The following is a 57,316-nucleotide window of genomic DNA, read 5'->3' as shown; positions in this document are numbered from 1 at the left end:
TGCTTCTCGGTGGACTGTGAGGGGCACATCACCGACCGGCGGGTGGGCTCGGCCCTGATGGGGCTGAAGCGGATCTGCCCGAAGGTGCGGTTCCTGGGCTCCTACCCCCGGGCGGGTGTGACGGCCGACGACTTGGCACCGCTGCGGCACGGGACGTCGGACGAGGCGTTCACGGAGGCGGCGGAGTGGCTGGCCCGCTGCCAGGACGGCCGGGCCTGAGCCCGTCAACAGAATCGCTGCGGAAAAGTTATCCACAGGCTGATGGGTCATGCTGGGGATAAGTCGACATCCTCAATCCGGCACAGCGGACACATCGCGACACTCTCCGCATTTATCACCATCACCTGACATCACACACCTGTCACCTCAATTCACTCGACCAACTCTTTGGAGTGAGGGATTCCTCTCTTGTGGAGTGTGTGAACGCGGTTTGATAGGGGAATCCATCGCCGAGCATCTGGGCGGCCTTAACGATCACTGCGGCATCCACAGAACTCACACACAGCCTGTGGATAACTTCGGGGATTCCCCCCAGGCCTGTGGACAACCAAGCCCCAACTCACCCTGTGCACAAGGGAAGAAGGTCGACCCGACGCCGCCTCTTTGCCCCTTTTCGGGGATTGCGGAAGCATTCCTTGACGGCGGCCGTCACAGGAATTCCCCGGTTTACCCACAGCCCCAAAAGGGGGCAAAATGGGACGCAAAGGAATATCGCGTCGAGCACCCGAGGTCACACCGGTAACCTGGGGGCGTGATTGACCTTCGCCTGCTCCGTGAGGACCCCGATCGTGTGCGCGCCTCCCAGCGCGCTCGTGGAGAGGACGTCGGCATCGTCGACGCGCTCCTGACCGCCGACGAGCGGCGCAGGTCCTCCAGTGTCCACTTCGACGAGCTGCGTGCCGAGCAGAAGGCGCTCGGCAAGCTCATCCCCAAGGCCTCCGGTGACGAGAAGGCCGAACTGCTGAAGAAGGCGGGCGAGCTCTCCGCCGCCGTCAAGGCCGCCGACGCCGAGCAGGACACGGCCGCCGAGGAGACCCAGCGGCTCCTGCTCCAGCTGGGCAATCTGGTCCACCCCGAGGTCCCGGTCGGCGGCGAGGACGACTTCGCCGTCCTGGAGACCGTCGGCACCCCGCGCGACTTCGAGGCCGAGGGCTTCGCGCCCAAGGACCACCTGGAGCTCGGCGAGCTGCTCGGCGCGATCGACACCGAACGCGGCGCCAAGGTCTCCGGCTCCCGCTTCTACTACCTGACCGGCATCGGCGCCCTGCTGGAGTTCGCACTGGTGAACGCGGCGATGGCACAGGCCACCGCGGCGGGCTTCACCCCGATGCTCACCCCGGCACTGGTCAAGCCGAAGGCCATGGAGGGCACCGGCTTCCTCGGCCAGGCCGCCGAGGACGTCTACCACCTCGACAAGGACGACCTCTTCCTGGTGGGCACCTCCGAGGTGCCGCTGGCCGCGTACCACATGGACGAGATCCTGGAGGCGGACCGGCTGCCGCGGCGCTACGCCGGGTTCTCCTCCTGCTTCCGCCGTGAGGCCGGGTCGTACGGCAAGGACACCCGGGGGATCTTCCGGGTGCACCAGTTCGACAAGGTCGAGATGTTCGTCTACACGACGCCGGAGGAGGCCGAGGCCGAGCACCAGCGGCTGCTGGAGTGGGAGAAGCAGTGGCTGACCTCGCTGGAGCTGCCGTTCCGGGTGGTCGACCTGGCCTCGGGTGACCTGGGCTCGTCGGCGACGCGGAAGTTCGACTGCGAGGCGTGGATCCCGACGCAGGGCAAGTACCGCGAGCTGACCTCGACCTCCAACACCACCGAGTTCCAGTCGCGCCGGCTGTCGATCCGGATGCGCGAGGGCAAGCGGGTCCGTCCGCTGGCCACGCTCAACGGCACGCTGTGCGCGATCACCCGGACCATCGTCGCGATCCTCGAGAACCACCAGCGGGCCGACGGCTCGGTGCGGGTGCCCGAGGCGCTGCGGCCGTTCCTCGGCGGGCGCGAGGTCCTGGAACCGGTCGCGCGGTGAGCGGCGCCGACGTCCTTCCCTACCGCCTGGTCGCGACCGATCTCGACGGGACGCTGCTGCGCCCCGACCACACCGTCTCGGCGCGGACCCGTGACGCGCTCACCGCGGCCACCGCGGCGGGCGCCGCGCACATCGTGGTCACCGGGCGGACCGTCCCGGTGGCCCGGCACATACTCGACGACCTCGGCTACGAGGGGCTCGCGGTGTGCGGCCAGGGCGCCCAGCTCTACCACGCGGGCGAGCACCGGCTGCTGACCTCCGTCACGCTGGACCGCCAGGTGGCGCTGCTGGCGCTGGAGAAGATCGAGGCGGAGATCGGCCCGCTGTTCCTGGCCGCGGCCCGCGACGGGCTGGACGGCGAGGTGCTGTTCGGCGAGGGGTACCGGATGGACCACGACGGGATGTCCCTGGTGCCGTTCACGGAGCCGGCCGAGCTGTGGTCGCAGCCCATCAGCAAGCTCTACATCCAGCACGCCGAGCTGGGCGACGACGCGCTCGCGGACGCCGCCCGGACGGCCGCCGGGGGCCTGGTCGGGGTGACGATGGCCGGCACCGGGCTGGTGGAGCTGCTGCCGCTGGGGCTGACGAAGGCCACGGGCCTTTCGATGGCCGCGCGCCGGCTGGGGATGACCGCGGACGACGCGATCGCCTTCGGCGACATGCCCAATGACATCGCGATGTTCGGCTGGGCGAAGCACGCGGTCGCGATGGCCAACGCGCACCAGGACCTCAAGGCCGTCGCCGACGAGATCACCGCGTCCAACACGGACGACGGCATCGCCGTGGTGCTGGAGCGGCTCTTCCCGGCCGCGGCGGCGAGCAGGTGAACCGGCCGGATGCCGGTGCGGCCGCCTCGGCGGACCGCCCGGCATCCGGGCTCGGCAGTGGGGATCGTCAGCCGAAGATCTTGACCGCCTGGTAGTACGTCCAGGCCGTGGCGTCGCACGACGTCTTGGTGGCACCGCTGTAGGCGTTGCACACCCGCTTCAGGTCCTCGTAGAAGGCGCTGTCGAGGCGCGACTTGTTGGCGTCGAAGATGCCCATCGCCTTGTGGTTGCGGTAGCCGAAGTCATGCCGGGCGCAGGCGGTCTGGAAGGGGAAGCCGAACGGGTTGTCGGGGGAGCTGCTGCAGTAGTCGGTGGACCAGTCGAACTGGTAGGCGGTCCAGGCACCCTGGTTGTTCCGCGCCGCGAGCCAGGTGTTGTAGCTGCTGGCGCTGGTCTGGGTCCAGCCGGTGAGGACCTGCTGCTTGTCCGCGGGGACCGCCTGGGCGGGTGCGGCCAGGGCGATGGTGGCGGCCGCGGTGACCGCGGTGGCGGCGAGACTCGTGACGAGGCGACGCATTCGGGTTCCCTCCGTTTTTCCGTCTGACGCGCCCTCAAAAGCCCATGGCTGCACGAGGGGGCGGCGCGGTGTGATCCAGCGCACGCCAAGAGTTCGCCAGGTCCCTGACAACCGTCAAGATCTACATCGACGTAGAGATGAACAGAGTTCGACCACCGGAGTTTCGGAGCTTCCTCCAACTACCGCCGTGGAACGGGCTGTTCAGGAGGGGCGCCAGGGCACCTGGGAGGGAGGGGTGAGCAGCGGTCCCGGACCCTTGATCCTGCGGAGGATCGGGGAGGTCTCCATGTCCCGTACGGAGGGGAGTTCGGCGATACGGGTGGTCAGATAGGTGTAGAGGGCCGGGACATCGGCGCAGACCACGGTCGCCATCAGATTCTTCGTTCCGGTGGTCGCACATGCGAACGCCACCTCGGGGTGGTCGGCGAGTCGCTGCCCGGTGGCGGCGAGTTCCGAAGGCCGTACCGACAGCCACATCGTGGTGGTGACGGTCTGGCGGAACATCCGGTTGGTGTAGACGACGTCGAAGTACAGGGTGCCGTCGGCGCGCAGCTCGGCCAGCCGGCGGCGCACCGTGGACTGCGACCAGCCGGTGGCGGCGGTCAGTTCGGCCAGCGGAGCCCGCCCGTCCCGCGCGAGGACGTCCAGCAGCTTGCGGTCCTCGGCGCTCACCGGTCGGCGCGGGCCCTTCGACCGGTCCACGACGGGCGGGCGCAGCCGCCGGATCTGCTCGGCTGTCAGCGCGTCGGACTTGTTGACCAGGTTCTGCTCCCCGCCGTAGTACTCATGCAGTACGCAGTGCGCGCTCACCCCCACCACCCGTGGGGTCTGCGGGAGTTTGCGCAGCAGCAGGGCGTCGCTGTCCTGCCCGGACGCCGCCCGCGTCGACGCGGCGACCTCGGTGCCGTCGGAGAGCACATGCACCCAGGACGTGTCGGGCCGCCGGGCCAGCGCCTCGGCCACCGGGAGGGCGGCGTCCGGCAGACACCGCACCCGCACCAGCCAGACCACCTCGCCGACCGCCGCCGGATCGGTGAGCCCCAGCACCCGGAGCGCTCCCGTCGTCCGCAGCCGGGTGTAGCGGCGGGCCACGGTCTGGTCGGAGACGCCCAGCACCTCGGCGAACCGGCTGAAGGGGGCCCGGCCGTCGAGTTGGAGGGCGTGCACCAGCGCCCGGTCCAGGTCGTCGTACGCGTCGGATTCCACCGCACAAAGCTAGCGGCTGTCGGATATCGCCGCCGGAGTCGGGGCCGGCTGGGAGAAGCGGCCGGGCCGGGGCGACCGTAAGAGCCGCGGGAACCGCCCTCGGGGCCGGCCCCGCCTCCCCTTGTCGGAATGTGCCGGATCCCGGAGTCAGTCATGCGCAGATCATGGTGGCCGCTCGCCGCCATCACCCTCGGCAACTTCATGCTGTTGATAGACGTCACGATTGTGAACACCGCGCTGCCCCAGGTGGCACGGGGGCTGGACGCGTCCTTCACCTCCCTCCAATGGGTGATGGACATCTACGCGCTGGCGCTGGCCGCGCTGCTGATGGTGGCCGGATCGGCGGCGGACCTCTTCGGACGGCGGCGGCTGTACCTCGTCGGCCTCGCGGTGTTCGCGATCTCCTCCCTGGCCTGCGGTCTGGCACCGGACGCCGGGGTGCTGATCGCGGCCCGCGCCGTGCAGGGGGCGGGGGCCGCGGCCATGTTCGCCACCAACACCCCGCTGCTGATGGCCACGTACTCAGGACGCGACCGCGGTATCGCCTTCGGCGTGTGGGGCGGTACGAGTGGGGCGGCCGCGGCGGTCGGCCCGGTGCTGGGCGGGGTGCTGACCGAGTATGTCGACTGGCGCGCGATCTTCCTGGTCAATCTGCCGCTGACGGCGATCGCGGTGTGGATCACGGTCCGCTCCATCGAGGAGTCGCGCGGCGCGGCGGGGGTGCGCATCGACTGGCCGGGCGCCGCCACGTTCACCGTGTGCGCCGGGGCGCTGACGTACGGGCTGATGCGCGGCGGCGAGGAGGGCTGGGCCGACACCGGCACGGTCACCGCGCTGGTGGCGGCCGCGGTCGCGCTGCTCGCCTTCGTCCTGCTGGAGCGCGGGAAGCGGCAGCCGCTGCTGGACCTGGGGCTGATGCGCCGCCCGACGTTCGCGGTGCTGATGGCGGCGGCCCTGCTGCTCCAGGCGGCGGCCTTCCCGTATCTCACCTACGCCGGGCTGTGGCTGCAGACGGTGCTGGGGATGAGCCCGGTGCAGGCGGGGCTCGCGGTGACGCCGATGGCGGGCGTCTCGCTGGTCGTCGGCGCGGCGGGCGGACGGCTGCTCGACCGGGTCGCCCCCGGGCGGGCGCTGGGTGTCGGACTGCTGCTGGTGGGCGCGGGCGCGCTGGTCAACGCGGCGATGGTGACCCCGGACACGGACTGGACCGCCTTCGTCCCCGGTCTGGCCCTGGCCGGTCTGGGGATCGGCCTGGCCATGCCGGTGCTGGTCTCGGCGGCCCTCGGCTCGGCCCCGCCGGAGCGTGCGGGCATGGCCAGCGGCGCGGTGAACACCTTCCGGCAACTGGGCTACGCACTGGGGATCGCCGTCCTGGGCACGGTGTTCGCGACGCGGGTGCGAGACATGGTGGACGGCGGCGACACCGTCCCGGCCAGCGCGGCCGGGCGGGCCGCCGAGGCCATCAGCGGCGGCCACGCCGACGCCGTGATCGCCGCCGCGCCCCCGGCACGGGCGGACGCGGCGCGCACCCTGGTCCACGAGTCGTTCGCGGCCGGTCTCGACCGCATCTGCGTCATCGCCGGCATCGCGGCCCTGGCGGCGGGCCTCCTGGTCCTTGCCATCGTCCGCGGCGGCCCCGGCGGCACGCCCCCGAAGCCGACCCCCGAGAAATCCCCGTCGGAGCCGGTCCACGCCTGAGCGGTGGCCGACGCGATACGACGCGGTACAGCGAGGGGCGGGCGCCCGACGGCGCCCGCCCCTCGCGGCATTGAGGCCGACGTCCGTCAACGCGACGCGGTGCGAGTAACCCGCCCGCGATCGGATCGTTGTTCCATATACGCGTTATGCGCGGAGGCAACGCGAGCTGGAGCCTCGGCCGGGCGACGGACCGACGGGCAGTGATGTCACGGCGGTTGGGTCCGAAAGAGGTTGGCAGCCTCCGCTCCTGGTCCCTGGATACGGGCGGCCTGGCCCCTGGCTGGTGGGGCGTGACCATCACTCGAATCCACACCGGAAGGCACACCTATGCCACCTGAGATCGCACTACTGGAGTCGCGTGCGCTGCGCGACAGCGTCATCGAACGGACGGATGTCCTCGACAAGGTCAAGGTCCTGATCATGCTGCCCGATGGGCTGCATATCACTACGCGCATGGTCGCGGAGTACTTCGAGGTTGGGGAAGAAGCCGTCAAGAGTCTGGCCAAGCGGCATCGGGAGGAGTTCCAGAGCAACGGGATGCATATCCTCCGAGGCTCTGAGCTGCAAGTCTTTGAAAGGTCCAACTTGGACCTTTCAAATTCGAGTTATCCACAGGGCCGCGCTCACCTCACCCTCTACCCCCGCCGCGCGGTACTGAATGTCGCGATGCTGTTACGGGACAGCGATATCGCCAGGCGGGTACGCACTTACCTCCTCGATATCGAGGAGTCGGCCCGGAGCGGACCGGAAGCCAGGGCGGAAGCCGGGGCGGAACGGCTTCCGCTCGAACAGATCCTCACCGAGCGGATGCTGGCCGGGCCGATCGGGACACGTCTCGAAGCCGTCGAGGCGTGTCTGGCGGATGTCGGCTCCACGCTGCGGGAGCTGGCGCCGTGGATGGCCAGGGTCTCCGCCCGGCTGGACGGCATGGACCGTCGGCTCGACGCCCACGGGCGGGTCATCTGCGCCATGAGCGAGCGGCTCTGTGATCTCGGCGAGGACATGACCGAGGTCCGCAGGGACGTCGCCACGCTCAAGGCCGAGGCGGCTCAGCGGCGGGCGCGGCGCGCCAAGCGGCGGCGCGGGTAGCGGACCGGAGGAGTTCGGTGGGCGGGGCGCGACCCGCCCACCGGGCCTTTCGACGCGAGTTGTAGGATGACTGGGCAACCGGGTGAATCAAGTGAGGGAGCCGAGAGGGATGGCGTTGCGGGCGGCGGGGCGGCGGTCGCTGGTCGACACCGTGGTGGAGCAGTTGCGCGCACAGCTCACCGAGGGTGAGTGGCAGGTCGGGGACCGCGTGCCCACCGAGCATGCCCTCGCCGAGCAGCTCCAGGTCGGCCGGAACACGGTCCGCGAGGCGGTCCGCGTCCTCGTACACGCGGGGATGCTGCAGTCCCGGCAGGGCGAGGGCACCTTCGTGGTCTCCACGACCGACCCTTCCGAAGTCATGCGGGATGTGCGGCGCGCCGGGATCCGGGATGTGCTGGAGCTGCGGATCGCGCTGGAGGCGGAGGGCGCGCGGCTGGCCGCGCTCCGGCACAGCCCCGCGGATCTGCGGCGGATCCGGGCCGCGCTGGAGTCGCTCGAGGCGTTCGCGCGGGGCGAGGAGCGGCCCGCCGTCGGCCACCACGAGCTGCACGCCGCCCATGACCTCGAGTTCCACATCGCCGTGGTGGACGCCGCGCACAACGCCGCGCTGAGCGCGACCTACGGCTGGTTCAGCAGCTCGGTGCGGGACTCGCTGGTGGCCTCGCTCGGCGACCGCGAGGTGCCCAGCATCGTCCCCGCCGACCATCGTGCCCTGGTCGACGCGATCGCCTCCGGTGACCCGGCGGCCGCCGAGGCGGCGGCTCGGGCGCTGCTGGAGGCGCCGAAACGCGCCATCGAGGCGCTGCTCGCCACCGGCTGAGGTCCCGCTCGGCGGTCTCGTAGCGCCCTGCCGCCGCACCTCATCCACTACGGAACGGAGTTCTTCTTGCCACGCCCGCACACCCCAGGACCCGAGGCCGAGCCCCTGCTCGTGGACGCCGAGACGGATCTGCGGCCGACCCCCGAGGTGACCGCCGCGCGGCGCACCCTGCGGGCCCACCCCGCGCTTCTCCTGATCGGCATCGTGCTGGCGTCGCTCAATATGCGGGCCGCGCTCGCCGGGGTCTCCCCGCTCCTCGGCGAGATCAGCGGCCACTTCGGGCTGTCCGCGACCATGGGCAGTCTGGTCACCACCATTCCGCTGATCTTCATGGGCCTGGCCTCGCCCTTCGCGCCGCGGCTCGCCCGGCGCTGGGGCACCGAGGCGGTGCTGCTGAGCGCGCTGGTGCTGCTGCTCGGCGGCATACTGCTGCGGGTGGCGCCGCCCGTCATGGCGCTCTTCGCCGGGGGCGCGCTCGTCGGCAGCGGGATCGCGTTCCTCAATGTGCTGATGCCGGGCCTGGTCAAGCGGGATTTCCCGCACCGGGCCGCCGGGATGACCGCGCTCTACACCACCTCGATGATCGGCGGGGCGACGCTCTCCGCCGCCTCCGCCGTGCCCCTGGAGAACGCGCTCGGCGGCTGGCGGGGTTCGCTCGCCTCCTGGTCGCTGCTGGCGGCGGTCGCGGCGCTGGTCTGGATACCGCAGACGGTGCTCGCACGGCGCGGAACGCATCACGGCGAGCCCGCGGCGACGCCCGTAAGGACGACACCGGACGCGGGGCCGCGGCTGGGCCGCTCCGCGCTGGCCTGGCAGGTCACGCTGTTCATGGGGTTGCAGTCGTCGATCGCGTACGTCTGCATCGCATGGCTGCCGACGATCTTCACCGACCACGGCATGAGCAAGAGCGCGGCCGGGCTGGTGTTCGCGTTCAGCACCATGCTGCAGATGGTCGGCTCGTTCGTGGTGCCCACCCTCGCCGGGCGGATGCGCTCCCAGCGGACGCTGGCCGTCGCGGTCGCGACGCTGATGGGCGCCGGTATCGCGGGCCTGCTGGTGGCTCCCGCCGCCGGGGCGTGGGTGTGGGCGGCGCTGATCGGCGTCGGCCAGGGCGGGGCCGTGGGGCTCGCGCTGACCATGATGGTGCTGCGGACCGGGGACGCCCACACCTCGGCGCGGCTGTCCGGGATGGCGCAGACCTGGGGCTATCTGCTGGCCGCGGTGGGCCCGCTGGCGCTCGGCGCGGTGCACCAGACCACCGGCGGCTGGGGACTGCCGCTCACGCTGATGCTGGTGGTGTGCGGGGCGCTGGCGGTGCTGGGCCTGGGAGCGGGCCGCGACCGCAGGATCCGGGCCTGAGCGGTCCGAGAAGGTCCGTCTTGCCCGCGCCCGTGCGGTCTCGCGGCTTCACAGCCCGCCCTCATGCCATGGAGAGCCGGCCGACAAGTCCCGCCGCCAGTCTCGATGCCACGGCATCGACGAGGACCGGAGGACGGGATGAGCGGCATGAGCGGCACGGACGAGGCGAGGACCACCCACGGCGCGCGGGCCACGGCGGGCGCGGGCGACGCCCGGCGGCCCTGGCGGCGGCTGCTGCGGGCCCCCTGGACCGTGGCCTGTGTGGCGGCGACGGTCCTGCTCGGCTCGTCCGCGGCCGTGGCCTCCGCCCTGGACCGGGCCAACGCGGCCCCCGGACACACCGCGGCGGCGGCCGTCATTCCGACAACCGCCGCCACTGCGGAGACCACCGGCGGCCGCTCCGCCGTACCGGCGCGATGGCGACCGTAAGGCGTGCACGGACCGCTGGGCGGCCCCCGCGGGCATCACCTCGCGCCGGTGGTCACTCCGTGGTCACTCCTCCCCCGCCAGGGTCAGCGTGCGCAGCTTGCGGCCCGCGTACCAGGTCGCGGCCACGGTCACGGCCAGCAGCAGGATGACGCCGGTCGCCAGGCCGACGTCCGACGTGATCACGTCGCCGTCGGCGACCTTCTGCGCGAGCGCCAGCGCCCATTGCTGCACGCTGAGCTTGCGGGCCCCGGCGACCAGGCTGCCGAAGAAGGTCTCCCAGACCAGGGCGTAGACCAGCCCCGCGATCACCGCATGCCTGGTCACGGTGCCCAGCAGCAGGAAGACCGCGCTGTAGGCGACGGAGGCCACGGCGGCGGCTACGGCGTAGCCGACGGCCACCTGGTTCGCGTTGCCGTTCAGCACGAAGCCCGCGAGCAGAGTGGGGATCGCGGAGAAGGCGACCGTGACGCCGATCGCCACGATCAGCTTGGTGACGATGATCGTCGGCCGCTTCACCGGCTTGGCCAGCAGATAGATGACCGAGCCGTCGTCGATCTCCGGGCCGATCGCGCCGGTACCGGCGATCACGCCGATCAGCGGGACCATGGTGGCCATCGCGAAGCCGCCGAGGATCGCGTCGGCCGTGCCGTCGTCCGATCCGGTCAGCAGCCGTACGGCGACCGAGATCAGCAGCAGCAGACCGGGCAGGGTGAAGAGGATCAGCGCACGGCGGCGGCCGAGCAGGGCCCGGTAGGTGAGCCGCGCGACGGTGGGGTGGTAGAGCGAGGACATCGCTGTGGGCTCCTTTCAGGCCGCGACGAGGTAGGAGAAGACGCTCTCCAGGGACTCGTCGGAGGGCGAGACCGTGAGGAGTCGGATGCCCTGGTCGCGGGCGACCCGGGGCAGCAGTTCGGTGAAGCGGGCGAAATCCACCGCCTGGATGTGCAGCCCGCCGTCGACGCCGGTGCTCGCGTCGACCTCGATACCGGTGGTCGACGGGTCGGCGATCAGGGCCGCCGCGAGCGCGCGGTCGTCGCTGGACCGGACGAGATAGCGGTGCGGGCGGTCCGTCATCAGCCGGCGGATCTTGCGGAAGTCGCCGGAGGCGGCGTGCCGCCCCGCGACGATCACCTCGATATGCGCCGCCAGTTGCTCGACCTCCTCGAGGATGTGCGAGGAGAACAGCACGGTGCGGCCCTCGGCGCCCATCCGCCGCAACAGATCCATCAGCTGCATCCGCTGCCGGGGGTCCATGCCGTTGAACGGCTCGTCCAGGAGGAGCACCGACGGCTCGTGCACCAGCGCGGAGGCCATCTTCACGCGCTGGCGCATGCCCTTGCTGTACGTGGCGATCTTCCGGGAGCCCGCGTAGTCCATCTCGACGGTGTCGAGCGCCTTACGGGCCGCGGCGCGCGGATCGGGCAGCCCGTGCAGCTCGGCGTTGGCGATCACGAACTCGCGGCCGGTGAGGAAGTCGTACATCGCCTCCCGCTCGGGGACGATCCCGATGTGGCGGTACGCCTCCTCGTTGCGCCAGATCGGCGCGCCGTCGAGGGTCACGGACCCGGTGGAGGGGGCCAGGAAGCCGCCCATCATGTTGATGAGGGTGGACTTGCCCGCGCCGTTGGGGCCGAGGAGCCCGGTGACACCGGGGCCGATGTCCATGGTCACGTCGTTGACGGCCACGACGTTCCCGAACCAGCGGGAGACGTTGTCGATGGCGATCGTGGTCACAGGCCGACCTTTCGGTAGCGGCGCATCAGCAGCCCGTACGAGCCGGCGATCAGGCCGAGGAGAACGAGGACGTAGACGAGGCCGGTCCCGGTACCGGGGCCGACCCCGCCCGGGAACGAGGAGGTGGCACCGAGGAACGCCGTCTGCACCCCGTCGATGATGGTGATCGGCGAGAACAGCCCGATCCAGCTCACCGGGCCGGTGTTGCCCTGGTCCCAGGTGATGGCCTGGACGGCGGAGACCGCGCCGTAGGAGATGGTGAGCAGGGCGATGACGGCGGCGACGCCGAAGCCGCGGCGCGGGGTGAGCGCGGCGACGACCAGGCTGATGCCGGCGAAGAGGAGCGAGAGCAGAACCACGGAGACCAGTCCTTGTGCGAAGCCCTTCGTCTGATCGGCGAAGTCCAGCTTGGCGAGCAGTGCCCCGGCGTAGAGGATCAGCAGGGGCGCGCCGGTGAGGATGAACAGCGCGGAGGCCATGGCGGCGAACTTGGCCACCACGTAGTCCATCGTTTCGATGGGCCGCGAGAAGTAGAGCGGGATCGTCTTGAAGCGGAGGTCCCGGGAGACGGACTGCGGCGCCTGGGAGGCGGTGTAGAGGCCGATCACGGCCTGCAGCATGATCGCGTAGCGGGTGTACTTGACGGGCAGCTCGTTCGCGCTGGTGGCGATGGCCACCGCGACGATGATCGCGGCGGGCATGCACATCACGGCGAACAGCAGCATCGGCGCGACCTTGGACTTGGCCGAGCGGCCGAGGCCGTAGGCGCCGCGCAGGCTCTGGGAGAAGAGCGAGCGGCGGGCGTAGGCGCGGCCGAGGCGCGGGCCCTCGTAGTGGCGGTAGCCGATGTTGTGAATGACGTCGGCGCGCTGCTGGGTCACGGTCTCAGGCGGCATCGACGGCACCTCCGTTCCCGTGTGCGCTTGCGGCGGCGTTCGCTGCCTCCGCGGCGTTCGCTGCCCCGGCGGCGTTCGCGTCCTCGTCGCCGGACCGGAAGATCTCCGCGATGCGGTGGCGGCGCTGCTCCATGCGGACCAGGCCGAGGCCGAGGCCGGCGATGGTGTCGCGGACCGTGTCGTACGTCTCCTCGCCCGCGACGTCGACCAGCAGCACATGGTCGGAGCCGGGCGAACCGTCGGCGCCGCGGCCGGCGGGCTGGACCGTGAGCCCGGCCCGGTCGAGCGCGGTGCGCAGCGCCGTGGTGCCGTCCGGGTGGTCGGCGGTGTCGGTCACCTCGACCGCGAGGGAGGCCGTGGCCTGGGTGAAGTCACTGGTGGAGCTGGAGCGGAGCAGCTTGCCGCCGTCGATGACCACGACGTGGTCGCAGGTGCGCTCCAGCTCGCCGAGCAGATGCGAGGTGACCAGGACCGAGATGCCGAACTCGGTGTGCACGCGGCGGATCAGCCCGAGCATCTCGTCGCGGCCGACCGGGTCCAGTCCGTTGGTCGGCTCGTCCAGCAGCACCAGGCGCGGGTCGTGCACCAGGGCCTGGGCCAGCTTGACCCGCTGTTTCATGCCCGTGGAGTAGCCGCCCATCGGGCGGTACCGCTCCTCGTACAGCCCGACGTGGCGCAGGGTGTCGGCCGTGCGCTCGCGGGCCGCGGAGGGCGGCAGCCCCGACATGCGCGCCATGTGGACGACGAACTCGGTGGCCGAGACATCGGGCGGCAGACAGTCGTGCTCGGGCATATAGCCGACGCTTTCGCGGATGGCGCTGCCGTCCTTCGCCACATCGAGGCCGAGCACGGAAGCGCGGCCCTCGCTGGCGGGGGACAGCCCGAGCAGGATCTTGATCAGCGTGGACTTACCGGCGCCGTTGGCACCCACCAGGCCGGTAACCCCTGGTGCGATGTCGACGGACAGCCGGTCGAGCGCGGTGACGCGGGGGAACCGCTTGCTCAGACTTTCGGTGGCGATCACAGTCACGTGTTCGACGGTAGTGGTGTGAGACACGGGCGGCGTCACTCCAGACGGTGGGATTCGCCTCGTCCTCGGGTCTGACGCGCCCGTAGGGGACAGGCTCCGACCGGAGGGGGTTACCGAGGGTATCCACAACCGGTCCGGGGGCTATGCCCGATGTGCGGCCGGGGCCAGCCGGGACCGCGCCCATCCTGGGTACCACGCGGTGAACAGGGCCGGAAGGACGAACCCGGCGAACTGCACCGCCAGCGCCGCCACCACGCCCAGACCGGCGGAGACGACCACGACCATGGCCGCGGCGGAGAGGGTGAAGGCGATGGACCAGGCCCGGGTGATCACCACATTGATATGCCTGAACGCGTAGGTGTCCCACACCTCGGGCGGTGCCTGGCGCCGGGCGATACCGGTGGTGAAGGGCCGCCCCACGGCGAGCGTCGTCCAGGCGGTGACGGCCAGCCAGCCCAGCGCCAGCGCGCCGACGTAGTCCTTGAGTCCACTGTCCGGGCGGGCGAAGGCGAAGATCGTCAGGGCGGTGAAGAAGGCCACCGTGCTGCATTCGAGGATGAGGGCGTCGGCGGCCAGGCCCGCCCGACGGGCCCGGATCAGCATCGCGGCCCCCAGCACCAGCCCGGCCAGGGCGCCCCACTGCCAGCCCAGCGTGGACACGATCGCAAGGGCGATCCACGGCAGGAATCCGCGCAAATAACTCATTTGACCCTCCCCCGGGCGTCAGGTCACATTCCGTCGTGGGATGTCGAAGGTAGAACGTGCCCTGCGAGACGGGTCCTATGCCTGATGGGCCGTCCGGCCCGTGGATTCCGCTTCGGGTCGGGGGAGTTGGGCGTGGGCCCGCTGGAGTCGGAGCTTCCGACCAAGAACGAGAAGGTCAGAGACCCGGTGCGCCCCAGACCGGGAACCAGCGGCTCAGGTCCTCCTCGATCCGCAGATCGTCCCCGAGCAGCGCCCGCATCTGGAGCTCCAGCGCGTTGTCCCGCTTCTCCGCGACGCCCGGCAGCGGTGCGAAGGGGTAGAAGGTGCCGCGCTTGTAGAGGTACACCAGCGCGAGCGAACGCCCCGCCGGATCCTGGAAGCCGATCAGCGAGCACAGCAGCTGCGGGCCGAACCCCCCGTCCTGGAGCAGCGAATTGACCGCGTGCAGATCGTTCACCAGGCCCGCCACATCGTCCGGCCGCTGCCGGGCCAGCAGCCAGGTGTAGCCGTACGCGTCCTGGCTGAACTCCACGGGCACCCCGCCCCGCTCCGTGTCCGCGTCCAGCAGCTCCCGCACATCCCGCTGGAGCTGGGAGAAGGCGCCGCCCTCCACGCTCGCGAAGCAGACCGAGCCCCGCCCGGTCGGGGTGAACCCGGCCCCCGCCTCCAGGCTGACCGCGGCGCCCGGGAGCCCGAAGAGCCGGTCGAGGTCGGGGCGCACCGGCTTGGTGCGCCCCAGGATGGCGTCCAGCAGCCTCATGCCTCAGCCCCTTCCCGCCTGGCCCAGCTGGGTGGAGATGCGGGCGAGCTGGTCGAGCCGCCGCTCCAGCGTCGGATGCGAGGAGAACAGCCGGCTGACGCTCTCGCCGGAGAGCGCGGGCGCGAAGAAGAACGCGTTGTACGGCTCGACCTTGCGCAGGTCCCGGGTCGGGATCCGGGCCATCTGCCCCGTCACCTTGGTGAGCGCGGCGGCGAGCGCCGAGGGCCGCCCGGTCAGCAGCGCCCCGGCGCGGTCGGCGGACAGCTCGCGATAGCGGGACAGCAGCCGGGTCAGCAGGAAGCTGATCGCGTAGACCACGGCGCTGATCAGCGGGATGAGCAGCACCGCGATGCCCACGTTGTTGTTGCGGCTGCCACGGCTGAGCCCGCCCCACAGCGCCGCGCGGGTCATGATGCCCGCCAGCACGCCGAGGAAGGAGGCGATGGTCATGACGGCCACATCGCGGTGCGCCACATGGGACAGCTCATGGGCGAGCACGCCCTCCAGCTCCTCCGGCTCCAGCCGCCGCAGCAGCCCTGTGGTGGCGCACACCAGCGCGTTCCGCTGATTGCGGCCGGTGGCGAAGGCGTTCGGCACATCGGTGTCGGCGATGGCCACCCGGGGCTTGGGCATGTCGGCGAGCGCGCACAGCCGGTCCACCGCACCGTGCAGCTCGGGGGCCTGCTGCGGGGTGACCTCCCGGGCGCCCATGCTGAACGCCGCGATCCGGTCGCTGAACCAGAACTGCGCCACGAACAGCCCGCCCGCGATGATCACGATCAGCGGCCAGGCGCCCTTGAACAGGGCGAGCAGCACGCCGATGAAGACCACATAGAGCAGCCCGATGAAGAACATCGTCGTGACCATGCGCGTGGTCAGCCCACGGTCCGGGGCATATCGGGTATGCGGCATGGGATGCCTCCCCAGTGACGCGACGCCAAAGGCTCTATACCCGATTCTGCCGCTTATCGCGCGATCCGTGCCGTACACGTTCGCCCTTTATCGGCCGATACGCTGTCTCCGATACGCCGCCTCCGGTGCGCCGCACCGCTCACCCCGCTAGCTGCGCCGCGCCCTCCGTGGCGATCCGCTCGAAGACCCCGAGGTCGGCCGCGAAGATCGAATCGGGGATCGGCCAGTGCAGCACGATCTCCTCGATGCCCAGCTCGGCATGGCGTCCGGCGAAGTCCACGAAGGCGTCCACCGAGCTCAGTGGCGCTGTGCCGTCCGGGGTGAAGCCGGTGAGAAAGATCTTGTCGAGGTCGCCGGTGTCCCGCCCGGCCTCCGCGCACGCCTTGCCCAGCCGGTCGATCTGCCCGCCGATGGCGGCCAGCGAATCGGCCGGGGTGCCCGTCTCGGAGATCTTCGGATCGCCCGTGGTCACCCACGCCTGGCCGTACCGCGCCGCGAGCCGCAGCCCGCGCGGACCGGTGGCGGCCACCGCGAACGGCAGTCGCGGCCGCTGCGCGCAGCCGGGGATGTTGCGCGCCTCGTACGCGCTGTAGTGCGTGCCCTCGTACGTCACCGCGTCGTGCGTCAGCAGCCGGTCGAGCAGCTCGACGAACTCACCGAACCGGTCCGCCCGCTCCCGGGGCGACCACGGCTCCTCGCCGCCGCGCAGCAGCGTCGTCGCGTCGAAGCCGGAGCCGCCCGCGCCGATGCCGAGGGTGATCCGCCCGCCGGACACGTCGTCCAGCGTGATCAGCTCCTTGGCCAGCGTCACCGGATGCCGGAAGTTCGGGGAGGTGACGAGGGTGCCCAGGCGCAACCGCGAGGTCGCCGCGGCGGCCGCCGTCAGCGTGGGGACCGCCCCGAACCAGGGGCCGTCGCGGAAGCTGCGCCAGGACAGGTGGTCATAGGTGTACGCGGCGTGGAAACCCAGCTCCTCGGCGCGCTGCCATGTCTTCCGGCCGCCCTCGGACCAGCGGTGGATGGGCAGGATCACGGTGCTCACTCGCATACCGCGAGCCTAAGCGGTGGGGGTGACAACGCCGTACCGAGCCGTACCGACGGGACGCCCGGACGAGCCCGCTCGGGCAAGCGCACCCCAGCATGCGCACTCCTGAGCGGGCCCACCCGAGCACCGCGCCCTCACCGATGAGCGGCATATGCGGGAGGATGGTTGCCGTGACTCCAGCGACCGACCGGCCGAACACCCCGGTCCCAGAGCGTTTCCGCCCGGCCCCGGCCCGGCCCCGGCTGATCGCCACCGACCTCGACGGCACCTTGCTGCGGGACGACAAGACGGTCTCCGACCGCACCGTGACCGCGCTCGCGGCGGCCGAGCGGGCGGGCATCGAGGTGTTCTTCGTCACCGGCCGCCCGGCCCGCTGGATGGACGTCGTCAGCGCCCATGTGCACGGCCATGGCCTGGCGATCTGCGCCAACGGCGCCGCCGTGGTCGATCTGCACCAGGGCGGGCTGCCGGTCGAGGTCCGTCCGCTCGCCACGGACCGGGCCCTCGCCGTCGTGGAGGCGCTGCGCGAGGCCGCCCCCGGCACGTCCTTCGCGGTCGAGCGCAGCGGCGGGATCTTCTACGAACCCCAGTACCCGCCCTTCCATCTCGACCCGGGCGCGATCGTCGCGCCCGCCGAGAAGCTGCTCCACGACGGTTTCGCGCACGCCGACATGCCGGTCCTCAAGCTGCTCGCCCACCACGCCGAGCTGGCGCCGGACGACTTCCTCCAGCTGGCCCGCTCGGTGGCCGGGAGCCACGGCGACTTCACCCGCTCCAGCCCGTCCGCCCTGCTGGAGGTCAGCGGTCTCGGGGTCAGCAAGGCCAGCACCCTGGCCCGGTGCTGTGCCGAGCGCGGGATCTCGGCCGCGGAGGTCGTGGCGTTCGGGGACATGCCCAACGACCTGGAGATGCTGATGTGGGCGGGCACCTCGTACGCGATGGCCAACGCCCATCCGGATGTGCTCGCCGCGACCACCCACCGCACGGGCGCCAACACCGAGGACGGCGTCGCCGTCGTCATCGAGCGGATCCTGGCGGGGTAGCCGCGGGATCGACGGCACTGAACCGCCCCCGGCACCGGACACCGGACACCGGACACCGCGAACGCCCCCGGCCGCGGGGCCGGGGGCGTTCGTGTCGGACCGGAATCGGCTTACCAGAAGATGACGGCGTACCCATTGCCGCCCGCGGTGCCATCGCCGCCCCTGCCGCCCGCGGCGCCGCCGACGCCGGCCGCGCCACCGGCGCCGCCGTTGCCACCCGCGCTGCTGTTGGTCGCGGGCAGCTCCACAATGCCGTCAACCGCGTCACCGCCCTCGCCGCCGCCGAGGACGCCGGCCTCGCCGTTCTCACCGGTGCGGTTGACCACATAGATGCTGCTGCAGTTACTGCCGGTGCCGCCGGTGCCCGCCGTGCCCGGAGTACCCGGGAGGGTGGTGGCGCCGCCACCGCCGCCACCGCCGGTACCGCCCGTGGCGGTGAGCTGGGTGCCGCTGGTGGAGGCCAGCGTCGTCGCGGTGCCGTTCCCGCCGTTCGTGCCCGCGGTGCCGGCCGCGACACCACCGGGACCACCGGTACCGAGGGTTCCGCCGGTGCCCAGATCCACCGTGTAGGTGGCGAACGGAGCGACCGGGATGACGCACCAGGTGAAGCCGCCGGACCCACCGCCACCGCCGGGACCGCCCACGTTGGTGCTGCTGCCACCGCCACCGCCACCGCCGCCACCGCCCGCACCCCATGCCTGGATGTGCACCGAGGTGACCCCCGGGGGCGGCGTGAAGGTGCCGTCCGCGGTGAACTCCTGCACCCCGTGGAGAACGGTCGGCGGCTTCGGCGGCTTGGGACGGCCGATGCCACCGCCCGCGGGGTCATCCGCCTGCGCCGCGGGAGACATGGTCAGCATCTGGCTGGAGACGGCGGCGACTGCCGCGACGGAGGCGAACAAGACCCGGCGACGCGTCCGGGATCGCTTGGGAGTGGGGCTCTGGCTGTTCACGTCATAACTTCCTTCCCCGCGGTCGGGCCAAGAGCTGTCGCGGAGTGCGATGGGATACGAAGGACCGAACGGCCCGCGAGCCTCATCCCACCGTCGGCCACCACGACCCGCACTCTGACGAGGCGCTAGTTGGCCCGCGTAGGTGAGCCGTTGGTCCGGGCGGGCGACAACACCCGCCCCACGACGCCCTGTCACCGGCCCAGCGGCGTCCCGCCGAGCCCCTCCCGGCCAGCGGTCGGCCGGCGACCGTGGCCCCCGGCCCGACAGCGGCCCGCCAGCGGCCCGCCAAGCGGCCCATCAGTCCCCTGGGCCCTGGCAATGGCGACTCACCCCCGCGCCCGGTCGGCGGCCGTCAGGCCCCGGCGCCGGGAGTAGTCCCTCATGCCGCCGCACCCGGCAGCGGCTTGCCCGGGTCCGCACCCGACAGCGGCCCGTCGGACCCCTCCGCCCGGGAACAGCGCCTCAGACTCCCCGGCGCGGCAACAGCGTCCTGGACCCACGGCCCGGCACCGACCCCTCGGGCTCCTGGCCGACAGCGGCGCCTTCAGGCGTCCTCGCCCTGCAGCGACGCCATCAGGCGTCCTCGCCCGGCAGCGGCGCCTCCCACACCACTGCCGTGCCGCAGCCGTCCTCCCCGAGGCCGGGGCCGAAGGTGCTTGATCCGCCCAGCGCCTCGGCCCGCCGTGCCAGGTTCGCCAGACCGCTGCGCCGCCCGTCCGCGGGCACGCCCACCCCGTCGTCCGCGACCGTCAGCCGGACCGCCGGTCGGTCGTCCGCGAGCCGTGCGGTGGCGTCCACGACCACCTCGATCCGCTCCGCACGGGCATGCCGGAACGCGTTGGACAGCGCCTCGCGCAGTGCCGCGACGAGATGGGCGCCGGTCACCGATACGACTAGGTCGTCCACCGGACCCACGAAGGTCAGGGACGGCTGGAAGCCCAGCGGCACGGCGGCCGCCCTGACCTCCCGCAGCACCCGGCCGCGCAGCTCGGGCGGCGTCTCGGGCTGGGTCTGCTGCAGCGCGAAGATCGCCATCCGTACCTCCTGGATGGTGGCGCCCAGCTCCTCGACGGCCCGCTCGATCCGCTCCCGTACCTCCGGCGCGTCCGACTGGCGCTCCGCGCTCTCCAGCAGCATCCCGGTCGCGAAGAGCCGTTGGACGACGAGGTCGTGGAGGTCGCGGGCGATCCGGTCGCGCTCCTCGAGGACCGCGAGCCGCTCCCGGTCGCGTTGCGCCTCGGCGAGCACCAGCGCGACCGCCGCCTGCGCCGCGAATTGGGCGGCCAGGGTGCGTTCGGTCGCGGTGAACGGGTCGGCATCGCGCTCCCGCGCGGTGGCCAGTACGCCGAGCACCCGGTCCCCGCTGCTCAGCGGGACCATCATGCTCGGCCCGTAGCGCCCGGGGACGCCGGTGCCGAGCAGCGGGTCGGCGGCCGGGTCCTCGATGAGGACCGGCTGCCCGGCCAGCAGCCTCGGCACGGCCGGGGAACGGGCCGGAAGCACCGCGCCCAGCAGCCCGGACCGCTCGTCGGCGGCCACCGCCACGGCCTTCAGCCCGTCACCGCCGTCCTCCGGCAGCAGCACGATGCCGACCGCCGCGTCCGCGAGTTCCCTGGCCTTCTCGGCGACCACGGCCGGGCCGTCACCGGCGCCGCCGGACAGTACCGCCTGGGTCACGGCCACCGACCCCTCGATCCAGCGCTCGCGCTGCCGGGTGGCCCCCTGGACGCGGGTGTGACCGATGGCGATCCCCGCCTCGGTGGCCAGCACCTCGACCAGATGCCGGTCGGAGTCGGTGAACGGACCGCCGTCCCGCTTCTCGGCGAGGCAGAGGATGCCGAAGATCTCCTCCCCGACGCGCAGCGGAACGGCGAGATACGAGCCCGGCGACTGGGACGGGCCAGACCGCTGGGACGAGCCCGGCCGCTGGGACGAGCCCGGCGACTGGGACGAGCCCGGCGGCTCGGTGGCCGTGGGCGTTCCGGCGCGGCGCGCGTCGGCGAGCAGCTCCGCGCACCCCTCCCGGTCGGCCTCGGTCGCACCGTACGTGACCACATCGGCCAGCCCCTGACCCGCCGCGGCGTCGCCCTCCGTGTGGTGCACCCCGATCGCGGCGCGACGCGCGCCCACCAGCTCGGCCGCGGTGCGGACGATCCGGTCGAGGACGGTGTGCGGGTCCGGCCCGGTACCGAGCGAGCGCATCGCCTCCAGCAGCCGCGGCAGCCGCGCCGTGAGCTCGGTGGACAGCCCCCGAAGACCGCGGGTCGCCTCCGCGGCCACATCCAGGGGGTCGGGGGAGGGGGCAGCGGCCGCCATGCGTCGAGCCTAATGAATGCCGCAGGTAAACGCCTTGTCGGTGGTAACCGGCCGGGCCCCGCTTCCGCCGCTCGGAGCTGCCGCAGGGCGGCGCACACGGGCCCAGGTCAACCCATGCGACAGCTCATGGGCCCTGTCCGGCCACGGGCGCCCCGTGATGCGGCGATCGCGGCACCGACACGGCGTCCCCCGCGGCATCGGCAGCAGACGCCCCGCTCCTGCGGCGTCCGGTACGGGGAACGCCTCCCAGCGGTACCGGGGGCGCGCCTGCCAGTCGTCGCGGGCCTCGCGAAGATCCGCTAGCGGACGCCCGCGCTGCTCAGCGCCCAGCGGACGCCCGCGCTGCCCAGCGCCCACCAGCACTCCGCGCGGGAACACCGAACCGGGCAATCCCGGCCCCGCGTGATCCGCTGGACACCGCCTGCGGAGTGTCCGACGGATCCTTCCCCTCCCCCTTCCCCCTTCCCGCGGCATCGACATGCGGCTCCGCCGCGTGGCAGGGGCTTCGCCCCCCCCCGGATTCCGGGGTCTGGGGCGGAGCCCCGGTTGTGGGAAGGGGCGGGGAGGGGAGCAGCTCGCCGCAGGCGTCAAGATGCGCGAGCACGGCCAGACGCCCCCAAGCCCCCGTAAGGCCCGACAGGTCCCAGCCCACGCCGAGGCGCCCCAACGCCCAGCAACACTCCGCGCGGGACCGCGGTCGGCGTCCCGGCCCCGCACAGCTCCGCCGGACAACCGCTGACCCACACCCGGCTACCCAGCACCCACCAGGACGCCGCCCTCCGCCGCCTCGCGCTCCAGCATCCGGCGGAATGGACCATCGGCCGAGGCCAGTTCCTCGTACGTCCCGCGCTGGACCGCGCGGCCGGCGTCGAGGACGATCACCTCGTCCACCGCGTGCAGGCCCGCCAGCCGGTGGGTGATCAGGACGGTGGTGCGCCCCCGGGTCGCCGACAGCAGGTCGGCCGTCAGGGCGTCGGCCGTGGGCAGGTCCAGGTGCTCGGCGGGCTCGTCCAGGACCAGCACCGGGAAGTCCGCGAGCAGCGCGCGGGCCAGCGCCAGCCGCTGGCGCTGGCCGCCGGAGAGCCGTGCGCCCTGCTCGCCGACGAGCGTGTCCAGGCCGCCCGGCAGCCCGTCCACCCAGTCCAGCAGCCGGGCCGCGGCCAGCGCCGCGCGCAGCTCGTCATCGCTCGCGCCGGGGCGCGCCAGCCGCAGGTTCTCGCGCAGTGAGCTGTCGAAGACATGGGCGTCCTGGGCGCAGAGGCCGACCAGCCGCCGCACCGCGTCCCCGTCCAGGGCGGCGGCGTTACGGCCCGCCAGGGTGTACGTACCGCCCTCGGCGTCCAGAAAGCGGAGCAGCACCTGGGCGAGGGTGGTCTTGCCCGCCCCCGAAGGGCCGACGACCGCGACCCGGCGGCCCGGACACAACTCCAGCCCGAACCCGTCCAGGGCGGGGACGGACTGCCCCGGGTGGCGGGCGGTGATCCCACGCAGCACCAGCGGATACGGCGCGGTCGGCGCCTCCTCACGCCCCACCTCGCCGGGCTCGCGCACCGGAATCGGCTCGTCCAGCACCTCGTACACCCGCTCCGCGGCCCGCCGCACCCGCTGCCGGTGCTGCACCGCGAGCGGCAGCCCCGCGACGGCCTCGAAGGCGGCGAGCGGGGTCAGCACCACGACCGCCAGCCACACCCCGTGCATCCGGCCGTCCGCCACGGCCGGGACCCCCACCCACGCCGCGGCCGCCACGGTCAGCCCGCAGACCAGCGCGGACAGCCCGGCGCCCGTACCGGCGGCGGCAGCCGTCCGCCGGGCGATCCGGGTGAGCACCCCGTCGGCCCGGCGCACCGCGTCCAGTCGGCGCGGCAGCGCGCCCGCGACGGTCAGCTCGGCGGTCCCCGCCAGCAGATCCACGACCTGCGCCGACAGGGCACCGCGCGCCGGTGCCAGCCGCCGCTCCGCGCGCCGCGCGAGCGCCCCGGACACGACGGGCACCACGACCCCCGCCACCAGCAGCCCCGCCGCCAGCACGGCCCCGGCCTCGGGCAGCACCCAGGTGAGGAAGCCCACCGAGGCCGCGCCGACGGTCAGCGCGGTGCCGACGGGCAGCAGCCAGCGCAGGAAGTAGTCCTGGACGGTGTCCACATCGGCCACCAGCCGGGAGAGCAGATCGCCGCGGCGCGTCCGGCCCAGCCCGGCGGGCGCCAGCCGCTCCAGCCTCCGGTAGACGGCGACCCGCAGCCCGGCCAGCACCCGCAGCACGGCGTCGTGCGAGACCAGGCGCTCGGCGTAGCGGAAGACGGCCCGGCCGATCCCGAACGCCCGGGTCGCGGTGACCGCCACCATCAGATAGAGCACGGGCGGCTGTTGCGCGGCCCGCGAGATCAGCCACCCGGAGACGGCCATCAGCCCGACCGCGCTCAGCAGGGCGAGGCTCCCGAGCGACAACGCCAGCCCGAACCGCCCCCGACTCCCGCGCGCGGCCCCCCGCACCCGCGCCAAAGCGCCCCGGCGCGGGCGCCTGGCCGAGCCATTCGCCACGGCCGCGCGGCGCGACGCCGTTGGGCTACTCGACGCGGCCTGACCACCCGACTCGACCTGGCCACCCGACTCGACCTGGCCATCCGACTCGACCTGGCCATCCGACGCGCTCAGGCCGTCCGGCGCGGCGGAGCCGTCCGGCGCGGCGGAGCCGTCCGACGCGCTCAGGCCCGTGCCGTCCGGCCCGTACCGCACCTCGCCCAGCCGCCCACCGGCTCCGGCGTCCGCCATCGGCTCATACGCGACGGGTGTCCGCTCACGCGCGACGGGTGTCCGATCCACGCCCTCGCCCACGCCCTCGCCCGCGCCCGCGTCCGCGTCCGCGCCCGCGTCCGCCGGGAGGCCAACACCATGGGCACCTGGGTGACGGACGCCCACGCCCGCACCCCCCGCCGCCTCAGCCACGCCACCCGCTTCGGCAGCCCATGGCCACTCCGCATCCGCGGCCGCCTCCGGTGTGGACTCGCGCGCCCCCGCGCGCGAGCGCCCGGTCGCGGGCGCGACGTCCATCACCGACGCACGCCGATCCACGGGCAGCGGGGACAACCCACCAGAACCATCGGCCCCGGAGCCGGACCGCGGATCCGCGCCCGCGTCCGGCGCGGATCCGCGCGCCTCCGCACGCGGCTCCCCGTCCGCACACGCGACGGACCGGCGGACGCCGTCCCCGCCGTAGGCGGACCGGAGAGCGACAGTCGGCCCCGGGCGGACGCCGCCCGCCGCCGACGCGCGCCCAACGGCGGACAGGGCGGCCGGCCCACCACGGGCGGCAGCCCCGGATCCCCGACCCGGTCCCGGCAAACTCAGCACCCGGTCCGCCAGCGGCAGCAGCGCCGGGCGGTGGACGACCAGAAGGACCGTGCGGCCCTCGGCGAGCCGACGCACCGCCTCGACGACCGACGCCTCCGTCTCACCGTCCAGGTTCGCCGTCGGCTCGTCCAGGAGCAGCACCGGGCGGTCGGCCAGGAAGGCTCGGGCCAGGGCGATCCGCTGCCGCTGGCCCGCGGAGAGTCCGGCACCCATCTCGCCCAACGGGGTCTCGATCCCGTCCGGCAGCGCGGAGACGAAGCCGAGCGCGTCCACGTCCCACAGGGCGGCCCGTACCGCCTCGTCGTCGGCGTCCGGCCGGGCCAGCCGGACGTTCTCCGCGATCGTCCCGGCGAAGAGGTACGGACGCTGGGGCACCCAGGCGATCTGGCGCCGCCAGCTCTCCGGGTCCAGGGAGGCCAGGTCCCGGTCCCCGATCAGCACCCGGCCCTCGTGCGGCGCCGCGAAGCCGAGCACCGCGTTCAGCAGGGTCGACTTCCCGGCGCCGCTGGGACCCACGACGGCGACCGTCTCCCCCGGACGGATCTCGAAGGAGGTCCGGGCGAGGGACAGTTCGGCGCGCCCGGGGTGGCGGACCACCAGCCCGTCCAGCGCCAGCGCGGCACCCCGCGCGTCGGGGGCGGGCGAGCCGCCCACGCCCGAGGGCTCGCGCTCCAGCACCGCGAAGACCTCGTCCGCCGCCGTCAGCCCCTCCGCCGCCGCGTGGTACTGCGCGCCCACCTGCCGCAGCGGCAGATACGCCTCGGGGGCGAGCACCAGCACCACCAGCCCGGTGAAGAGGCCCATCTCGCCGTGCACCAGCCGCATCCCGATGTCGACCGCGACCAGCGCGACCGCCACCGTGGAGAGCAGTTCCAGGGCCAGGGAGGACAGAAAGGCCAGCCGCAGCGTCTTGAGGGTGGCCCGCCGGTAGTCGCCCGTGATCGCACGGATCGACGCGGCCTGGGCCTTGGCCCGGCCGAAGACCTTGAGGGTGGGCAGCCCGGCCACGACATCGAGGAAGTGCCCGGACAGCCGGGACAGCAGCCGCCACTGACGGTCCATCCGGGACTGGGTGGCCCAGCCGATGAGCATCATGAACAGCGGAATCAGCGGCAGCGTGACGACGATGATCAGCGCGGAGATCCAGTCCGCGGTGACGATACGGGCGAGCACCGCCACCGGCACCACCACGGCCAGCCCCAACTGGGGCAGATAGCGCGCGAAGTAGTCGTCCAGCGCGTCGATGCCCCGGGTGGCGAGGGTGGTGAGTTCACCGGTCCGCTGGGAGTCCAGCCAGCTCGGCCCCAGCCGTACGGCCCGCTCCAGCAACCGCAGCCGCAGCTCCGACTTCACCGCCGCACCGGCCCGATGGGCGGCCAGCTCGGTCAGCCAGGAGACAACCGCCCGGCCGACCGCGACCAGCGCCAGCAGTCCCAGCGGCAGCGTCAGCGCCGTCACGTCGTCGCCCCGCTGGAACGCGCCCACCACGATCTCGGCGATCAGCATCGCCTGCGCGATGACCAGTCCCGCTCCGGCCAGGCCCAGCGCCACGGAGGCGGCCAGGAAGAAGCGGGTGGCCCGTGCGTACCGCAGCAGCCGTGGATCGATTGGTTTCACGTGAAACACCGCATCCGCGTCAGTGGGCGGCGGGGATGTGCCGGGTGCCGATGCGCTTACGGAAGACCCAGTACGTCCACGCCTGGTAGGCCATGATCAGCGGCATCATGATGACGCCGACCCAGGTCATGATCTTGAGCGGATAGGGGCTGGAGGCCGCGTTGGCCGCCGTCAGGCTCCACGCCGGGTTCAGCGAGGAGGGCATGACCTCGGGGAAGAGCGCCAGGAAGAGCATCGCGACGACTGCCGCGACGGTCACCCCGGACAGCCCGAACGCCCAGCCCTCACGTCCCCGCCCGTTCATGATCAGCGCCGCCGCCAGCGCCAGAACGGCGATGACGGCCGCCACCAGGCTCCGGGCGTTCCCGCTGTCGCCCTGCGTCCAGACCAGGAACGGCACCGCGACCGCGACGGTGGCCGACCCGAGCCGGGCCGCATACCGCCGTGCCCGCGTCCGGATGTCCCCGTCCGTCTTGAGCGCGGCGAAGACGGCGCCGTGGAAGGTGAACAGCACCAGCGTGACCACCCCGCCCAGCAGGGCGTACGGCGTGAGCAGATCCGACAGACCGCCCGCGTAGTTCCCGTCCCGGCCGATCGGCACCCCGTGCACCAGATTGGCGAAGATCGCGCCCCACAGGAACGCGGGCAGCAGCGAGCACCAGAAGATCACCTGCTCCCAGTTGCGCTGCCAGCGGTCCTCGGGGTGCTGGTGCCGGAATTCGAAGGCGACACCGCGCAGGATCAGGCAGACCAGGATGGTCAGCAGCGGCAGATAGAAGCCGCTGAAGAGCGCCGCGTACCAGTCGGGGAAGGCGGCGAAGGTCGCCCCGGCCGCCGTGATCAGCCAGACCTCATTGCCGTCCCACACCGGCCCGATCGTGTTGATCAGAACCCGGCGCTCGGTGCGGTCGCGGGCGAGCAGCTTGGTCAGCACGCCGATGCCGAAGTCGAAGCCCTCCAGGAAGAAGTAGCCCGTCCACAGGAAGGCGATCAGCAGGAACCAGAAGTCGTGAAGGTGCATGATTCTCTCCGGTGATCCTCTCCGGTGTTCCTCTCCGGCCGTCAGTACGCGAAGGTCAGCGGCTTGTCGGCGTCCTCGTCCTCGGCGGAGGCCCCGCCGTCCGGACTGCCAGGACCACCCGGGCCACCCGGGCCGCTCGAGGGCAGCCGCAGCTTCGGGTCCTTGGCGGGCGGCTTCTCGTCGGTGTCCGGTCCGGCCTTGGCGTACTTGGTCAGCAGCCGCACCTCGATCACCGCGAGCACCCCGTACAGCAGCGTGAAGACGCCGAGCGAGATCAGCACCTCGGTCTGGCTGACGCCGGGGGAGACCGCGTCGGCGGTCTTCATCAGTCCGTAGACCCCCCAGGGCTGCCGGCCCATCTCGGTGAAGATCCAGCCGAAGGAGTTGGCGATCAGCGGAAAGCCCATGGTGAGGATGGAGATCCGCCAGGACCAGGTGGACAGCAGCGGGCCCATCTCGCGCTTCTTGGTGAGCATGAGCCGGGGCACCTCGTCCTCGCCGGTGCGGAACGCGGGCGCCAGCCACCGCTTGCGGCGGGTCGTCCACAGCCCGATCAGCCCGGCGACGAACGAGGTCATCCCGAAGCCGATCATCAGCCGGAAGCCCCAGAAGGTCATGAAGATGCTGGGGATGTAGTCATCGGGCTGACCGCCGTAGGCGTCGGCCTCGCGCTGGGCGATGTCGTTGATACCGGGGACGGCGTCGGTGAAGTTGCTGTGCGCCAGGAAGGAGAGCACCCCGGGGACCTCCAGCTCGACGCTGTTGTGCCCCTTGCTCACATCGCCGACGGCGAAGACCGAGAAGGGCGCGGGCGCCTGGGTGTCCCAGAGGGCCTCGGCCGCCGCCATCTTCATCGGCTGCTGCTCGAACATCACCTTGCCGAGCTGGTCACCGCTGATCGCCGTGCCGAGCCCCGCGATCACCGCGACGACCAGGCCCACCCGCAGCGAGGCCCGCATCGCCCCGATCTGCTTCTTCTGCCGCTCGCCCAGCTCCTCGCCGCGCTCCCGGCGGCGCTTGGCCCGCAGCAGATGGAAGGAGGAGATCCCGATGATGAAGGCGGCGCCGGTGAGGAAGGCCGCGGTCAGCGTGTGGAAGACCACGACCAGGGTGGTGTTCTGGGTGAGCACCGCCCAGATGTCGGTGAGCTGGGCCTTTCCGGTGGCCTTGTCGATGGTGTAGCCGGTCGGGTGCTGCATCCAGGAGTTGGCGGCCAGGATGAAGTACGACGAGAGGATCGTGCCGAGCGAGACGATCCAGATGCAGGCGCAGTGGATCTTCTTGGGCAGCTTGTCCCAGCCGAAGATCCACAGACCTATGAAGGTGGACTCGAAGAAGAAGGCCAGCAGGGCCTCCATCGCGAGCGGGGCGCCGAAGACATCACCGACGAAGCGGGAGTAGTCCGACCAGTTCATGCCGAACTGGAACTCCTGCACGATGCCGGTGACCACACCCATCGCGATGTTGATCAGGAAGAGCTTCCCCCAGAACTTGGTGGCGTGGAAGTACTTCTCCTTGCCGGTGCGGACCCAGGCGGTCTCCAGGCCCGCCGTGATCGCGGCGAGAGAGATCGTCAGTGGCACGAAGAGGAAGTGGTAGACCGTCGTGATGCCGAACTGCCATCGGGCCAGCGTCTCCGGCGCCAGAGCCAGATTCACCTGAATCTCTCCTTACGGTCGTGCCTGCCCGCGGAGCGAGCTTGTGAACGTATTCACATTCACAAGCAATGATACGCACATGGCTTCGCCCCCTCCCACCGGGGGTGGTAGGGGGCGAATGGGGCACGTATGGGTATGCTGCGCACCTTCCGGAAGGGCCGTTGGGCCCCTTGCGAGCGCCCTTGCCGACGCGGCCCTCGACAGGACGAGCCCTCAGCAGACACACCGAGGGCCGGCAGCCCCGAAGGCGGCGTCCCACCCAGCGGCCGTGCGGAGTCCCGCCCGGCGGCCGCTCCGCGCGGTGGGCGACCCGCGCGGTGGCCGACCCGCCGCGAGCTCAGAGCTCCTTGCGGTACTCCTCCGCCGTCCGCAGGAAGATCTCGTTCGCCTCGCGCTCGCCGATGGTCACCCGCACCCCCTCACCCGGGAACGGACGGACCACCACGCCCGCCGTCTCGCAGACCGCCGCGAAGTCGGCCGTGCGCTCCCCCAGCCGCAGCCAGACGAAGTTCGCCTGCGAGTCCGGGACCGTCCACCCCTGGGCGGTCAGCGCATCCCACACCCGGCCCCGCTCGGTGACCAGGGCGTCCACCCGCTCCCGCAGCGCGTCCTCGCTGCGCAGCGAGGCCACCGCCGCGTCCTGGGCGAGCTGGCTGACGCCGAACGGCACCGCGGTCTTGCGCAGCGCCGCCGCCACCGGCTCATGGGCGATCGCGAAGCCGACCCGCAGCCCGGCCAGGCCGTACGCCTTGGAGAAGGTGCGCAGCACGCACACATTCGGCCGGTCCCGGTAGAGATCGATCCCGTTGGGGACCCGCTCGTCCCGGATGAACTCGATGTACGCCTCGTCCAGCACCACCAGCACATCGGACGGCACCCGGTCCAGGAACCGCTCCAGCGCCTCCCGGCGCACCACGGTGCTGGTCGGGTTGTTGGGGTTACAGACGAAAATCAGCCGGGTGCGGTCGGTGATGGCGTCCGCCATCGCCTCCAGGTCGTGCTCCTCGGCGTCGTTCAGCGGGACCCGCACCGATGTGGCCCCGGCGATCTGAGTGATGATCGGATATGCCTCGAAGGACCGCCAGGCGTAGATCACCTCATCGCCCGGCCCCGCCGTGGACTGGACCAGCTGCTGGGCCACCCCGACCGAGCCGGTCCCGGTGGCCAGATGCTCCAGCGGTACGTCGAAGCGGCTCGCCAGCTCGGCGATCAGCGCGGTGCAGGCGAGGTCCGGGTAGCGGTTGAAGGAGGCGGCGGCGTTCGCGGCGGTCTCCAGCACCCCGGCCAGCGGCGGATAGGGGTTCTCGTTGGAGGAGAGCTTGAAGGCCAGGGGGCCGCCCGCGGCGGCCGGCTTACCGGGCTTGTACGTCGGAATGCCGTCCAGCGCGGCGCGCAGCTTGGGGCTCTTCTCGGTCACCGACAGTCCTCCTCGACCCATCCTGTCCCGGGCCGTGCACAGCGTTCGCACACGGCAATACTGCACACCTTATGAGGATTCCCCCGTCTCGCGTACCCGCCGGGCGCCGCCGCGTATCCGCCCCCGGCGCCCGCGTACCCACCGGGGGGAGCGCCCCGCTTTTTCACGCGCGCCGGTGGCGAGCGCCGTGGCGCGCATCACCCGTGCAGGTGAGTTGAGACCTCTTCGAGACATGTATCAATCAGCAGGCATGGATATGCCAGGGGCGATCAGAGGCCCGGTGGAACCCCCAACTGGCTTCACTTCCAAGGGAATTGAGGAAGGCGCTCATGCAGAAACGTGCCTTCCGAATACCGATGGCGGAATCGCGCAACCCTCCCACCCGCGCCCTACTATCGGCTGGCCATGACAGCAGCAGGGAAGCACCAGGTGAGCCGGTCGGCCGGCCGCCGGTTAGGGCGGGCGGGCATCCGGGACGTGGCCGCCGCCGCCGGGGTCTCCATCACGACCGTCTCCGACGCGCTCAACGGCAAGGGCCGGCTCCCGGAGGCCACCCGCCGCCATGTCCGCGAGGTCGCCGAGCGGCTGGGCTATCGCCCGTCCGCAGCGGCCCGCACCCTCCGTACCGGCAAGTCCGGCCTCATCGGCCTGACCGTGACCACGTACGGGGATGAACCTTTCACCTTCACCGAGTTCGCCTACTTCGCCGAGATGGCGCGAGCCGCCACCTCCGCCGCGCTGGCCCGCGGCTACGCCCTCGTCATCCTCCCCGCCACCTCCCGCCACGACGTGTGGTCCAACGTCGCCCTCGACGGGACCGTGGTGATCGACCCCTCCGACCACGATCCGGTCGTCACCGAGCTCTTACGCCAGGGCATCCCCGTCGTCAGCGACGGCCGCCCGACCGGTGCCCTCCCCGTCACCGCCTGGGTCGACAACGACCACGAGGCGGCGGTGCTGGGACTGCTCGACCATCTCGCCGAGGCCGGCGCCCGCCGGATCGGACTGCTCACCGGGACCTCCACCGACACCTACACCCGGCTCTCCACCACGGCGTACCTGCAGTGGTGCGAACGGGTGGGACAGGATCCGGTCTATGAGGCGTACTCGGCCCACGACCCATGTGCCGGTGCCGTCGCCGCCGACCGGCTGCTCGCCCGCCCGGACCGCCCCGACGCGGTCTACGGCCTCTTCGACCCCAACGGCACCGATCTGCTCGCCGCCGCCCGCCGCTACGGACTGCGGGTCCCGGACGATCTGCTGCTGGTGTGCTGCAGCGAATCGACCGTCTACCGCACCACCGAGCCGCCCATCACGACCCTCTCACTCAAACCTCGCCGGATCGGCACGGCGGTCGTCCAGTTGCTCATCGACGCCATCGAGGGCCTGGATACCGACCAGCCCGTTGAGCAGGTCATACCCACCGAATTGATGGTGCGGACGTCCTCACAGCGCCGTCCGCCGCGTACGACGGTCAGCGCCCCGCGCAGCCGCGCTGGAGGCTGATCTGAGGGCGACTCAAGGATGACCCGAGGAGGACCTGATGCCAATGGGGTTCCCCTACTGGGCCAATCCGGGATAAAAGTCCGACGAAGCAGGAGAGAGCAGCGATTGACGGCACCCTGGTGCGTCACAAGCCCTCACGGTCATTCCTATGATGGGCGGACGACACCGCGGACCGCCGTCGACCAGGCAAGGTCCACAAGGTGGCACGGCGGCGTGATGGTGGAGGGGTCGATGACTCAGGGGGCCGGTCTGGAAGCCACGGCAGGGACCACGGCTGCGATCCCTCCTGTGCTCGCGTACGGGGCGTACACCCCGCCCGGCATGAGCGCGCCCGGAGCCGTGCCGCCCGGAGCCGTGCCGCCCGGGTCCGTGCCCGCCGCGCCGGGCACCACCGCGCCCGTACCGCAGCCCGCGCCGGCGCCCGAGGCGCCCGTGCCCGGCGTATCCGCTCCTGGTGCTCCGGCGCCCGGGGCGCCCGCGCCGGACGCGCCCACGCCCCTGCCCGCCGAGTACACCCCGACCGAGCGGCTCCCGGTCCTGGGCCCGGGGCACACCATCCCGGACACCCCGCTCGTCCCGCCGCAGGACCGCCCCACGGTGGCGCTCACCACGGTGCCCGAGCCCGAGGACGGCCCGCTGGCCCAGGACGAGGGCCCCGGTCCGCTGTACGTCGTGGGCGATGTCCACGGCTACCACGAGGAGCTGCGCGAGGCGCTCGCCGCCGAGGGCCTGATCGACGCCAAGGGCAACTGGTCCGCGGGGAACGCCCGGTTGTGGTTCCTCGGCGACTTCACCGACCGCGGCCCGGACGGCATCGGCGTCATCGACCTGGTCATGCAGCTCTCCGCCGAGGCCGCCGCCGCGGGCGGCTACTGCAAGGCGCTGATGGGCAATCACGAGCTGCTGCTGATCGGCGCCAAGCGGTTCGGCGACACGCCGGTCAACTCCGGTGCCGGAACGGCATCCTTCCAGGCGGCCTGGCTGCTCAACGGCGGCCAGCGCAGCGATATGGAGCGGCTCGAGGACCACCATCTCCAGTGGATGTCCCGGCTGGACGCGATGGCGGAGGAGGACGGCCATCTGCTGGTCCACTCCGACACCACCGCCTATCTGGATTACGGCGACTCGATCGAGGCCGTCAACGACACCGTCACCGAGACGCTGCAGCGCAGCGACGCCGACGAGTGCTGGGACCTGTTCCGCAAATTCACCAAGCGGTTCGCCTTCCGCGACGAGGACGCGGGGCCGACGGCGGTCCGCGAATTGCTCGACGCCTACGGCGGGGAGCGCATCGTCCACGGCCACAGCCCCATCCCGTATCTGCTCGGCGAGGTCGGCTCCGAGGACGGCGAGGACGGCGGCACGCCCGCGGTCGAGGGCCCGCATGTCTACGCGGACAATCTCGCGGTGGCCATGGACGGCGGCATCACCATGGCCGGAAAACTGCTGGTCGTTCAACTTCCCCTGCCGAACTGAGGATTCAGCGGACGCTGCCCGGGGCAGATAGAGAGTTTCACCGGCGTGTAAGCAATTCGGGAAACTTGCTGTCACCCCGCGCCGGATCGGCTCTACCATCGGCTTATCCGTCGCAGGCTCTCCTCCGTTTCCGCCCGACTGCCCGGCGAAAGCCGGTCGTCACGGCCCTACGGAGCATCGGGGGATGCACCATGAAAAGCGCTCCGCACCTGCTGACCGAGGACCGCCCGGAGTTCGAGCGGGTTCTCGACGAGGCACTGCGCACCGCGGACCGTCGCCCGGACCTCAGAGGTCTCGGGCAGCGGCTCACTGCCGAGCAGCTGCGCACGATGGCGCTCGGGGCATCGGCCGCGATAGCGGCATGCGCGGCCGACGAGTACCAGGCCTACCGCGAGACTCGCGCCAGACTGCGTGAGCCCGCGCCGCTCTTCCCGCTCGCCGGGGACGTGGGCGGGCGCGAGCAGCCGGACGGCACGGTGGGGCTCGCCGGCGCGATGCAGGACGCCGCGGGGGCGGGGCTCGTCGCCATGCTCGCGGTGCTGGCCCCGGTGCTCGCCGGCGCCGCCGCGATCATCTTCCTCATCGTCGGCTACGTGCTCAACGTCCTGGACCCGGCCCCGTCCATCGCCCAGCCGATGGTCACCGCGGGCTGGTTCTTCGCCGCGCTGACCGCCGCGGGCATCCTGATCGCCGCCGTCGGACTGCTCCTGACCGCGCTGCGCAACGGCTCCAGCGCGATCCGCGGCGAGGCGCGCAGCGAGCGGCTGGAGGAGGTGGACCGCGCACGCGAGGTCTGGCGCGATGCCCTGCTGGAGCGCGGCATCCTGCCGTTCCTCCGCGAGGCCCTGGCCAATCCCTCGGCCCCGTCCCCCGCCGCGTACGTCCCGACCAACCCCGAGGCGGTCAGCCGCACCCCGCACCTCGGCTACAGCCGCCCCGGCTTCAGCACCGACGGCGAAGCCCCCAAGTCCCGCCCCCGCTACACCAGCCCGGACTACACCAGCCCCGACTACGGCGGCCCGGAGCACCAGCCGGACTAGCCAGGGGCCGGGCGCGGGTGCGAGTCCGGGCACCGTGCGGGTGCGGTCGGGGTGCGTGTGCGGGTCATCCCGGATGGCCGGGCGCGGCGGCCTCGGCAACATGGCTGACCATGACTTCCTTGACCCGACGTACCTTCATGGGCGGTTGCGCGGCCGGGGCGCTGTCGGCCGTGGCCGGGAGCACCGGCGCCCGCGCGGCGACGAGGTCCACCGCATCGACCACCGCGTCCGACGACGCCGCCCTCCAGGCCGCGATCAGCGATCTCGCCCACCCGCCCGCCACCTCAGCCCAACTGCGCGTCGGCCGCCGGGGAGGCGGCTGGTACGGCACGGCAGGGACGGCCGACATCGCCAGCGGACGGGCCGTGCGCCCGGACGACCAGTTCCGCGCGGGCAGCGTCACCAAGGCGTTCGTGGCCACCGTGGTCCTCCAGCTGTGGGCCGAAGGACGGGTGGAGCTCGACGCCCCCATCGGGCGCTACCTCCCGGACCTGCTGCCCGCCGACTTCGCCCGCCGCATCACCGTGGCCCAGTTGCTCAACCACACCAGCGGGATCCCCGACCACCGGGGCATTCCGGACGACAGCACTCCGGAAGCGGTCCTGCAACACCGATGGGACCGGTGGACACCGCGGGAGTGGGTCGAGACCGTGACGCACGATCCGCTCAAGTTCGCACCGGGCACCAAACAGGAGTACCGGGGCATCAACTACGTGCTGCTCGCCCTGCTCGTCGAAAAGCTGACCGCCCGCCCCTACGGCCAGGCCATCGCCTCCCGCGTCCTGCGCCCGCTGGGCCTCACCAGGACTCTGCTGCCGGGCCAGGACCCCCGCCTCCACGGCCCGCATGTGCACGGCTATCTACGGATGACCGACGGCTCACTGCGCGATGTCACCGTGTACAACCAGTCCTCCGCCTGGGGCGAAGGCGAGCTGGTCTCGACCCTCGACGACCTGTTCCGCTTCCAGCCCGCCCTGTTCTCCGGCGCGTTGCTGCCGCCCCACGCCCTGGACAAGCTCTTCACCCTGCCCCCCGACTCCGTACGCATGCTGGACGGCAGCCCCGCCCGCTACAGCCTGGGCCTCCAGACGGCCACCGTGAACGGCGTGACGTTCTGGGGCAAGACCGGCGAGACCGCCGGCTACCGCACCCGCCTGTTCGCCACCCGCGACCTGGGCCTCCGCTTCGTCCTGTCGTACACCCCGACGCCCCTGACCACACAGGAGGAGATGACCAACCGGGTCGTCACCGCACTCACCACGTAAACACCGCGCGGCCGGTGCCCAACGGAGAGCACTGGTTCCCAGCTGCCGATGTGTGCCGAGAACTCGGCTACACCACGACACGAAAGGCTCTGCTCGACCATGTGCCGGAGGAACGGCGGGAGTCTCTTGAGACTGTGACTGGAAGTCACAGTCTCAGCCTTCCCGCAGGTAGGGAATGGCGCCGAGACTTGCAGCTCGTCGATCTCGAAGCACTTATCCTCCTGGTGAACGGCTGCACCAAACCCGCGTGCCTGCCCTTCAACCGGACAGATCGGCCATTCGCCGGAGACGCTCTCGGCCAAGACGGGGCTCACCCGGCAGCGGGTGCACGACTGTCTGCGCTTTCTCCAGAAGCACCGCTGCATCCGTCAGAACGGACTGACGGACAGCGGCAACCCGGTCTACGTGGCTGAGCTTCCGCCCGCGTAGCGGCATGCAGAGGGTCCGAAGTCGCAAATCCAAGTTGCGGCTTCGGACCCATCCCGCAGCGTATCGCCTGGTTCAATCCGCAGGCGCCGCTTTGCCGGGCTCCACCCGCGATTTCGGCCTGCGCGTCCGCGCCTCAGTCCGCGATCGGCAGATACACGCGGTTGCCCGCCTCCGCGAACTCCTTGGACTTCTGGGCCATACCGGCCTCCGCCTCCGCCGCCACCGCGTCCATCGCGCCGCCGTGCTCGCGGCGGATGTCCTGGGAGATCTTCATCGAACTGAGCATTATTAGAACCCACACATACGCTACGGTCGTTCCCAACAGCCCGCTACGGAGCGAGGGGGAACAGCTGTGGGCAAGCGCGATGAGGTCATCAGCAGGCTGCGAGGAGTCCCCGAGGGGGTACCGTCCGTCGAGGAAGTCCGGACCATGCTGGCGGCGGACCCCACCCTCAAATGCGTTGTCTGCTACGCACGGATCTCGTTCGACGGCCGGGTGAAGGACGCTCATGGCATCGAGGACCAGCACCGCGGCATGACCGACAACGCCCGCAAGCTGGGCTGGCTGGTCGTCTACCGCTACACGGACAACGACAAGAGCGCGAGCAAAGAGAGCGTTGTTCGAGACGACTTCGAACAGCTACTCAACGACCTCGCCACAGCGACGACACCCGAGGGCTACCCCATCCACGGGGTCATGGCGGTGAACGATGACCGCCTCTACCGGCGCCCGAGTGACTGGGAGCGCTACCTGAAGGCGTTCACTTCACAAGAGGGGCGCGTCTACCACGACTCGAACGGCGTACAGGACCTGTACGCGGAGGGGTTCGAGATCAAGGGGCTGGTGGGCGTCGCCATGTCGCTCAGCGAAACGAGGAAGAAGCAGCGACGCACCCGGAACAGTCACCGCAACCGCGCGCTCCGAGGTCAGTCCGTCGCAGCGTGGCGCCCCTTCGGTTGGGAGGACGACAAGATCACGCTGCGTCCAGAGGAGGCCAAGGCAATCCGTGAAGCCGTAGAGGACGTGATCGCTGGAGCATCCGTCTCGGAGATCACTCGAAGGTGGAAGGAAGCGGGTTTCATCACCAGTCGCGGCAACCCCTTCCAGTACCAGACCGTCAAGCAGGTGCTCGTGAACCCACGGCTCTGCGGCTACCGAGAAATCAAAGGCGAGTTGGTCCGTGACGGGGACGACCAGCCGATTGTGGGCGAGTGGGACGCCATCGTCACTCCGAAACAATGGTTCGCCATCACAGCCAAGATCAGGGAGAGGGGTCATGGCACTGGGATGCCACGTGGTGGTCTGGTCCACAAGTACCTGCTGACCGGCATTCTCCGCTGCGGCAACGTGCTGGAGGACGGCACGACGTGCAACAACAAGATGATTGGCATCAAGGCGAATGACTGGCTGAAGTACCGGCACGCGTACATGTGCAAGAAGACGGTGGATGGCGGCTGCAACAAGACGTACAAGCGAGGCGACAAGACCGACGACGCCATAGAGAGACTGGTGGTCGCGAAGCTGGAGAAGGAGGCAGCGAGCAAGGCCAAGGACGTGCCGGACTGGGACAAGGCCGACACACTTGAGCGGGCCATCAAGAGCCGCAATGAGCTGGAGCGCCGTTGGCACGACGACGAGGACACGGCTATCGACGATGAGGCGTTCTTCCGCAACCTTCCCGTGTTTGAGCGACGAATCAAGGAACTCCGGGCCGATCAGGCCAAGCACGAGGCGCTGAAGGCCGAGGCGGAGGCCGCCCAGGAGGACATCGCGAAGTCATGGGGCTCGAAGACCCTGACGCAGAAGCGCGAAGCGATCAAGAAGGTGCTGAACGCGGTCGTTGCCCTGCCGGGCGGCAAGGGCAACAAGGTCTTCGACCCGGAGCTACTCAAGCCCGTGTGGCGGACCTCCGAGTGAGCCGAAGGCCAAGGATCTCCCCCAGACTCCGCACCTGATCATCGGAGAGTGGGGGAGATTCTCGTAGGTGCCGCTCGATCCACTCGCTGAGAGCCGCCGCCTCACGCTCTGTCTTGGCATCGTTCATCCCGTGACGGCTCAGACGACATCACCATCCCAGCGAGCAAGCTCTTCCTTCGCAAGCTCGCGGTTCCGCGCGTGGTCTTCTGCGATCCCGGCAGCCAGGAGCGCGGCGCCGGGGGTGTGGCCGGAGCCGACGTAACGCCAGTGGGCATCCGTGATCACGTCGAGGCCAGCGGGTTGGGTTCTGCCGGTTCGATGGTCGGCTCGTTCGGCGCGTAGTGCGGTGTAGGTGGTGGAGTAGGCGCGGGATTTGGTGAGGATGTGGCCTCGGTAGCCGAGGGTGTGAGCCCACGCGCGTAGGCGGAGGGGTTCCAGTTCGGGGAGGCCGCCGAGGCGCCAGCAGGTGCGCATGAGGGCGCGTACGTGTGCCGATACGGGGGCGGCTGTGATGGTGTCGGGGTTGGTGATGTGGTGGTCGAGTCCGGCCCTGGTGTCGGTGGCCCCTTTGGTGACGTATTTGGCGACGTAGGCGGCTACCGCGTCGTCGGCCAGGCCCTCACCGCCGCTGAAGGCGCGGAGCGGCCGGGCGTCGAGTTCGGTGCCCCAGCGCAGTTCGTGTTCCCCCAGAGCAGCGCTGTAGCGGGTGCGGAGCCGTACGGCCGCAGCGGCGGTGCGGGCCACGGCCGTGAGTACATCGGCCGTTGCCCAGGCCGGGGGCGGATCGTCCGGTCCGTGTGCGCCGTCGAGCCGCACGACAGCGTGGATGTGGACCGCCGCGCGCCGTTGGTATTCGGCGACTTTGGCGTAGGAGATGCGCAGGCTGCGCCGCAGGCCGGTACGCGTGCGGCCGACGCGAGCGACGAGGTGGTTGTAGAGGTTGTCGGTGAACGCCTTCCACAGCCGTCCCGCGTACGCGTGCCACAGGACGTGTGCCGGGTAGTCGTAGCAGTCGGGGCACAGCGGCTGGCCGGTGAGCGGGTCGTCTGCGTCGTGGACGGCCGGGCAGCCGAGGGGACGGACGTGATCGCACTGCCCGGCATCGCGTCGCGGTCGGCAGCGCTGCCCGTCAGCAGTGGCACGGTGGACGGGGCCGAAGCTCGGTGCCGTGAGCGTGAGGAACAGGCGGGGCCGCTCGCGCACGTCCGCCGGTACGGTCTTGCCGCCGACGAGTCCGGCCCGCACGAGGTGGAAGGTGTCGCCCGCATGCAGGCGGGAGCAGGGGGCGCAGACGGTTTGGCGGCGGTTGCGGCAGCGGATCAGGAGCCGTTCGCCAGGCTCGTTACGGGTGTCGTAGTGATGCAGTACCTCACCCGTGAGCACGTTGCGGGTGGTGGTGGAGCCGGTGAGGTGGATCGGGTGGGCGCAGCCGCCGGTAGCGGTGATCTGCTCTACCCAGCGGCTGAAGTGGGGGTCTTGGACGAGGCGGATCAGGTCTTGGTCAACTTCGGAGAGCTGACGCAGGCGCGCCGCGCGGTCGAGCACGGCGCGCCTGTCAGCCGAGGTGTTCTCGGCGGTGATGGTGGGGACCTCCCAGGGTGGGCCGCCGCAGCGGCACGGATGGATGTGGATGGGTGGGTGTCGTCCATGGCGATCACTCCCGTTCGTCAGGGGCCGGGCGAGTGGTTAGCGGATGGTGCCGGTGCCTCGGCAGCAGCGGCAGCGCCGCCGTCGGCCGGTGCGGGTCCTGCGGTAGCGCTCCCCCTTGCAGACAGGGCAGCGGACACGGCGCATGGTCATCTGGTGGGGCCTCCCGAGGGTGTCTAGCCGTTGTGCGCGAAGCCGGAAAGGAACCAGTTCACGAGCCCGTCAGCGGTGAAGATCACCGGTGTCTGGCCCAGGTACATGCCGAACAGGCCGATCAAGACCGCTTCCCACCACCGCACCTCACGGGAGCGGACCAGGAGCACGGTGGCGAGCCCGAACAGCAGCGCCAGGGGAAGAGCGGCGGATTCGCTCATGCGCCTTCACCGCCGTCCAGGTCTTGCAGAGCACGGGCGACCCCGGGCAGGCGGAACGCCAGCCCCGCGTACTCGGCCGCCGTGACCTGGGCGGCGGCGGGGGTGGTCAGGTGGGACCGCCCGCGCATCCAGCCGCCCGTATCACCCGTGGTCACGGCGACGCCCTGTTCGGCCTCCCCGATGGACTGCGCCACCGCCACGGCATCCTTGTTCAGATCACCCAGGGTCATCTCAGCCGTCCCCGGATCGTTGACCCGGTGACAGACACGACCGCTCAACTGAGCCCGCAGCGCCGTCACCCCCGGACCGAGATCGGAGCCGACCCGTTGCCCGGCCACGACCAGATGCACCCCCAGCGCCGCGCCGAGTTGCGCCAGGCGGAGCAGGTAGGTCGAGCACTGCTCAGCCTCCGCCCGCTGCTCCCTGGTCCCGTTGGTCAGGTACAGCTCAGCGAGCTCGTCCACGACGACGACCACGGGCACCGGGCGTTCCTTCTCCGGCAGCTCCCATATGGAGCGCGCCCCGGCCGCACGGCAGGTGCGCATCCGGTCCTGGACATCGACCACCAGCGCGCCGAGCACGGCGACGGCATGACTGCGGCAGGTTGCCAGGGCCGAGAGCCGCTGTTCGAACAGCCCCAGTTCCATGCCGCCCTTGCAGTCGATGCCGACCAGGGCGACGGGTTGCGGAGCGAGTTCGGTGATCAGCCGGGCGATCAGGGTGGACTTGCCCGTCCGAGTCGCGCCGACGATCAGCCAGTGCGGCACCCGGCGGAAGTCCATCACCCACGCGCCACCGGTCTCCAGCGCGCCGACCACTGCCGACAGCAGCGCCGCCGATACCTCCCCCGTAGGCCGCTCGGGGTGTTCCAGCGGATCGGCCGCCGTCGCGGTGATCAGCACGATGCCGCGTTCGGGGGAGACGACCCGCACCGCGTGCACCCGCCAGGCATGCACTAACGCATCAGCCGCCGCCAGGAACGGGCCCGGGGTCTGCCCCGGATGCAGCCGCACCATCACCGACAGCCCATTCCGCATCGGGCGGGGGATGGAGCAGCGCGGGACGTGGGTGCGCAAGGGCTCACCCTTGACCGCCAAGTCGCCCAGCAAGCGCCGGTTGGGCTGGTGGGAGACGGTGAGGTCATTGAGGTGAGCGATCTTGCGCCAGGTGACCATCACCCGCAGCGCGGTACGCGGGTACCCGGTCAGGTACCAGCGCCAGTGAGGCCACCGTTCCGGCAGACGGGTGGCGAGCGTGACCGTCCAGGCCAGCACCACCAGCACGAGCGGCAAGAGAAGCTGACTCATCACGCACCACCGCCCTTACCCGCCGACGCCGACGAGGCGGGGGCCGCTACGGGGGTGATGGCAGCGGCGCGGAAGCTGATGCCGTGACGGTCGCCCATGGCCCAGGCGAACGCCTCCAGGCCCGTCACCCGCACCTCCGAGCCCTCCACAACGCCCTTGGGCTCACCGGATACGGCGATTTCGATCACCGAGACGCGCCGCCCGTCCTGACGCACCGTCACGGCGACGGTGTAGACCGTATTGCCGTCCCGGTCCTTCTTGACCTCCTTGCTCTCGAAACCTGCGATCTTCGGTTCGGGCCCGACAGCGCACCGCAGTACGCCAAGCCGGGATGTGTCCACAGGGATGGACTGCATGGGTTGTGGGCCTCCTTGGCCAGTCAGACGCCACACGTCACGTGACGTCACTCGTGCTTACGAGTCGCCAACTATGCATGCCTTGACGACCGGACGCAAGTACTTATGCTTACGAGTGACATCAGCTCACGTCAGAAGCGCATACGACAGGTGACGAGGAGAGCCCGGCATGGGAGAGATCCAACGCCCCGGAGCGCTGTACCAGCAGGTCGCAGCCGAGATCCGCAGCGGCATCAGCGCAGGCGAGTACAAACCCGGGAGCCCGCTCCCCTCAGAGGCCCAGCTCATCGAGCGCTACAAGGTCAGCCGCCCCACCGTCCGCAAGGCCATCGCCGCACTCCGCGCGGAAGGACTCATCGAGGTCATCCACGGCAAAGGCAGCTACGTCCGCGCCCTCCCCGCCCCCGCCGTCACCATCGAGCGCACCATCACCCGCAGCGGCAAGACCTTCCGCACAGGCCACCACGCGTGGGAGCAGGCCGAGGCTCCGGCCATCTACCGCACCGCGACGACCGCGATCACGGGCCCACTGCTCGGACTCGCCGAAGGGGAAGCACTGTTCGGCGTTGACTGGCTGCTGACCGACCCCGGCACCGGAACCCGCGCCCTGCACACCGTGCTGATCCCGTTCGCCACCGCCGACCAGGCCCAACAGCTGGCAGAGGCACCAGACACCGAGCCGGAACAGATCTACGCCATCCTCACCGCCGCCGGACACAAACTCACCTGGCACGAGACCGTCAGCGCCCGCATGCCGCTACCCGACGAACGCAGCACCCTGGACATCCCCGACGCGACCCCGATCCTCCACACCGCCCGCATCACCCACGGCACCGACCAGCGCCCGCTGATCCTCGAAGAACTCCGCGCCAGCGCCGACCGCGCCCAACTCGGCTACCGCGTCACCGCCGACAGCCCCCGCCAGCTCCGCGCCATCTGAGCCCCGAGCGGCGAGGTGTCGAAACTTGTCTTCACTTACTCAAGGGCGCGCCTGCGGCGCGCCGGGCGGTCTGGCCGCCCCGCCGGGCTGCGGCGTGGCCGCCGGTCCCGTCGGGCGCCCACCGCCCACGCTGGCCAGCGCACCCGTGATCGCTCGCCGAGGGGCCGACCGCCGTTCGGGGCGGGGGCGTTGTGGCTGGGGCCGACGGCCTCCGCGGCTTTTAGGCAGCCACCACGGGGCGAGCCTCTAAGAACAGGGGGCCGATCGGTCGCAAACGCGGGCAGGATCACAGACCCGCCCGATTCGCCGGGCCAGCGTAAGGCCCCCTGTTCTCTCGCCCCGTGGCAGCTCCCGCCCAAAATCCGCTACGGCCGGCGGCGTGCCCACAGCGCGCCGATCCAGCACCGCACGCCCGCCACCGGCCACCCCGATCACCCCGCCCTGCCCAGCCGGGCCGCCGTCACCCGCGCCAGCAACGCCACCTCACGCGCCGACGCCGCCGACAACTCCAACCGCACCATCCCGGAGCCGTCCGTGTCCGAAGCGGCACGCAGCCGCAGCCCTGCCGTCTCCACGCCGACGAGGCTCAGCGCATCGCCCAGCTCGGCCGTCGCTTTTCGCGCGTCCCGCCAGCCACTCAGGTAGTCCACTCCGCGTACCCATATCCCCGCCTCCAGGTCTGCCGCTTCTCCCTCGCACGCGTCGTCCCCAGGCCCGCACATCGTCAAGTCCCCTTCTCTGCAAGCCAACTGACAGTCAAGGACCGGGCCACGTCGAGCGGGAGCACGACGACGACCCCGGTACCATCGGCACCGGGGTTCGTGATCGATCCCCAGCCGGACCACCCCGCTAGCTGTCCAGGCGGAGGGGTGGTCCGGTGCTGCTTCTTCAGTTGTTGCGCGTGATTCCGTCCGAACCGGCCTCAGTACCTCTGGCGGCCACCCGGGTAACGGACCGGCTTACGGCACTCCGGCGCGTCCTCGGGTGCGGGCTCACCACCGAGCGCGTAACACAAGGCGGCATGCAACTGCTCTCCCTCCGCCACCGTCAGCACCAGCGGCGCAAGCGCGAGGTGCTTTCCGCAGCGAGCCACCGCCAGAGGCAGCACCAGGTGACCGTCCTTTTCACGGCGCAGACCCAGCCCCGGCACGGGACCGACGTGCCACTCCTTCGAGGCCCCGGACAGAGCCCTACTCATTCGGACTCCCGCCCTCATGCGCAGAACGGCCGTCGAGGCGATCGTGGGGTTCACCGTCAGATAAGGCAGGCAGCCGCCCGCCCCGGCTCTCGGCGACCCTCAGTGTGTCCCGCAGCCCTTCACACAGGCGCTTGACCAAGAACCGCATCTCAACCTCGCCCGCTGTGGGGTCAGCAAGCAACATGCCCGCGCGGCCGAGAAGTTCGGATGCGGTGTGGAGTTGTACTGCCTCCATCTCGTCAGCGAGTTGCGACAGCGGACTGTCGCTGTTCTCATCCGTCACCAGGTAACAGGGGCGCCCTGCCGCGTTCGGCCACGGCAGTAAACGAGGCCGCGTACTCATCGCGTGCTCACGTCGCCGGGTTTCCCTCACGTTCACGACATGGACCACCGTTTCTGATCACATCTGCCGAGACCCTCCCGGCAGGGTGACCCGAGGTTGCACCCCATGTCCCGGCCGTCGCTCCCCCCTCTTGGGGACCCCCCTCGTGGGTACACTCGCGAGACGAGAGGGCACACAGATCAGAAGGAAGATCGGACCAGAAGAGACGTAGGTCAATCACGATGGGGAAGTGAGATGACCGAAGCTGCACCGACACCGGCAGCTCTGCCGCCTCATGTACTGGAGCGCGCGGACGTGCGGTCGGCGATCGCCAACCATGACTTCGGCGAAGTCTTCAGACTGGCCAAGATCCACGGAAACATCAGCTACGCCAAGATCGCCGAGGCCGTCGGCTACAAGCGCGAGCACATCGGCAAAATGGCCCGGCCCGAGACCGACGGCAAGGGCGCTCGCCCACGGATCACTCAGTTCCACAAGATCCTTGAAGTGGTGGACGGTCTGCGTATCCCCGGTCACCTCGCGGGAGTCGCCCCGCGCCCCTGGGAACTGGAGCGACCCGCCAGGACCACTCAGCTGGAGGACCCAAGCACCCTGATCTCACAGGGCGGCGCTGGCCTCTGGGACATCGCCGAGATGCTCCGGCGCACGGAGATGTCCAGCATCAACAGCGCGGCCCTGGAATCGATCGAGGAAGGCATTGACCAACTGGCCCGTGCCTACCCCTACGCCGACGCCGACTACCTACACGACCGCACCCGGAACGGCTTGCAATACGTCACCAAGCAGCTCGAAGGACGGGTAACCCTCCGCCAGCACCGGGAACTCCTCGTGGACACCGGATGGCTGTTCCTGCTGAACGCGTGCGTCCAGTACGACCGGGGCCAGCGCGAGGCCGCCAATCTCAGCAAGGCCGCCGCACTCCGGATAGGCGAGGAGGCAGGGCACAGCGAGATCAAGGCTTGGGCGTGGGAGATCGAAGCGTGGTTCGCCCTCACCCAGAGCCGTTGGCAAGACATGCTCGACGCCGTCGAGGCCGGACACACGGCGGACCAGACACATTCTGTCGGCGTCCAGCTCTACGCCCACAAGGCACGCGCCGCCGCTCGCATGGGAGACGCCCGACTCGTCCGCCAGTCCCTCGACGCCGGGCGTGCCAGGCTGGACCGACTTCCCAGGCCGGACCACCCCGAACATCACTTCATCATCGACCCGGACAAGTGGGACTTCTACGAGATGGACGCCTACCGTCTCCTCGGAGACGACGAGCGCGCCGCCACCCACGCCCGGTCAGTGATCCGCATCAGCACCGGCCCCAACGGCACCGAGATTTCGCCCATGCGCGCCGCAGAAGCCCGCCTCACCCTCGGAGTCGCCGCCGCCCGCACGGGCGAGATCGAAGAAGCCATCGGCATGGGCACCACGGCCCTGGAAGCCGACCGTAAGTCCCTCCCGTCCCTGCTTTTAGTCGCCGACGAGCTGGACAAGGAACTGCGCGCCAGGTACCCACGCGAGACCGCCGCACGCGACTTCCACGAACAGATCATGACCATCAAACGAGGCACCGCCAGACCCGAGCTCCCGTTCTGAACCCCACGGCCATGGTCCAGGCCCCGCATCCTCATGGAGCAGGGCCCGGGTCGTGTTGTGCGATCTCATGGTGAGGACACAGTGAGCGATGGAAGCTACGAGAAGCCTCCGCCGCTCACTGGCACGGGCAGGAGATCAGTCCGCGAGCGGCAGGTACACGCGGTTCCCCGCTGCCGCGAACTCCTTGGACTTCTGGAGCATGCCCGCCTCGATCTCCTCGGGCGTCGCGTCGGCGTCGCCGCCGAACTGCTCTGTGATGCTTCTACTGATCTTCATCGAGCAGAACTTGGGCCCGCACATCGAGCAGAAGTGTGCCGTCTTGGCCGGTTCCGCCGGCAGCGTCTCGTCGTGGAAGGCGCGGGCCGTGTCCGGGTCGAGGGCCAGGTTGAACTGGTCCTCCCAGCGGAATTCGAAGCGCGCGTCGGAGAGCGCGTCGTCCCATGCCTGGGCGTCCGGGTGGCCCTTGGCCAGGTCGGCCGCGTGGGCGGCGATCTTGTAGGTGATGACGCCGGTCTTGACGTCATCGCGGTCCGGCAGGCCCAGGTGCTCCTTGGGGGTGACGTAGCAGAGCATCGCCGTGCCCCACCAGGCGATCATCGCGGCGCCGATGCCCGAGGTGATGTGGTCGTAGGCGGGGGCGATGTCGGTGGTGAGGGGGCCCAGGGTGTAGAAGGGGGCCTCCTCGCAGACCTCCTGCTGGAGGTCGACGTTCTCCTTGATCTTGTGCATCGGGACATGGCCCGGGCCCTCGATCATCGTCTGGACGCCGTGCTCCTTGGCGATGCGGTTGAGCTCGCCGAGCGTGCGCAACTCCGCGAACTGCGCCTCGTCGTTGGCGTCGGCGATCGACCCCGGACGCAGGCCGTCGCCGAGTGAGTAGGTGACGTCGTACGCCGCGAGGATCTCGCACAGCTCCTCGAAGTGGGTGTACAGGAAGGACTCCTGGTGGTGGGCGAGGCACCACGCCGCCATGATGGAGCCGCCGCGGGAGACGATGCCGGTCTTGCGGCGGGCGGTCAGCGGGACGTACGGCAGCCGGACGCCGGCGTGGACGGTCATGTAGTCGACGCCCTGCTCGGCCTGTTCGATGACCGTGTCCTTGTAGATCTCCCAGGTCAGCTCCTCGGCCCTGCCGTCGACCTTCTCCAATGCCTGATAGAGCGGCACGGTGCCGATGGGGACCGGGGAGTTGCGCAGCACCCATTCGCGGGTGGTGTGGATGTTGCGGCCGGTCGAGAGGTCCATGACCGTGTCGGCGCCCCAGCGGGTCGCCCAGGTCATCTTCTCGACCTCCTCCTCGATGGAGGAGGTGACGGCTGAGTTGCCGATGTTGGCGTTGACCTTCACCAGGAACCGCTTGCCGATGATCATCGGCTCGATCTCCGGATGGTTCACATTGGCCGGGAGGACGGCGCGGCCCGCCGCGATCTCCTCCCGGACCACCTCGGGGGAGACATTCTCGCGGATCGCCACGTACTCCATCTCCGCCGTGATCTCGCCCCGCCGCGCATGGGCGAGTTGGGTCACGGGGACCCCCGGGCGGCCGCGCCGCGGCTGGCGCGGACGGCCGGGGAAGACCGCGTCGAGGTTGCGCAGTCCCCCGCGGGGCGCGGTGTGCTTGATCCCGTCGTCCTCGGGGCGGACGGGGCGGCCCGCGTACTCCTCGGTGTCGCCGCGGGCGACGATCCAGTTCTGCCGCAGCGGCGCCAGGCCACGGCGGACATCCGTCTCGATGGTGGGGTCGGTGTACGGGCCGGAGGTGTCGTACAGCGTCACATCCTGGCCGTTGGTGAGGTGCACGCGGCGGACCGGGACCTGGAGGTCCGGGCGCGAACCCGCGACATATCCCTTATGCCAGCCGAATTCGGCCGTCTCGGCGCGCGATGGTGCATCCTGCTGAGTCATGAGACCCACTCCCTACGCCGGCATTACCCGGTAACAGGTTCAGCGGTCGGCGCAGCCATCAGCGTCAGCGCCCTCTCAGCCCGGTGCTCCGAGCTCCCGCGATTGCAAAGGTTCGTCACCACGCTAACGGTTTATCCACAGCGCTGAACAGGGGGCCCACGTCTCTTGCGATGATGCGACGGTGACCGCCATCCAGCAGGACCACCCGCCCGAGCAGCCCCGCCCCTCCGATCAGGCGCACGGCAACGGCCACGGCCATTCCCATGGCCACTCCCACGGCCATGGCCCCGCCACCCCCGTCTCCGGGCGCCTCCGCAAGATCATCGCGGCTGTGCTCATCCCCTTCACCGTCGCCGTCGTGGCCGGTCTGATCGTGCTCTGGCCGGGCGGCGCGCCCGACCACAAGGCGCACGGCCGCAGCGGTCTCGGCTTCGACCAGACGACCGTCGCCGGACGGGTGGTGAAGGTCGAGGAGGTGAACTGCGCCGATGTGAACGCCCAGCCGCAGGCGCCGACCGAGCCCGGCCAGGACGGCGCCGCCCAGAACGGCGCCCCCGGACAGGGCGGGAGCTCCGGCCCCTCCGGGCAGGGCGGAAAGAAGAGCATCTGCGAGAAGGCCACGATCGAGGTCACCTCGGGCAAGGACAAAGGCCGCACCTTCCCCGAAATAATCCAGCCCAACGCCTCGCGCCGGCTCAGCGCCGGGCAGGAGCTGAAGCTGGCGTACGCCCCCAAGGCGCCCAAGGAACTGCAGTACTCCGTGTCCGACGTCGACCGGTCGATGCCGATGGCGCTGCTGGCAGGGCTGTTCGCGCTCGCGGTCGTGGTGGTGGGGCGGCTGCGCGGGGTGTTCGCGCTGGTGGCGCTGGCGATCAGCTTCGGGGTGCTGACGCTGTTCATCCTCCCGGCGATACTCCAGGGTTCCAATCCGCTGGTGGTCGCGGTCGTCGGGGGCAGCGCCATCATGCTTCTCGCGCTGTACATGTGCCATGGGCTGACGGCGCGTACGTCGGTCGCCGTGCTCGGCACCCTGGTGTCACTGCTGCTGATCGGGGTGCTGGGTTCGCTGTTCATCGGCTGGGCGAGCCTCACCGGCAACACGGACGACCAGACCGGGCTGGTGCACGGCCTCTATCCGAACATCGAGATACAGGGGCTGCTGCTCGCGGGCGTGATCATCGGCTCGCTCGGCGTGCTGGACGATGTGACGGTCACCCAGACCTCGGCCGTGTGGGAGCTGAGGGAGGCGGACCCGACCACATCCCGGCGCAAGCTCTACGGGGCGGCGATGCGGATCGGGCGGGACCACATCGCCTCCGTAGTGAACACCCTGGTGCTGGCGTACGCGGGCGCGTCGCTTCCGCTGCTGCTGCTGTTCTCCATCGCGGACAGCGGGGTGGGCACGGTCGCCACGAGCGAGATCGTCGCGGAGGAGATCGTACGGACGCTGGTGGGCAGCATCGGGCTGGTCGCCTCGGTGCCGGTGACCACCGCGCTGGCCGTGCTCGTGGTCTCCGCGGACCGCGCCCCGGCGGTGGAGGGCGGCGCGGAGCGGGTGGCCGACGCGGGCGGCGCCCAAGCGGCCCAGGCGGCCCGGACCGGCCGGGGCGGACGCGGGCGGCGCCGCCGGGCGAAGGGACGCTGACGTGGCGGGACGCTGACGTGCCAGGGCACTGACGTAGCGGGACGCTGACGTGCCAGGGCACTGACGTGCCAGGGCACTGACGTGGCAGGGCGCTGAGGCGATCGGCGCGCCGCCCGTCGACTCGGCCACGGCATGCCACTGAGCCTCGGCCCGCCGCGCAACCGGCTCTCAGCCCGCGTACCGGTCCTCGGCCAGGATGCGGTGGAGTTCGGCGTCAAGATCGCCGACCGGGTCACAGGCCGCCGGCTCCTGGCCGAAAGGCACCACCCGGTCCGTCCGGTCGAGGAAGGCCACCAGCGGAGCGGCCCCGGCCCGGAACAGGGCCCGTTCACAACCCACTTGGAGTCTGATGAAGACGTCCGAAAGACCCTCGGGGGAGGCGGGGGCGATACGCACATCCCCCTCGCCGGTGGGTTTGCTCAACCCGTCCAGCAGCAGCTCCCGCGCGAAAGCCCAGCTCACCGGCGCGTCACCGGGCAAATGGAAGGTGATCTCGACGGCATAGGGGTCGCTGCTGTCGTAGGACAGCTCGACCGGGATCCGGAAGGAGAGATCCTGCGAGACCAGGAAGGTCATCGTCACTTCCGCCTGAACTGTGTCACGCATCTCACGCATCGTTCGCCGCCCCGGGTTGTTTGCGCTTCGCCGACTCTGGAGCGTAGCGACTCGATTGCGGTGCGGAGTCGGTTTGCCTCGTGTGAGGGAACGAAAATGGCCAGTGTTGCCGTGTGGAGACCCGCGGGGCCGGGCGGCGCGGACGCCCCGGACGACGCGGGCCAGGTGGGCGGGAGATCGGGGCCGGCGCACCGGCCGTATCGAAGATCGCTGTCGTCAACAGGCACCCCCGGGGTGTTGTTGCGAGGCAGACGCCGAAGGAAGAACGCCGAGGACTCGCACTGTAACGGCAGGGGTGGCGCCGGGCGGTGCTCCCGCCCCGGCGGTATCCCTCGCGCGGCGTATCCGCGCGCGGCGGGGTGCGTCAGGACCTGCGGGGACGCGCAGGGCCCGCGGGGACGCGTGTCAGGGCCTGCGGGGACGCGTCAGGCCCTGGGTGACGCCGTGAGCGCCGCGGGGGCGGGTCAGGAAGTGAACTTCCGTACGACGTAGATCAGCCCGGCGACCAGCACCACCAGCAGCAACGCCTTGAAGACGAGGCTCACCACGAACCCGATCACGCTCATGATCAGGCCGCCGAACACGGCGAGGACGAGGACCGGTATCGCGATCCAGGTCACCCACCACGGCAAGCCCTGGAATATCCCCTTCGTGGTCACGTGACTCCCTGCTTTCTCTCCGAGCCGTGGGTCCGGACGCCGACGGCCGGTCTTCCCTGCCATCGATGCTAGGACGGGACGGAGGCGCGCGGGCGGCCCGCGCCCCCCGTCCTCCCCTGACCGGACCCCTACGGGGCCGGCCGGCCACACATCGGCTCCCAGATGGACAAGCCCCGGACCGGGATCAGCTCGCCGACACCGACGGCATCACGCCCCGGGGGGCCTGCGGCATCACGCCCCGGGGGGCCTGCGGCATCACGCCCCGGGGGCCGACGGCATTACGCCCCGGGACGGCCTCAGCCCTCCGGCGGCGAGAACACCACCAGCACCCTCAGATCCTCGGTGATGTGGTGGAACTTGTGCGCCGTGCCCGCCGGGACGTACACCACACTGCCCCGCGCCACCTGTGTCGTCTCCATCCCGACCGTGACGGACGCCCGGCCGCTCATCACGACGTACACCTCGTCCTGGCCGTGCGGCGACTGCGGGTCGGCCTGGCCCGCGTCCAGCGCGTACAACCCCACGGACATGTTCCGCTCCCGCAGGAACTGCAGATACGCGCCGTCGTTCGCGGCCCGCTCCGCCTCCAGCTCATCCAGCCGGAACGCCTTCATTCGACTCTCCACCCCTGCCTGACCCATGCCTGCGGTGCCCCTGCCTGCGCCGGGGCCTGTCTGCGACGATCTCAACCATGAAGAATTTTCTCGTCAAGACGATCGCGAACGCCGGCGCCCTCGGCGTCGCCATTTGGCTGCTCAAGGACATCACGCTCACCGGTGACAACACCGGGCGCCAGGCACTCACCCTCATTCTCGTGGCTCTGCTCTTCGGCGTGGTGAACGTGGTGGTCAAGCCGATCGTCAAGCTGCTGGCCTTCCCGCTGTTCATCCTGACCCTCGGGCTGATCACGCTGGTGATCAACGCCCTGATGCTGTTGTTGACCTCCTGGCTGGCCGGAAAGCTGGACCTGAGCTTCGAGGTCGACGGCTTCGGCACCGCGGTGCTCGGCGGCCTGATCGTCTCCATAGTCGCGTGGGCCCTGCATGTCGTGCTGCCCGATGACAAGGACTGATCACGGCCGGAGATGATGGAAGGCATGAGAGACCCGTCGCCCTACCGTGTCTGCTTTGTCTGCACCGGCAACATATGCCGCTCGCCGATGGCCGAATCCGTCCTCCGCGCCCATGCCGCGGAGGCCGGGCTGGACGGCCTCCTCGAGGTGGACAGCGCGGGCACCGGGCCCTGGCACGAGGGCGACGGGGCCGACCGCCGCGCCATCGACGTACTGACCGCCCACGGCTATGAGCAGGATCACATCGCGCGCCAGTTCCGGGCCGAGTGGTTCGAGCGCCTCGATCTGGTGATCGCCCTGGACAGCGGCCATCTGCACGAGCTGCGTGCGCTCGCGCCGACCCCGCACGCCGCCGCGAAGGTGCGGCTGCTGCGGAGCTACGACCCGGACGCGGACCATGACGCGCTGGGCGGCCTCAATGTGCCGGACCCGTATTTCGGCGGGCTGGACGAATTCGAGGAGTGCCTGGAGATGATCGAGGCCGCGAGCGGCGGGCTGCTGGACGCGGTCACCGAGGCCATCGACGCCTCGGAAAAGGGCGCGCAGAAGGGCGCGGAGAAGGCCACAGGGAAGGCCGCGGGAAAGACCGCGGGGAAGACCGCGGGGAAGACCGCGGGGAGCGCCACCGTCGAGAGCGCGTCGACCGCCGATGGCCCGGACGCGGAGAAGGAGTCCATATGACCGGCGACGGCACCCGCACCGTGCGGGCCGGACTGCCCGAGGCCGAGGCGTATGAGCCGACGCTGCCGGGCCCGGTCTTCGCCGCCCACTACCACCTCCCCGGCGACGCCGTCGGCCCCTACACCTACGGCCGGGACGCCAATCCCACCTGGTCCCTGCTGGAGCGGGCGATCAGCGAGCTGGAGTCGCCGGGCACCGACGCCGAGACGGTCGTCTTCTCCTCCGGCATGGGCGCGATCTCGGCCGTACTGCTGTCCCAGCTGCGCCAGGGCGACGCGGCCGTCCTGCCGTCCGACGGCTATCAGCTGCTCCCGGCGCTGATCGAGCGGCTGGCGGGCTACGGGGTCACCGTGCGCACCGCCCCGACCGGCGAGGACGCCCAGCTGGCCGCCCTGGAGGCGCTGGACGCTTCGGGCGACCGGACGAAGCTGCTGTGGCTGGAAACCCCGTCCAATCCCGGACTGGACGTCTGCGACATCCGCCGGCTCGCCGAGGCCGCGCACGCCCGGGGCTCGCTGGTCGCCGTCGACAACACCCTCGCCACCCCGCTCGGCCAGCGCCCGCTGGAGCTCGGCGCGGACTTCGCCGTGGCGAGCGGCACCAAGGCGCTCACCGGCCATGGCGATGTGCTGCTCGGCTATGTGACCTGCCGCGATCCCCGGCTCGCCGCGGAGGTGCGAGCCTGGCGCAAGACGGTGGGCGCGATCCCCGGTCCCATGGAGGCGTGGCTCGCCCACCGCTCCCTGGCCACCCTCCAGCTGCGTGTCGACCGCCAGGCGGCGACCGCCCTTGCCCTCGCCGAGGCGCTGCGCGACCGCCCCGAGGTCACCGGGCTGCGCCACCCCGGTCTGCCGACCGATCCCTCCCACCGGGTGGCGGCCGGGCAGATGCGCGGCGGGCGCTTCGGCTGTGTGGTCTCCTTCACCCTGCCGGACAAGGAGCACGCGGAGCGCTTTCTGACCGCGCTGCGGCTGGTGGACGACGCCACCGGCTTCGGCGGGGTGCGCTCCACGGCGGAGCGGCGCGGCCGGTGGGGCGGCGACGCGGTGCCCGAGGGTTTCATCCGGTTCTCGGTGGGCGCGGAGGACGCGGACGATCTGATCGCGGATGTGCTGCGGGCGCTCGACGCGGCATCGGGCACGGACGCGGCCTCCGACGCGGACGCGACATCGGGCACGGACGCGGCATCGGGCACGGGCACGGGCACGGACGCGGCATCCGGCACGGCGTCCGGCACGGCAGGCACCGGGGCGGATGGCTGAAAGCGGGCGGGTATGCCTGTGCGGGCGTCTCAAGCCTCCCCCCTCGTGGCTTGAGACGCCCCGGTTCTTCTCGTGGAGAACCGCTCGAACAAGGCTAGTTGACTCAGCGTCAGTGTCCAATCACAGTAGCGACATGGACCTATCGGCATATTTATAGTTGGCATGCGTTCGGGGCGCGACGAGGCGAGGGGAACCGCATGGATCTGGCCCTCTTACGCACCTTTGTCGCGGTCCACCGCGCCGGGTCCTTCACCCGCGCCGCCGGGCTGCTCGGGCTCTCCCAGCCCGCCGTCACCGGCCAGATACGCACCCTGGAGCGGCAGCTCGGCCGCCCCCTGTTCCTCCGTACGGCGCGCGGCGTCGTCCCCACCACGGTCGGGGACGAACTCGCCCACAAGGCCGCGCCGCATCTCGACGCCCTGGTGGAGATCACCGAGGCCGGTCTGGACGATCGCTCGGCGCTGCGCACCCTGCATCTCGCGGGCCCTCCGGAGTTCACCGCGCTGCGCGCCCTGCCCGCGCTGACCACCCTGGTCACCCAGGGGCTGGCGGTGCGCTGCGCCTTCGGCAGTGCCGAGGAGCTGTTCGAGGGACTGGGCGCCGGCCATCACGACCTGGCCATCACCACCGCCCGGCCACGGGGCCGGCTGCTGGCCGCCACCCCGCTGTGCGACGAGGAGCATGTGCTGGTCGCGTCCCCGCGCTGGGCCGCCCGGCTCGGCGGTCCGGCGGTGCTCCAGGTCAAGGGGGTGCGGGCGCTGGAGGCGCTGCCCGTCGTCGAGGTGCATGAGAGCCTGCCGCTGGTCACCCGCTACTGGTCGGCCGTCTTCGACACCCGGCCGGTCACCGCCGGCACGATCATCGCGCCCGATCTGCGCGCGGTGCTCGCCTGTGTCGCGCAGGGCGCGGGGCTCGGCGTTCTGCCCCGCTATCTGTGCATGGACGCGCTGGACGCCGGGGAGGTGGTGGCGCTGCTCAACCCGCCGGTGCCGCCACTGCGCACCTATTTCCTGGTGGTGCGGACGGGGGCACTCGCGCTGCCCCATATCGCGCGGGCGCACGAGTGGCTGTTGCGCGCGGCTGTCGATTGGTGAATAAGTGGTTTCGCGGGACCGAGGGTGCGGCAGATGTCCTGCATGACCGAACGACCCGTGGTCAAGCGCACCGCCCGTGCCATTCTGATCGAGGGCGACACCGCGCCCCGCATGATCCTGATCAAGCGCACCAAGCCCGGCCAGGCGCCGTACTGGATCACTCCGGGCGGCGGGATGGAGCCCGAGGACGCGACCGTCGTCGAGGCCCTGTACCGCGAGGTGGACGAGGAACTGGGCGCGAAGGTGACGGACGTGGTGCCCGCCTTCGTCGACACCGTCCCGCATCCCGATGAGAGCGCCCCTGGCGCTGGGGGCGCTGGGGGCGCTGGGGGAGCTGAGGGCTCTGGGGACGCGGGCGCGGCCGGCGTGAAGGTGCAGCACTTCTTCGTCTGCAGACTCGCCTCGATGGACCTCTCCCGGCGGCACGGCCCGGAGGTGGACGAGCCGTGCGGGGAGTACGACGTGGTGAGCGTCCCGTTCACCCGCGAGGGGATCGCCTCGGTCGGGGTGGTGCCGCCCTCGCTGCGGGCCTACCTCGACGCCAACATCGAGGGCGTGCTGGCCCTGCTCGCGGACGACCTCGGCTGAGGAACTAACGGAACCAGCCGCTGAACGGCTGCTGGGTCTTCCGGGCCGCCCGCTGACGCGCCTCGGCCAGCACCCGCTCGGCCTCCTCCCGCCAGTCCTCGGGCCCCGCGTCGGGGCGGACCGGCGGCCGGATGGCCGGGCCGAGATCACGCACCGCCGAGGGCTCGGCGGCCCGCCGAGCGGGGTCGGCCACCGCGTCGGCCTGCGGTTCGGGCCGCACGGCCGGTTCGACGACCGGAACCTGCGGGCCCCGGACGTCCTGAGTGGCCGGGGCGGTCGGGGCGGTCGGGGCTGTTGGGGCGGTCTGGGCAGGCAGGCCCACCGGCCATGAGACCGGTGACGTGGGCGGGGCAGGAGGGATCGCCAGGACCTGAGTGTCCGAGTCTGTCAGGGGCTGAGGATCCGGGGCGGCCGGCCCCTGAGAGGCCGGGACCTCCAGCTCGGTCCGAGCGGCCGGAAGAGGCCGGGCAGGTTGTCCGGGCAGGTCCACCGCCCACGAGGGCCGTGAAACGGACGGGACAGACGGAACAGACGGGGCGGACGGAACGGATGGGGCAGCAGGCGCGGGCGGAGCAGATCGCGCGGGCGGAGCAGATCGCGCGGGCGGAGCGGGCTGCGCGGGCGAGGCAGACGGAGCAGACGAAACGGGCGGCGCAGCGGGCATAGGGGCCGCCGGCGGCGCAGCGGGCGCAGGCGGCGCAGGCGGCGTAGGGGGAACCCGGCGGCCCTCGCGGGCCTCGGCCGCCGCGCCGAAGAAGTCGCCGCCCTTCCGCTTGACGTCGTCCGTCCCCCAGTCCCGCTCCCGGTCGTGCTCGAGGGCCCGGTCACCGGAGGGCCCACGGCGCCGGGCGGCGTCGCCAGCGCCGGTGCGCCGCTGCGCCGGGACCTTCTGGAGGTGCGGGATGTGCTTGGCGCAGTGGATGTACGCCTCCTCGACGGTCACCTCGACCCACACCACCGCGCGCCGCCCCGGCACCGGGTCCACCGGCAGTCCGGGCTGCGCCTCGCGCATCTCGGCGTCCTCCACCACCCGGGCCCGGCCGTTCACATGCAGCCCGATCCGGTCCCGGAAGAAGTCGACCATGAGAATGCCCAGGTGGGGGTTCTCCTGGATATTGCCGAGGCTGGCCAAGACGCCGTTCCCCCGGTATTCGGGATAGGCCAGCGTGCGCGTGTCGAGCACTCTCAGAAAGCCGGGCGGACCGGCCCGGAACGTGCTGTCGCACTCCCCGTGCCGGTCGGAGGTGGCCAGGAAGAACATTTCCTGGCGCTCGATGAACTCCCGCATCCGGACATTCAGGTGGTCCAGCACCTGGTCGTCGTAGAAGCGGTCGGCGCGGTCGACGGTGCCCAGTCGCCGCTGCAAATGGTGTTCGCCGTCGCTCCCGGGACGCCACGCGCGGTCGTCCAGGTGCTCCGCACTGTCCACGGTTCTCGTCCCCGTCCTGATTCGCCGTCCGGAATCGCCGGAATGCCTGCCTAGTGTTGGTGTTTCGTCGTATGCCGTCCGTGCCCGCGCCCTATTCCGCGGCCGCGGCGAGCTCCTCGATGGAGTCGTGCCGGATGCGGTGCGACGGAATGCCGACGCCCATCAGGGCGTCGACACCGCTGCGGATCATCCCGGGCGGCCCGGAGAGATAGGCGTCGAACGCGTTCCACGGGCCGTACTGCCGCACGGCGTCGGGCAGCCGACCGCTGAGGCCGTTGGTCGGGCCGTCGGAGACGACGGGACGGACCGCGAGCCACGGATGCTTCTGGGCCAGCCGCAGCATGGTGTCGATGTCGTACAGATCGTGATCGTTGCGGGCGCCGTAGAAGACCTCGACCGGGCGGTTGCGGCCGTGGTCGGCGACGTCCTCGACCAGCGCCTTGATCGGCGCGATTCCGGTGCCGCCGCCGAGGCAGAGCAGCCCGTTGTCGCTGGCGTGGTCGACCGTCATGGAACCGGCGGGGGGCCCGAGGCGGATCACATCGCCGGGG

At 71.1% G+C, this 57,316-nt stretch carries 49 protein-coding genes and 3 pseudogenes (2 of these 52 only partly in view); 23 read left to right on the top strand and 29 right to left on the bottom strand.

Features of this window, described 5'->3' with window-relative positions; all coding sequences use genetic code 11:
- The 3 genes from pheA to NP777_RS20410 all read left to right on the top strand — a co-directional run.
- Window positions 1-219, top strand: partial view of a prephenate dehydratase gene (pheA, locus tag NP777_RS20420; RefSeq protein ID WP_256651607.1) — the final stretch only. It extends 717 nt beyond the left edge of the window; the window shows 219 of its 936 coding nt (coding positions 718-936); its start codon lies off the left edge, out of view; its stop codon occupies window positions 217-219.
- Between the two features lie 532 nt (window positions 220-751).
- Window positions 752-2,029, top strand: coding sequence for a serine--tRNA ligase (gene serS, locus NP777_RS20415; protein ID WP_256651606.1), 1,278 nt, complete (start codon window positions 752-754; stop codon window positions 2,027-2,029).
- The gene (locus tag NP777_RS20410; protein ID WP_256651605.1) at window positions 2,026-2,856 is read left to right on the top strand and encodes an HAD family hydrolase; all 831 of its coding nucleotides are present in this window, start codon (window positions 2,026-2,028) and stop codon (window positions 2,854-2,856) included. Before serS ends, NP777_RS20410 begins: the two co-directional genes overlap by 4 nt.
- A 67-nt stretch (window positions 2,857-2,923) precedes the next feature.
- Here the strand turns inward: NP777_RS20410 and NP777_RS20405 are convergent, their stop codons facing one another.
- The gene (locus NP777_RS20405) at window positions 2,924-3,373 is read right to left on the bottom strand and encodes a phospholipase (RefSeq protein ID WP_256651604.1); all 450 of its coding nucleotides are present in this window, start codon (window positions 3,371-3,373) and stop codon (window positions 2,924-2,926) included.
- Between the two features lie 201 nt (window positions 3,374-3,574).
- Entirely contained in the window at window positions 3,575-4,579 is a 1,005-nt protein-coding gene (locus NP777_RS20400) for an Lrp/AsnC family transcriptional regulator (RefSeq protein ID WP_256651603.1), read from the bottom strand.
- Between the two features lie 153 nt (window positions 4,580-4,732).
- Between NP777_RS20400 and NP777_RS20395 the strand changes: the two genes are divergently transcribed.
- The 5 genes from NP777_RS20395 (at window position 4,733) to NP777_RS20375 (ending at window position 9,974) form a co-directional block, all read left to right on the top strand.
- A complete protein-coding gene (locus tag NP777_RS20395; protein WP_256651602.1) occupies window positions 4,733-6,277 on the top strand; it encodes an MFS transporter in 1,545 nt (514 codons plus the stop codon).
- A gap of 327 nt (window positions 6,278-6,604) precedes the next feature.
- A complete protein-coding gene (locus tag NP777_RS20390; RefSeq protein ID WP_256651601.1) occupies window positions 6,605-7,366 on the top strand; it encodes a DUF1664 domain-containing protein in 762 nt (253 codons plus the stop codon).
- Between the two features lie 109 nt (window positions 7,367-7,475).
- On the top strand, window positions 7,476-8,186 hold the full coding sequence (locus NP777_RS20385) for a FadR/GntR family transcriptional regulator (protein ID WP_256651600.1): 711 nt from the start codon (window positions 7,476-7,478) through the stop codon (window positions 8,184-8,186).
- Window positions 8,187-8,252: 66 nt separating this feature from the next.
- Window positions 8,253-9,545, top strand: a complete 1,293-nt coding sequence (locus tag NP777_RS20380) for a CynX/NimT family MFS transporter (RefSeq protein ID WP_256651599.1) — start codon at window positions 8,253-8,255, stop codon at window positions 9,543-9,545.
- 138 nt (window positions 9,546-9,683) lie between these two features.
- Window positions 9,684-9,974 (top strand): hypothetical protein, encoded by a 291-nt coding sequence (locus NP777_RS20375; RefSeq protein WP_256651598.1) that lies wholly within the window; start codon window positions 9,684-9,686, stop codon window positions 9,972-9,974.
- Between the two features lie 63 nt (window positions 9,975-10,037).
- Here the strand turns inward: NP777_RS20375 and NP777_RS20370 are convergent, their stop codons facing one another.
- From NP777_RS20370 to NP777_RS20335, 8 genes are all read right to left on the bottom strand, one after another.
- On the bottom strand, window positions 10,038-10,766 hold the full coding sequence (locus tag NP777_RS20370) for an ABC transporter permease subunit (protein ID WP_256651597.1): 729 nt from the start codon (window positions 10,764-10,766) through the stop codon (window positions 10,038-10,040).
- A 15-nt stretch (window positions 10,767-10,781) separates the two neighbouring features.
- A complete protein-coding gene (locus NP777_RS20365; RefSeq protein WP_256651596.1) occupies window positions 10,782-11,708 on the bottom strand; it encodes an ABC transporter ATP-binding protein in 927 nt (308 codons plus the stop codon).
- On the bottom strand, window positions 11,705-12,604 hold the full coding sequence (locus NP777_RS20360; protein ID WP_256651595.1) for an ABC transporter permease: 900 nt from the start codon (window positions 12,602-12,604) through the stop codon (window positions 11,705-11,707). Before NP777_RS20360 ends, NP777_RS20365 begins: the two co-directional genes overlap by 4 nt.
- Window positions 12,594-13,661, bottom strand: a complete 1,068-nt coding sequence (locus NP777_RS20355; RefSeq protein ID WP_256651594.1) for an ABC transporter ATP-binding protein — start codon at window positions 13,659-13,661, stop codon at window positions 12,594-12,596. Before NP777_RS20355 ends, NP777_RS20360 begins: the two co-directional genes overlap by 11 nt.
- A gap of 114 nt (window positions 13,662-13,775) precedes the next feature.
- Window positions 13,776-14,339, bottom strand: a complete 564-nt coding sequence (locus tag NP777_RS20350) for a hypothetical protein (RefSeq protein ID WP_256651593.1) — start codon at window positions 14,337-14,339, stop codon at window positions 13,776-13,778.
- 175 nt (window positions 14,340-14,514) lie between these two features.
- Complete coding sequence (gene pspAB, locus NP777_RS20345; protein WP_256651592.1) at window positions 14,515-15,099, bottom strand: PspA-associated protein PspAB; 585 nt, start codon at window positions 15,097-15,099, stop codon at window positions 14,515-14,517.
- Between the two features lie 3 nt (window positions 15,100-15,102).
- Window positions 15,103-16,011 (bottom strand): zinc metalloprotease HtpX, encoded by a 909-nt coding sequence (gene htpX / locus NP777_RS20340; protein ID WP_044572729.1) that lies wholly within the window; start codon window positions 16,009-16,011, stop codon window positions 15,103-15,105.
- Between the two features lie 139 nt (window positions 16,012-16,150).
- Window positions 16,151-17,059, bottom strand: coding sequence for an LLM class flavin-dependent oxidoreductase (locus tag NP777_RS20335; RefSeq protein WP_256651591.1), 909 nt, complete (start codon window positions 17,057-17,059; stop codon window positions 16,151-16,153).
- 158 nt (window positions 17,060-17,217) lie between these two features.
- Here NP777_RS20335 and NP777_RS20330 point away from each other — a divergent pair, with 158 nt between their 5' ends.
- The gene (locus tag NP777_RS20330; RefSeq protein WP_305889959.1) at window positions 17,218-18,099 is read left to right on the top strand and encodes a Cof-type HAD-IIB family hydrolase; all 882 of its coding nucleotides are present in this window, start codon (window positions 17,218-17,220) and stop codon (window positions 18,097-18,099) included.
- A 110-nt stretch (window positions 18,100-18,209) separates the two neighbouring features.
- Here NP777_RS20330 and NP777_RS20325 read toward each other — a convergent pair whose 3' ends face one another.
- The 6 genes from NP777_RS20325 to hisC all read right to left on the bottom strand — a co-directional run bounded on the left by NP777_RS20325 (window position 18,210) and on the right by hisC (window position 30,429).
- Window positions 18,210-19,052, bottom strand: coding sequence for a hypothetical protein (locus NP777_RS20325; protein WP_256651684.1), 843 nt, complete (start codon window positions 19,050-19,052; stop codon window positions 18,210-18,212).
- A 573-nt stretch (window positions 19,053-19,625) separates the two neighbouring features.
- Window positions 19,626-21,368 carry a sensor histidine kinase gene (locus NP777_RS20320; RefSeq protein ID WP_256651589.1) on the bottom strand — a complete coding sequence of 581 codons (1,743 nt, stop codon included), beginning with the start codon at window positions 21,366-21,368 and terminating at the stop codon, window positions 19,626-19,628.
- A 750-nt stretch (window positions 21,369-22,118) separates the two neighbouring features.
- Entirely contained in the window at window positions 22,119-26,333 is a 4,215-nt protein-coding gene (cydD, locus tag NP777_RS20315; RefSeq protein ID WP_256651588.1) for a thiol reductant ABC exporter subunit CydD, read from the bottom strand.
- A 19-nt stretch (window positions 26,334-26,352) separates the two neighbouring features.
- Window positions 26,353-27,354, bottom strand: a complete 1,002-nt coding sequence (gene cydB, locus NP777_RS20310; RefSeq protein WP_256651587.1) for a cytochrome d ubiquinol oxidase subunit II — start codon at window positions 27,352-27,354, stop codon at window positions 26,353-26,355.
- A gap of 41 nt (window positions 27,355-27,395) precedes the next feature.
- On the bottom strand, window positions 27,396-29,012 hold the full coding sequence (locus NP777_RS20305; protein ID WP_256651586.1) for a cytochrome ubiquinol oxidase subunit I: 1,617 nt from the start codon (window positions 29,010-29,012) through the stop codon (window positions 27,396-27,398).
- A gap of 337 nt (window positions 29,013-29,349) precedes the next feature.
- Window positions 29,350-30,429, bottom strand: coding sequence for a histidinol-phosphate transaminase (gene hisC, locus NP777_RS20300; RefSeq protein ID WP_308405177.1), 1,080 nt, complete (start codon window positions 30,427-30,429; stop codon window positions 29,350-29,352).
- Between the two features lie 405 nt (window positions 30,430-30,834).
- On the opposite strand from hisC, the gene NP777_RS20295 reads away from it, so the two are divergent.
- The 5 genes and pseudogenes from NP777_RS20295 to NP777_RS20275 form a co-directional block, all read left to right on the top strand.
- Window positions 30,835-31,935 (top strand): LacI family DNA-binding transcriptional regulator, encoded by a 1,101-nt coding sequence (locus tag NP777_RS20295; RefSeq protein WP_256651584.1) that lies wholly within the window; start codon window positions 30,835-30,837, stop codon window positions 31,933-31,935.
- 216 nt (window positions 31,936-32,151) lie between these two features.
- A complete protein-coding gene (locus NP777_RS20290; protein WP_256651677.1) occupies window positions 32,152-33,411 on the top strand; it encodes a metallophosphoesterase in 1,260 nt (419 codons plus the stop codon).
- Between the two features lie 191 nt (window positions 33,412-33,602).
- Window positions 33,603-34,451, top strand: coding sequence for an inorganic phosphate transporter (locus NP777_RS20285; protein WP_256651583.1), 849 nt, complete (start codon window positions 33,603-33,605; stop codon window positions 34,449-34,451).
- Between the two features lie 110 nt (window positions 34,452-34,561).
- On the top strand, window positions 34,562-35,716 hold the full coding sequence (locus NP777_RS20280; protein WP_256651582.1) for a serine hydrolase domain-containing protein: 1,155 nt from the start codon (window positions 34,562-34,564) through the stop codon (window positions 35,714-35,716).
- A 14-nt stretch (window positions 35,717-35,730) separates the two neighbouring features.
- Window positions 35,731-35,977 (top strand): annotated as a pseudogene (locus NP777_RS20275) (BRO-N domain-containing protein); the annotation flags it as partial.
- Window positions 35,978-36,278: 301 nt separating this feature from the next.
- Here NP777_RS20275 and NP777_RS20270 read toward each other — a convergent pair.
- Window positions 36,279-36,419: a hypothetical protein gene (locus NP777_RS20270; RefSeq protein ID WP_256651683.1), complete on the bottom strand. Its 141-nt coding sequence runs from the start codon at window positions 36,417-36,419 to the stop codon at window positions 36,279-36,281.
- 156 nt (window positions 36,420-36,575) lie between these two features.
- On the opposite strand from NP777_RS20270, the gene NP777_RS20265 reads away from it, so the two are divergent.
- Window positions 36,576-38,063: a recombinase family protein gene (locus tag NP777_RS20265; protein ID WP_256651581.1), complete on the top strand. Its 1,488-nt coding sequence runs from the start codon at window positions 36,576-36,578 to the stop codon at window positions 38,061-38,063.
- A gap of 138 nt (window positions 38,064-38,201) precedes the next feature.
- Here NP777_RS20265 and NP777_RS20260 read toward each other — a convergent pair whose 3' ends face one another.
- From NP777_RS20260 to NP777_RS20245, 4 genes are all read right to left on the bottom strand, one after another.
- Window positions 38,202-39,608, bottom strand: a complete 1,407-nt coding sequence (locus NP777_RS20260; RefSeq protein ID WP_256651580.1) for a replication initiator — start codon at window positions 39,606-39,608, stop codon at window positions 38,202-38,204.
- Window positions 39,609-39,886: 278 nt separating this feature from the next.
- Window positions 39,887-40,084 carry a hypothetical protein gene (locus NP777_RS20255; protein WP_256651579.1) on the bottom strand — a complete coding sequence of 66 codons (198 nt, stop codon included), beginning with the start codon at window positions 40,082-40,084 and terminating at the stop codon, window positions 39,887-39,889.
- Window positions 40,081-41,391 carry an FtsK/SpoIIIE domain-containing protein gene (locus NP777_RS20250; RefSeq protein WP_256651578.1) on the bottom strand — a complete coding sequence of 437 codons (1,311 nt, stop codon included), beginning with the start codon at window positions 41,389-41,391 and terminating at the stop codon, window positions 40,081-40,083. Before NP777_RS20250 ends, NP777_RS20255 begins: the two co-directional genes overlap by 4 nt.
- A complete protein-coding gene (locus NP777_RS20245; protein ID WP_256651577.1) occupies window positions 41,391-41,747 on the bottom strand; it encodes an SCO3933 family regulatory protein in 357 nt (118 codons plus the stop codon). The genes NP777_RS20250 and NP777_RS20245 overlap by 1 nt, the downstream gene beginning before the upstream one ends.
- A 169-nt stretch (window positions 41,748-41,916) precedes the next feature.
- Here NP777_RS20245 and NP777_RS20240 point away from each other — a divergent pair, with 169 nt between their 5' ends.
- Window positions 41,917-42,687, top strand: a complete 771-nt coding sequence (locus tag NP777_RS20240) for a GntR family transcriptional regulator (protein ID WP_256651576.1) — start codon at window positions 41,917-41,919, stop codon at window positions 42,685-42,687.
- A 431-nt stretch (window positions 42,688-43,118) separates the two neighbouring features.
- Here the strand turns inward: NP777_RS20240 and NP777_RS20235 are convergent, their stop codons facing one another.
- Both NP777_RS20235 and NP777_RS20230 read right to left on the bottom strand, forming a co-directional pair.
- Window positions 43,119-43,409 (bottom strand): hypothetical protein, encoded by a 291-nt coding sequence (locus NP777_RS20235; RefSeq protein ID WP_256651575.1) that lies wholly within the window; start codon window positions 43,407-43,409, stop codon window positions 43,119-43,121.
- A 200-nt stretch (window positions 43,410-43,609) separates the two neighbouring features.
- Entirely contained in the window at window positions 43,610-43,885 is a 276-nt protein-coding gene (locus NP777_RS20230) for a hypothetical protein (protein ID WP_102937661.1), read from the bottom strand.
- 577 nt (window positions 43,886-44,462) lie between these two features.
- Here NP777_RS20230 and NP777_RS20220 point away from each other — a divergent pair.
- Window positions 44,463-45,815, top strand: a complete 1,353-nt coding sequence (locus NP777_RS20220) for a tetratricopeptide repeat protein (protein ID WP_256651574.1) — start codon at window positions 44,463-44,465, stop codon at window positions 45,813-45,815.
- 135 nt (window positions 45,816-45,950) lie between these two features.
- Here the strand turns inward: NP777_RS20220 and thiC are convergent, their stop codons facing one another.
- A complete protein-coding gene (thiC, locus tag NP777_RS20215) occupies window positions 45,951-47,720 on the bottom strand; it encodes a phosphomethylpyrimidine synthase ThiC (protein ID WP_256651573.1) in 1,770 nt (589 codons plus the stop codon).
- A 181-nt stretch (window positions 47,721-47,901) separates the two neighbouring features.
- Here thiC and NP777_RS20210 point away from each other — a divergent pair, with 181 nt between their 5' ends.
- Complete coding sequence (locus tag NP777_RS20210; protein ID WP_256651572.1) at window positions 47,902-49,365, top strand: YibE/F family protein; 1,464 nt, start codon at window positions 47,902-47,904, stop codon at window positions 49,363-49,365.
- Between the two features lie 168 nt (window positions 49,366-49,533).
- Here the strand turns inward: NP777_RS20210 and NP777_RS20205 are convergent, their stop codons facing one another.
- The 3 genes from NP777_RS20205 to NP777_RS20195 form a co-directional block, all read right to left on the bottom strand.
- Complete coding sequence (locus NP777_RS20205; protein ID WP_037954688.1) at window positions 49,534-49,971, bottom strand: SsgA family sporulation/cell division regulator; 438 nt, start codon at window positions 49,969-49,971, stop codon at window positions 49,534-49,536.
- A 473-nt stretch (window positions 49,972-50,444) separates the two neighbouring features.
- Window positions 50,445-50,639, bottom strand: a complete 195-nt coding sequence (locus tag NP777_RS20200) for a DUF5326 family protein (protein ID WP_256651571.1) — start codon at window positions 50,637-50,639, stop codon at window positions 50,445-50,447.
- A 296-nt stretch (window positions 50,640-50,935) separates the two neighbouring features.
- Window positions 50,936-51,253, bottom strand: a complete 318-nt coding sequence (locus tag NP777_RS20195) for a cupin domain-containing protein (RefSeq protein ID WP_256651570.1) — start codon at window positions 51,251-51,253, stop codon at window positions 50,936-50,938.
- A 77-nt stretch (window positions 51,254-51,330) separates the two neighbouring features.
- Between NP777_RS20195 and NP777_RS20190 the strand changes: the two genes are divergently transcribed.
- The 5 genes and pseudogenes from NP777_RS20190 to NP777_RS20170 all read left to right on the top strand — a co-directional run bounded on the left by NP777_RS20190 (window position 51,331) and on the right by NP777_RS20170 (window position 55,336).
- Complete coding sequence (locus NP777_RS20190) at window positions 51,331-51,711, top strand: phage holin family protein (protein WP_256651569.1); 381 nt, start codon at window positions 51,331-51,333, stop codon at window positions 51,709-51,711.
- Between the two features lie 24 nt (window positions 51,712-51,735).
- Window positions 51,736-52,236 (top strand): annotated as a pseudogene (locus tag NP777_RS20185) (low molecular weight protein-tyrosine-phosphatase); the annotation flags it as partial.
- A 152-nt stretch (window positions 52,237-52,388) separates the two neighbouring features.
- Window positions 52,389-53,654 carry a cystathionine gamma-lyase gene (locus NP777_RS20180; protein ID WP_256651568.1) on the top strand — a complete coding sequence of 422 codons (1,266 nt, stop codon included), beginning with the start codon at window positions 52,389-52,391 and terminating at the stop codon, window positions 53,652-53,654.
- Window positions 53,655-53,851: 197 nt separating this feature from the next.
- Window positions 53,852-54,748 (top strand): LysR family transcriptional regulator, encoded by an 897-nt coding sequence (locus tag NP777_RS20175; RefSeq protein WP_256651567.1) that lies wholly within the window; start codon window positions 53,852-53,854, stop codon window positions 54,746-54,748.
- 42 nt (window positions 54,749-54,790) lie between these two features.
- Complete coding sequence (locus tag NP777_RS20170; RefSeq protein ID WP_256651566.1) at window positions 54,791-55,336, top strand: NUDIX domain-containing protein; 546 nt, start codon at window positions 54,791-54,793, stop codon at window positions 55,334-55,336.
- A 714-nt stretch (window positions 55,337-56,050) separates the two neighbouring features.
- Here NP777_RS20170 and NP777_RS48540 read toward each other — a convergent pair.
- Window positions 56,051-56,765: pseudogene (locus tag NP777_RS48540) on the bottom strand (pyridoxamine 5'-phosphate oxidase family protein); the annotation flags it as partial.
- A 91-nt stretch (window positions 56,766-56,856) separates the two neighbouring features.
- On the bottom strand, window positions 56,857-57,316 hold the 3' portion of the coding sequence (locus NP777_RS20160; protein ID WP_256651564.1) for a globin domain-containing protein. It continues 1,115 nt past the right edge of the window; the window shows 460 of its 1,575 coding nt (coding positions 1,116-1,575); its start codon lies beyond the right edge, outside the window; the stop codon is at window positions 56,857-56,859.

The sequence above is a fragment of the Streptomyces rugosispiralis genome (assembly GCF_024505145.1).
In the GTDB taxonomy this organism is placed as follows: domain Bacteria; phylum Actinomycetota; class Actinomycetes; order Streptomycetales; family Streptomycetaceae; genus Streptomyces; species Streptomyces rugosispiralis.
The sequence above is the reverse complement of the archived record's forward strand: the minus strand, read 5'-3'. Positions and strand labels throughout refer to the sequence as shown.

What these genes read in the sequence shown, in the direction of transcription:
- NP777_RS20405 (WP_256651604.1), bottom strand. Translation starts at nt 3,373, where the DNA reads ATGCGTCGCCTCGTCACGAGTCTCGCCGCCACCGCGGTCACCGCGGCC.
- NP777_RS20395 (WP_256651602.1), top strand. Translation starts at nt 4,733, where the DNA reads ATGCGCAGATCATGGTGGCCGCTCGCCGCCATCACCCTCGGCAACTTC.
- NP777_RS20390 (WP_256651601.1), top strand. Translation starts at nt 6,605, where the DNA reads ATGCCACCTGAGATCGCACTACTGGAGTCGCGTGCGCTGCGCGACAGC.
- NP777_RS20385 (WP_256651600.1), top strand. Translation starts at nt 7,476, where the DNA reads ATGGCGTTGCGGGCGGCGGGGCGGCGGTCGCTGGTCGACACCGTGGTG.
- NP777_RS20375 (WP_256651598.1), top strand. Translation starts at nt 9,684, where the DNA reads ATGAGCGGCATGAGCGGCACGGACGAGGCGAGGACCACCCACGGCGCG.
- NP777_RS20370 (WP_256651597.1), bottom strand. Translation starts at nt 10,766, where the DNA reads ATGTCCTCGCTCTACCACCCCACCGTCGCGCGGCTCACCTACCGGGCC.
- NP777_RS20360 (WP_256651595.1), bottom strand. Translation starts at nt 12,604, where the DNA reads ATGCCGCCTGAGACCGTGACCCAGCAGCGCGCCGACGTCATTCACAAC.
- NP777_RS20350 (WP_256651593.1), bottom strand. Translation starts at nt 14,339, where the DNA reads ATGAGTTATTTGCGCGGATTCCTGCCGTGGATCGCCCTTGCGATCGTG.
- pspAB (WP_256651592.1), bottom strand. Translation starts at nt 15,099, where the DNA reads ATGAGGCTGCTGGACGCCATCCTGGGGCGCACCAAGCCGGTGCGCCCC.
- htpX (WP_044572729.1), bottom strand. Translation starts at nt 16,011, where the DNA reads ATGCCGCATACCCGATATGCCCCGGACCGTGGGCTGACCACGCGCATG.
- NP777_RS20335 (WP_256651591.1), bottom strand. Translation starts at nt 17,059, where the DNA reads ATGCGAGTGAGCACCGTGATCCTGCCCATCCACCGCTGGTCCGAGGGC.
- NP777_RS20330 (WP_305889959.1), top strand. Translation starts at nt 17,218, where the DNA reads ATGGTTGCCGTGACTCCAGCGACCGACCGGCCGAACACCCCGGTCCCA.
- NP777_RS20320 (WP_256651589.1), bottom strand. Translation starts at nt 21,368, where the DNA reads ATGGCGGCCGCTGCCCCCTCCCCCGACCCCCTGGATGTGGCCGCGGAG.
- cydB (WP_256651587.1), bottom strand. Translation starts at nt 27,354, where the DNA reads ATGCACCTTCACGACTTCTGGTTCCTGCTGATCGCCTTCCTGTGGACG.
- NP777_RS20295 (WP_256651584.1), top strand. Translation starts at nt 30,835, where the DNA reads ATGACAGCAGCAGGGAAGCACCAGGTGAGCCGGTCGGCCGGCCGCCGG.
- NP777_RS20290 (WP_256651677.1), top strand. Translation starts at nt 32,152, where the DNA reads ATGGTGGAGGGGTCGATGACTCAGGGGGCCGGTCTGGAAGCCACGGCA.
- NP777_RS20285 (WP_256651583.1), top strand. Translation starts at nt 33,603, where the DNA reads ATGAAAAGCGCTCCGCACCTGCTGACCGAGGACCGCCCGGAGTTCGAG.
- NP777_RS20280 (WP_256651582.1), top strand. Translation starts at nt 34,562, where the DNA reads ATGACTTCCTTGACCCGACGTACCTTCATGGGCGGTTGCGCGGCCGGG.
- NP777_RS20270 (WP_256651683.1), bottom strand. Translation starts at nt 36,419, where the DNA reads ATGAAGATCTCCCAGGACATCCGCCGCGAGCACGGCGGCGCGATGGAC.
- NP777_RS20265 (WP_256651581.1), top strand. Translation starts at nt 36,576, where the DNA reads ATGCTGGCGGCGGACCCCACCCTCAAATGCGTTGTCTGCTACGCACGG.
- NP777_RS20255 (WP_256651579.1), bottom strand. Translation starts at nt 40,084, where the DNA reads ATGAGCGAATCCGCCGCTCTTCCCCTGGCGCTGCTGTTCGGGCTCGCC.
- NP777_RS20250 (WP_256651578.1), bottom strand. Translation starts at nt 41,391, where the DNA reads ATGAGTCAGCTTCTCTTGCCGCTCGTGCTGGTGGTGCTGGCCTGGACG.
- NP777_RS20245 (WP_256651577.1), bottom strand. Translation starts at nt 41,747, where the DNA reads ATGCAGTCCATCCCTGTGGACACATCCCGGCTTGGCGTACTGCGGTGC.
- NP777_RS20240 (WP_256651576.1), top strand. Translation starts at nt 41,917, where the DNA reads ATGGGAGAGATCCAACGCCCCGGAGCGCTGTACCAGCAGGTCGCAGCC.
- NP777_RS20235 (WP_256651575.1), bottom strand. Translation starts at nt 43,409, where the DNA reads ATGTGCGGGCCTGGGGACGACGCGTGCGAGGGAGAAGCGGCAGACCTG.
- NP777_RS20230 (WP_102937661.1), bottom strand. Translation starts at nt 43,885, where the DNA reads ATGAGTAGGGCTCTGTCCGGGGCCTCGAAGGAGTGGCACGTCGGTCCC.
- NP777_RS20220 (WP_256651574.1), top strand. Translation starts at nt 44,463, where the DNA reads ATGACCGAAGCTGCACCGACACCGGCAGCTCTGCCGCCTCATGTACTG.
- thiC (WP_256651573.1), bottom strand. Translation starts at nt 47,720, where the DNA reads ATGACTCAGCAGGATGCACCATCGCGCGCCGAGACGGCCGAATTCGGC.
- NP777_RS20205 (WP_037954688.1), bottom strand. Translation starts at nt 49,971, where the DNA reads ATGCGTGACACAGTTCAGGCGGAAGTGACGATGACCTTCCTGGTCTCG.
- NP777_RS20195 (WP_256651570.1), bottom strand. Translation starts at nt 51,253, where the DNA reads ATGAAGGCGTTCCGGCTGGATGAGCTGGAGGCGGAGCGGGCCGCGAAC.
- NP777_RS20190 (WP_256651569.1), top strand. Translation starts at nt 51,331, where the DNA reads ATGAAGAATTTTCTCGTCAAGACGATCGCGAACGCCGGCGCCCTCGGC.
- NP777_RS20180 (WP_256651568.1), top strand. Translation starts at nt 52,389, where the DNA reads ATGACCGGCGACGGCACCCGCACCGTGCGGGCCGGACTGCCCGAGGCC.
- NP777_RS20175 (WP_256651567.1), top strand. Translation starts at nt 53,852, where the DNA reads ATGGATCTGGCCCTCTTACGCACCTTTGTCGCGGTCCACCGCGCCGGG.
- NP777_RS20170 (WP_256651566.1), top strand. Translation starts at nt 54,791, where the DNA reads ATGACCGAACGACCCGTGGTCAAGCGCACCGCCCGTGCCATTCTGATC.